Genomic DNA, 54,738 nt, shown 5'->3' with positions numbered 1-54,738 from the left:
AGCGGATGCTCCGGGATGCGGATATAGCTGTTGGCGACGATGACGACCGGCACGCCATGGCGCAGGGCGACCTTGTAGATCTCGTCCTTCACCGGGCACGCATCGGCATCCACGAGGATACGGGGTGTCATCGCCTGGTCTCCGGTTACTCCGCGCGGCGGGCGGCGACCCAGATCATGAGGAAATCGCGCCCGTGCGACAAGGTCTGGCCTTCGATCTTTCCGCCGGCAAAGCGGCCGGAATGGCTGTAGAGCGCCGCGCCGTCCGTGGTGACACTGCCGAAGGCGAGCGTGTCGCCCCGAAGGGAGTATTCGCCCTCGAGGAATTCCGATTCGTAGAACGAGCCCGTGACCTTGTTGTCCGCGCTGGTCTTCAGCGCCATGACGGTCGAACTCGGTGGCTCGGTGGGCGACCAGAACATCGTGACGTCCCAGATGCCGTCCAGGGCGGACGGGGCGAGCGCGGCCGCCTCGGCGGGCGGGGCTTCGGCGGCGGGCGCAGCCGGCGTGGCGCAAGCCGCAAGCATCAGCGCCGCAAGCAGGATCAGGGCTTTCATCAGTCAGTCTCCGGAATGTCCTCGCAGCGCCAGCTAGCGCCGGGGCGCGGGGCGGCAAGCGCTAGCGCGACTCCATCTTGCCGATCCATTCGCGGATCAGTGCGAGCCCTTCCGGATCATGTACGCTGCGGCCGAGTTCCGGCATGGCAACGCCCGGCTCCACCGACGCCATGCGGTAGGCGAGGATCGAGCGGTCCGGCGCGCCGGGCACGATGACCTGGAACAGCGTGCCCGCGCCGCGCCCGGCCGCGACCGGACGCTTGCCGATGCCAACCTTCACCGGATCGGTTTCGGTGGATGACAGCACGAGCCCCGAATTGGAGGCCGAGCCATCCGGCTTGTGGCAGTGGGCGCAGTTGATATCGAGCCAGGCCCGGGCCCGCGCCTCCAGCGGCAGCGACACATCGAACACTTGCGCCGCCGCCGGCGCGCCGGCGGGCAGCTGGTCGAGGAGCCCCCTCGCCAGCCAGTCTTCGAGTTGGCCATGATGGTTCAGGTTACGCGCCTTCGGGCCGATGGGCGCAATGACGGCGCCGGCCTGATGGCACGTCTTGCACTGGTTCTGATTGGGCACGGCGTAATTGATCGTGAGCGGACGACCTGCCGGGTCAATCGTCGAGACTTCGCGCCGCGCACCAATGGGGGCATATTCGGCTTCGGTGCCTTCGGCGTTCCAGACATAGGCATAGGCGGCCCAGCCGGCTTGCTTGTGGATCAGCAGGCGCGTCTCGACCTTGTAGGCGCCCTCTCCCGGCGCGCGCATGTCCGGCGCGAAGGCGAAGGTTTTCACCAGCACCGTGCCGACCGGAAAGGCGAACACGTCCTCGCCGTCATAGACCGCTTTTTCGCTGCCGGGCACGAAGACGAAGCGGTGCTTGGCGGCGTGATCGGAGAAGAGCGGATTGACGAGGTCATAGGCGGTGACGCCCAGCGCCGGCTGCGATGCAGAAGCGTCCGCAAACAGACGGTAGTCGGACAAGGTCTTCGCCGGTTGCTCGGCGAGGATGACCGACATGTCCGGGCCCCCGGCCTTTCCTAGGCCGCAGGCCGACAGGACACCGGCCAGCAAAAGGGCAGCGAAGCGCAAGGCTTACTCCTGGACGTGCGCAAGCACGATGGGCGCGGGCTCCGCTGGCGGCGTGCCCACAGGACGATCCGTGGACGGCGCAATGGCCGCCGGGTCCAGAGGATAGGAGGGCACGCCGAAATTCAGGAAGCCGACTTCCGGGGCTTCACTGATGGTAAGGTTCACGGCCTGCGGCTCGGCGCCCGGCCAGGAGGTGACCCCGTCCCAGACAACCGGCGGCAGCGTGCCGCCCATCGCATCTGCCAGCGGCTCGAGGATCCCCTGCGGATCATCTCCGCCGCCGGTATACTTGTTGGCGCGCACCACAATGTCGCGCGGCAGCGGATTATAGGCCGCATCGGTGAAGGGCAGCGAATAGGCAGTGATCAGCACGCCGGTGGAGCGGTTGTTCTCGAAGGTGTTGTCGAACACATGCACATTCCGGTTTGCCATGATGATGACGCCGGTGCCCGACGGCACGCCGGCAACGATATTGCCGGCGGCGGCGAAGTTGCGCGTATTGTTTGCAAGGATCTGGTTGGAGAAAATGCGCGTGGAATTGCCGCCGGAGACCGGCAGGTCCGGCAAGTCGAAGACGAGGATACCGCCGGTATTGTTGCGCGCGATATTTCCGTACACGTCCGCGCCGGACGAATTCTCGATCTCGATTCCGGCGACATTGTATTCGACAACCGAGTTGCGCACGATGATGTTGGAGGACTGGCCGACATAGATGCCGGCGTCAGAGGCGCCGCGCACGGTGACATTCTCGACGAGTACGTCCTTCGATTCGACCGGGTAGACGCCGTAAGCGCCGTTGGTCTCTTCCGGCTCGCCGGTCCATTCGACGGTGACGAAGCGGTAGATGATCCGGTCGGCGCCCTTGGACTTTATGCCGTCGCCCTTGGTGTCGCGGACGGTGAAGCCGGTGAGCGTGACGCCGTCGGAGGTGACGAGCAGGCCCTCCCCTGCGCCGGCCTGTTGGGCAAAGTCGAGCACGGTCTTGCCCTCGCCGGCGCCGCGCAGCGTGACGCCTTCGACATCCAGCGACAGCGAATCGATCAGCGAGAAGGTGCCTTCCGGCATCTGGATCGTGTCGCCGGGCCTGGCACTGATCAGCGCGGCCTGAAGGGTGGCGCCGAAGTCGCCTTCTGCGGAAAGCGGCGCCGGCGCACCAGGATCAGCGGCGGGGGGCGATGAGGCGTTGGGCGTGCAGGCAACGATGATCAGTGCCAGCGGAATCGCACAGGCCGCGCGCGAAAGTTTCATGGTGTCCTCCCCGGATCAGCGGACACGAGTGTCAGCTTCAATCCGGGGAAAAGCAAGAAGATCGCAGGCTCAGTGAACGCTGAGCGGGTTCAGGTCGTTGGCGAGTGCGGCGGCAAAGGCGGCTTCCCGGCCTTCGACGATGGCGAGGCGCTGTCCGTCCGCGGAGGCCACGATGAACAGATCATCCGGGTCTGCCACATCATCGAGGGCTTCCGGCGGCAACAGGCTGCGGATTTCGCCGTCAGCGAGATGACGGATGTAGACGAAGGTATTGCCTTCAGGGGCGTGCGATTTCAGTCCGGTCGTCATGGGTCCACTCCTTTCCGCGCCCCGGGCGGGGTCGCTGGCAGGCTGGTGCTCTGCCATGCACAGAAGGTGGGCCCCGAATGTGTCGGGTTCAAGCACCGGGATGCGGCAACATGGCGGCGCGGCGCTAACAGGCGTGTGAAGGTGGGCCAAATGCCCGGTTTTTGACAGGACTGCCTTCAAAAGGGTCCTGGTGGAGCCAGACGGAGTCGAACCGACGACCTCTTGCATGCCATGCAAGCGCTCTACCAACTGAGCTATGGCCCCTGACCGGGAAGGCGGGAGGATTAGTCTCAGCCTCCCGCCATTTCAAGTCCTATTTATCACCGTCCGTCTTCGTCATCGTCGATGGCCAGATCGTCGTCGCCATCTTCGTCATCGTCGATCTCGAATTCCTCGTCTTCGTCGTCGGCGATGATCACGTCATCGTCGTCAACTTCGGCGCCGTCCTCGGTGAATCCGGCCGGAACCTTGCCGGCGGCCGGAGCTTCTTCCTCGTCTTCGGCGTCTTCGATGATCACGTCATCGTCTTCGCCGACGAGTTCCTTGGTCTCTTCCTCGTCGTCTTCCTCGACTTCGTCCTCGACCTCGGCGGCCTCGTCGTCATCGTCGCGGATGACAGCATCGTCCTCTTCTTCGGCCTCGTCGTCATCCTCGGCCACGGCCTTCACGGCGGCGCGGGCGGCCTTCGCCTTCACCTTGGTGATGGTGGTGCGGATGACCTCGTCTTCGGGGTCGAATTCGGCGCCGCATTTGGGGCAGACGGCCGGGCGTTTGTTGAGGTCATAGAATCGCGATTCGCAGGACGGACAGACCTGCTTGGTTCCGAGCTTGTCCTTGGACACGGGCACGCGCTCCTCTTTGAAGGGAAATTACCGATTGGAAGCTGGCGCGCTTGCCATGAACGCCCCGCGCTGTCAAAGCCCGAATTGAAGTCACCAACCCCTCAACTCAGGGCCTTCCTCCATGGTCTGGACCAGCCGACCCGTCCGGCGCCTCGCCGGCTCCATCAATGCGCCGGGCGACAAGTCCTGCAGCCACCGGGCTCTGATCTTCGGCGGACTGGCCAGCGGCACGAGCCGGTTTACCGGCCTGCTGGAGGGCGATGACGTGATCCGGACCGGCCGGGCGATGGCCGCGCTGGGGGCTGGCGTGACCAATACCGGGCCCGGCGCCTGGGAGGTGACGGGCGTGGGCGCGCGGGGCCTGACCTCGCCCAGGGGCGTGCTGGATTTCGGCAATTCGGGCACCGGATCGCGCCTGATGATGGGCGTGATGGCCGGGTTTGACCTGACCGCGGAGCTGTGCGGCGACACCTCGCTCTCCTCCCGGCCGATGAACCGGGTGCTGAACCCGCTGCGCCAGATGGGAATGCGGGACACGGCGGGGAAAGAAGGACGCCTGCCTTTCGCACTGACCGGCTCAAGCGCCCTGAACGAAATCTACTACAAGCCGCCGCAAGCGAGCGCGCAGGTAAAGTCGGCCGTCCTGCTGGCCGGTCTCAACGCCGTGGGCACGACCACGGTGCTGGAGGCCAAGGCGACGCGCGACCATACCGAGCGTATGCTGCAGGGCTTCGGCGTGAAGCTCGGCTTTGCGACGCGCCCGGGCAGCGGCGAGACGGAAATCTCGATTGCGGGCAAGCAGCCCCTGTTCGCACTCGACGCCGCCATCCCGGGCGACCCCTCCTCGGCCGCGTTCCTTATCGCGGCGGGCATTCTCTCGCCGCAGGGCGACGTGATGGTGCAGGGCGTGATGTCGAACCCGACGCGCTCCGGCTTCTATGACGTGGCCAACCTGATGGGCGCGCATCTCGGCGCTGAGGAGCGCGGTGAGGCGGCCGGCGAGCGGCTGATCGACCTGCACGCGGGCTACGCAGGCCTGAAGGGCATCGCCGTGCCGGAGCGCCTCGTCGCCTCTATGATAGACGAATTCCCGATCCTTGCGGTGCTGGCCGCTTTTGCGCAGGGCGAGACACGCGTGACCGGCGCCGACGAACTGCGCGTGAAGGAGAGCGACCGGATCAAGGCGATCGTCGCCATGCTGCGGGTCAACGGCGTCAGCGTGGAAGAGACCGAGGACGGCTTCACTGTGCAAGGTTGCGCAGGCCCGGTGCCGGGCGGCGGACTGGTCGCGACGCATCACGATCACCGCATTGCGATGAGCGCCCTCGTGATGGGGACGGCGGCGCAGAAGCCGGTAAGCGTCGACGACGTCTCAATGATCGATACGAGCTATCCGGAGTTTCTGGACCACATGAAGACGCTGGGGGCGGAGATTTCGGAGGGGTGAGGAATGGTGGACATCATCTACCTGCGGAAAGACCTGGTCGCGGCGCACCGATCTGCCGTGGAAGCAGTCGCGGCTGAGCGGATTTATCTTGGACTGGTGACGCTGCCGCCCTTCGATCCGAAGCACGCCTTTCCGCTCCGGCTGATCGAGAATGACTGGCCGATGTATGCGGCGATGGACGGCAATGACCTCGTGGGCTGGGCCGACATCACGCCAGTCGGCGTGCCGGAGAGCGTGCATCGCGGAGTGCTCGGCATGGGCATCCTCGCCGGCCATCGCGGCGCCGGGACCGGGCGGCGCTTGCTGGATGCCTGTCTCGACCATGCTCCGCGCTCCGGCATTGCCAAGGTGGAGCTGACGGTGTTCACGAGCAATACGGCAGCGATCGCGCTTTACCGCCGGGCGGGCTTCACCGACATCGGGGTCAGCAGGGACTATCGCCGGCTGGACGGGGTGACCTACGACGCGCTGATGATGGAGAAGTTTCTGGACTGAACGCCCCGGACGGGGCGCGCGTCAGGCGAGCGCGGCAGAGAGGCCTGCCGCGGCAGCCGAGTCGAGATATTCCCGCACGTTGGTCACCCGTCCGTCCTTCACGTCTGCGACAACGCAAACGGCGAGATCGAGCGCCTTGCCATCAGGCAGCGTGCCCCGGACGGCGTGCTCCTCGACAAAACCTGTGCCGGTTGCCGAGCGCACGGCGTCTTCATAGCGGAAATCCTTGACGACCCGCCCGACGGCCGCATTGAACCTGAGCAGGGTGTCGAGGCTCATCGGTCGGCCATTGTTCTGGCGCACGCGCATGTCCGGCGCGCAGAGACGCCGCACGGCCGCATCATCCTGCCGGGCGAGCGCTGCGAACAGCTGTTTCGCGATCTCTCCATGGTCCATTCCTTGTCGCCCCCTGTTTTGCTGGAACGAGCCTAAACCCGCGGAGCGCGAAGGCAAGACGGACCCCTACCCCCACGGCAGAATTGACGCCGCCCGTGGCGGCGCCATTGTGGCGTCATGACATCCCTCACCTCTCCCCTTTCTCTCCCGCGCGGCCCCGCCATGAAGAACCGCTTCATGCTGGCGCCGCTGACCAATCTCCAGAGCCATGCCGACGGCGTGCTGAGCGATGACGAGTATCGCTGGCTGACCAAACGGGCCGAAGGCGGCTTCGGCGTGACCATGACCTGCGCGGCGCATGTGCAGGCCAAGGGCCAGGGCTTTCCGGGCCAGCTTGGCATTTTTGGCGACAAACACCTCGGCGGCCTGTCGCGGCTGGCGGCCGGCCTGAACAAGGCGGGCACGCATTCGGTGGTGCAGCTGCACCATGCCGGCATGCGCAGCCCCAGGGACCTGATCGGCGAAGCGCCGCACTGCCCATCCGCGAACGAGGAATTCGGCGCGCGGGCGATGAGCCTCGAAGAAGTGAAAGCTTCGCGCGACGCCTTCATCGCCGGGGCAAAGCGGGCGGAGAAGGCCGGCTTCCACGGCGTGGAACTGCACGGCGCCCACGGCTACCTGATCTGCCAGTTCCTGAGCGCCGAAGTGAATCAGCGCACCGACGAGTATGGCGGCAGCTTTGAAAACCGCGCGCGGTTCCTCTACGAATGCATCGAGGGCGTGCGGGCCGAATGCGGCAAGGACTTCTCCCTCGGCGTGCGCCTCTCGCCGGAGCGGTTCGGCATGGACCTTTCCGAAATTCTCGGCCTTGCGGGCGCCCTGCTGAAAGACGACCGGATCGACTATCTCGACATGTCGCTGTGGGACAGTTTCAAGGCGCCGATGGGTGCTGCGGCCGGTGGCAAGACGCTGGTGGAACTGTTCGGCGCACTGGCGCGCGGGCGCACGCGGCTCGGCGCGGCCGGCAAGATCCTGACGGGGGCAGATTGCCAGCGTGCGATGGACGCGGGCCTCGACTTTGTGGTGATCGGGCGCGGGGCGATCCTGCACCATGACTTCCCGATGAAGGTCGCGGCTGATCCCGGCTTCCAGCCGATCGCCCTGCCCGTACCGGAAGCGCACCTGAAGGCCGAAGGCCTCGGCCCCGCCTTCCTCACCTATATGAAAACCTGGAAAGGCTTTGTTGCAGAGCCCGCCTGAACCATCCGCAGACTGACAAAAGACATACAGGGAGACACATCATGCAGATCACCAAAGACACCGCCGCCGTTGTGACCGGCGGCGCTTCCGGCCTCGGCCAGGCCACCGCCCGCGCGCTGGCGAAGGCCGGCGCGAAAGTCGCCATCTTCGACATCAATGAAGAGGCCGGCGAGGCGACTGCCAAGGAAATCGGCGGCATCTTCTGCAACGTGAACATCATGAGCGAGGAAAGTTGCGTCGCCGGCTTCGAGAAAGCCCGCAAGGCGCACGGCCAGGAGCGCATCACGGTGCACTGCGCCATGGCGGCAAAGGGCGGCAAGACGCTGAGCTGGGACAAGGACAACGCGAAATACAAGCGCCTGCCGACGGCGGACTATGCCTTCGGCGCCGAGGGTGTGCTGGTGGCTTCCTACCGGATTGCCTCGCTGTCGGCCGAAGGCATGGCCTACCTGCCGGAACTGGAAGACGGCGAGCGCGGTTCGATCACGCTGACGGCGTCGGTGGCGGCGCAGGACGGCCAGATCGGACAGGTCGTGTACGGATCGTGCAAAGCGGGCGTGAACGGCCTCGTGCTGCCGATGGCCCGTGACCTGATGGACCTCGGCATCCGCGTCAACTCGATCATGCCGGGCATCTTCGCAACGCCTCTGATGCTGCGCGCCTCGGACAAGGTTCTGAACAGTCTCGCCGCCTCGGTGCCGTTCCCGAAACGCCTCGGCAAGCCGGAAGAGTATGCCTCGCTGGCCCTTCAACTGGCGACGAACAGCTATTTCAACGGCCAGTGCATCCGCCTCGACGGCGGCATCCGGATGGCGCCGCGCTGATCCCGCCTGGCTTCGTGCGGTAACGCCAGAGGGCTACCGGAACTTGACTCAGTATTTCCGGTAGCCCACTCCCCGGCCCCATGATCATTGCGATTGATGGCACCACAGCTTCGGGAAAGGGCACGATTGCCCGGCGGCTGTCCGGGTATTTCGGACTGCCGCACATGGATACCGGACGGCTGTACCGCGCCGTGGGTGTGGCGGCGCTGAAGCAGGGCGTGCCGCTGGACGCGGCAGGGCCGCTGGCCGACATCGCCCGGACGCTGGACCTCAACGATTTCATCGAACACGAGCTGCGCTCTGCCGAAGCCGGCAAGGCGGCGAGCGTGGTGGCGGCGATCCCCTCGGTGCGCCAGGCCCTGTTCGAGCTGCAGCGGGCCTTCGCGACCCGGGCCGGGGGCGCCCTGCTAGACGGGCGCGACATCGGCACGGTGATCGCCCCGGACGCCGACGTGAAGCTGTGGGTGGACGCCGATGTTAACCAGCGGGCGACCCGGCGCTGGAAAGAGCTGTCGCAAGGCGGCGATCCGATTACGCTGGAAACGGTTACCCAGCAGCTGAAAATCCGCGATGCGCGCGACCAGGGGCGGGCAGATGCCCCCGCCGCAATGGCCGCCGATGCCATCTTGATCGATACGACTGATCTCACTATAGACGCGGCTGTGGAAAAGGCGCTGGCAGCCGTAGAGGCCGCCCTCGCCCGTGGAAAGACTGCCTGAGGGCCCGAAAGGCTCAATCCAAACAGGCGGCGCCGCAACAGAACAAGACCACCCCAAGGGGCCGGATGTCCGCAGGCTGCAATGGTGCAGGCCTGCCTCTGAACCATTCATGCCCTTCCCCGGAGATCCAATGAACAAGTCAATGAACCCTACCCCCGCCGATTTCGCCTCGATGTTCGAGAGCTCGGCCGCCGCTGGCGCCATGCAGGAAGGCCAGGTTATCCCGGCCACCGTCCTACGCATCGACAATGACGCGATCGTCGTCGACATCGGCCTGAAGACCGAAGGCCGTATCCCGATCAAGGAATTCGCCCTCGAGGACAAACAGCCGGCTCCCGGCGACATCGTCGATGTGTATCTCGACCGCATCGAGAACGCCCTCGGCGAGGCCGTTCTCAGCCGCGACAAGGCCCGCCGCGAAGAGCGCTGGGTCAAGCTCGAGCGCAGCTTTGCCAAAGGCGAGCCCGTCAAGGGCGCGATCTCCGGCCGCGTCAAGGGCGGCTTCACGGTCGACCTCGGCGGCGTCAACGCCTTCCTCCCCGGCAGCCAGGTGGACATCCGTCCGGTGCGTGATGTCGGCCCGCTGATGGGCGAAGTCCAGCCGTTCGCGATCCTCAAGCTCGACCGCGTCCGCGGCAACATCGTTGTCTCGCGCCGCGCGATCCTCGAAGAGAGCCGCGCCGAACAGCGCGCCGAAATCGTCTCCGACATGAAGGAAGGCGATGTGCGCAAGGGCGTCGTCAAGAACATCACCGATTACGGTGCGTTCGTTGACCTCGGCGGTATCGATGGCCTGCTGCACGTCACCGACATGTCCTACAAGCGCATCAACCACCCCTCGCAGGTGGTCGAAGTCGGTCAGGAAGTCGAAGTCCAGATCATCAAGATCAACCCGGAAACCCAACGTATCTCGCTCGGCATGAAACAGCTGGGTTCCGATCCGTGGGACAACATCTCCGCCCGCTACCCGTCGGGCGCACGCCTGAAGGGCACCGTCACCAACATCACCGACTACGGCGCGTTCGTGGAACTGGAAGATGGCGTCGAAGGCCTGATCCACGTCTCCGAAATGAGCTGGACGAAGAAAAACGTGCACCCCGGCAAGATCCTGTCGACCTCGCAGGAAGTCGAAGTGGAAGTGCTGGACGTCGACAGCGACAAGCGCCGTATCTCGCTTGGCCTCAAGCAGACCATGGACAATCCGTGGAATGCCTTCCTCACCGAACACCCTGTCGGCTCGGAAATCGAAGGCGAAGTGCGCGGCATCACCGAGTTCGGCCTGTTCGTGGGCCTCGGCCCCGACCTCGACGGCATGGTGCACATCAACGACATCTCGTGGGACAAGCCCGGTGACCAGGCGATCGAAGCCTTCACCAAGGGTGACCGCGTCAAGGCGAAAGTCCTGGACGTCGATGTGGACAAGGAGCGCATCTCGCTCGGCATCAAGCAACTGTCGGGCGATCCGATCGAAGCGGCCGGCGAATCGGGCATCAAGCGCGGCTCGACCGTGACCTGCACCGTCACCGAGGTTTCCTCGGGCGGCCTGGAAGTCGAGTTCGGCACCCCGCCGGTGAAGACCTTCATCCGCCGTTCGGACCTCTCGCGTGACCGCGCTGACCAGCGCCCCGAGCGCTTTGCGGTCGGCGACAAGGTCGACGCGAAAGTCGTGACCGTGGACAAGGCCTCGCGCCGCGTCTCTCTCTCGATCAAGGCGCTCGAGATCGCCGAAGAAGCTGAAGCGGTCGCCCAGTATGGCTCGGCGGATGCCGGCGCCTCGCTCGGTGACATTCTCGGCGCGGCGCTCGCCTCTTCGGGGACCAAGGGCAAGGCCAAGGCCGCTCCGGCTGCGAAAGGCGATGCCAAGTCGCTCGACGCCCGTGGCCGCCTCACCGCTGCCCAGGGTACCGCCGACGATCTGAAGAAGATCAAAGGCGTTGGCCCGGCCTTCGAGAAGAAGCTCCACGAAGCGGGCATCTTCCACTTCTGGCAGATCGCTGCCCTGTCCGACGAGCAAGTGTCGAGCCTCGAAGAAGAGCTCGCCTTCCAGGGCCGGATGGAGCGAGACGACTGGAAGGGCCAGGCTGAAGAGCTGATGTCCGAAGGCTGACACCGGTAGGCTCCGGGTCGGAGCCAACCTAAAATTCAGGCAATGTTTGCGGCGGGGGCCTAGCGCTTCCGCCGCAAATGCGTTTAATATCAACAGGATGCTGAAGTCCCAACTGATCGATAAGCTCGCGGCCGAGTACCCGCACCTGCGTCATGAAGACGTGGAGAAGGTGGTCAACGTGATCCTTGACGAAATCGGCGGCGCCCTCGCGCGCGGTGACCGGGTGGAGCTGCGCGGCTTCGGCGCGTTTTCCGTGCGCAAGCGCGAAGCCCGGCGCGGGCGAAATCCCCGCACGGGTGAACCGGTCAAGGTGCCGGCCAAGGCCGTGCCCTTCTTCAAGGCCGGCAAGGAATTGCGCGCCCGCGTCAATGGCGGCGATGATCCTGAGGCGCGATAAGCGCCGCGCATTGCTCGCCTTTCATGCGCCCCATGCTTGACGATGGGACCGAACCCCGCAAATTGGACACGGAGCTTTCCGGCCGCCGGCCGTGTAAGAAAAGGGGCCTTAAATGCTTAAAGAATTCAAAGAGTTCGCCCTCAAGGGTAACCTCGTCGACCTCGCCGTCGGTTTCATCCTCGGTGGCGCCTTCGGAACGATCGTCACCTCGCTCGTCAACGACATCATGATGCCGGTCCTCGGCCGCGCCACGGGCGGCGTCGACTTTTCGAACCTGTTCCTGAACATCTCCCAGAGCCCGACCTCGACCACCTCGCTGGCCGCCGCACGCGAAGCCGGGGATGCGGTGATCGCCTATGGCTTGTTCATCAACAACATCATCTCCTTCACGATCATGGCTTTCGCCCTGTTCTTCGTGGTCAAGGCGATGAACAACCTGAAGAAGAAGGAAGCTGCCGCTCCGCCGCCGGCTCCGCCGCGCCAGGAAGTGCTGCTGGAAGAAATTCGCAACCTGCTCGCCAAGCAGAGCTAGGACCTGCGTCACGCCGTTCATGGAGCGTTAGGGATATTCCTGCATACTCCGGAACAGTAGAGTACCGTGTAGAGTAGTGAGGGGCGGCCAAAAGGCCGCCCTTCTTTTTTGGTGCCAGGCGGGTTTCGCGCGGCAAGCCGCGCCGGGACCAGGCTCAGGGCGTTCTTGGTTCAGGGCTTCGCGTAGCTGATGATCTCGTATTCGATGCCGTCCTCGTCGAAGAAATAGAAACGCCGGCCGGGTTCGTAGTCGGCATGGTTGAACGCCTTGAGGCCCCGCGCAGCGACCCGCTGCTCGATGGCGCCGAGATCTGCCACTTCAATGCCGAGATGGTTCAGCGGCGCGCCCTTGGCGAAGTCCGCCTTCGCGGCGGCGTCCGGGCGGAGTGAATAGACGGCGAGATAGTCCGTGTCCGAACCGACATGGATCGTGTAGCCGCCAGAGGCCGCCCTGCCCTTCCAGCGGATATGCCAGCCAAAGAGATCCATCAGCATGGCCGCTGTCCGTTCGGGGTCACTCACGCTGATGTTTACATGTTCAATCCTGACCTGCGTCATGTCCCGATTTCCTTTCGTGATGGCCTGAAGGGGTTGACGCAGGCAGATGTGCAACCTCAACCTAAATTGAGGTCAAGAACTGTTTTCGGAGAATGAGCGATGCGCGCGGACGACGTGATGCTGATCGGCGACATGGCGGCGCGCACGGGGCTGTCCGTCTCCGCCATCCGCTTTTATGAGGCAAAGGGACTGATCGCCCCGGTACGCAGCCCAGGCGGGCAGCGCCGGTTCCGGCGCGCGGATATCCGGCGCCTTTCCTTCATCCGGATCGCGCAGCAGCTGGGTCTGACCATCGATGAGATTTCCGCGGAGCTGGGCAAACTGCCGAGCGGGCGCACGCCGACGGCGGAGGACTGGGCACGCATCAGCCGCTCGATCCGCGCTTCGCTGGATGCGCAAATCCTATCGCTGACACAGATGCGCAGCCGTCTGGACGGATGCATCGGCTGCGGCTGCCTCTCGCTGAAGAAATGTGCGCTCTACAATGCGCACGACCAGGCGTCAGCCAAGGGCACCGGCCCTCGCTTCCTGATGGGCGACAATCCGCCTGACTAGGCGAAGGTGACGCCCAGCGCCTCGGCCAGCGCGCCGTGTGAGCCTTCGGTGAAATGGAACGCCTGCCATCCGCGCCCGCGGGCAGCGAGGATGTTCTCGTGCATGTCATCGACCAGCAGCAGCGTGCGCGGATCGGCCTGAAGTTCTTCCTCGATATGGGCAAAATAGCCTGTGTCGGGCTTGGCGATCTTCATCCGGCCGGCGGCGAAGATGCGCTCGACATGAGCATGGAAGCCCATCGTATGCTCGATATAGTCCGTACGCCGCACTTCGTTGTTGGTCGCCATCACGTTGCGCACGCCGCGCTGCTTCAGCGCGCCGACAATCGCCAGCGTGTCATGGTCCGGCAGATTGTCCCGGCTGAACCAGTAGTCGAGGATCTCATGCGTGCGGCCATGCGCGCCGTTCTTCTCGGTCCACTCAGTGACGATTTCGAGCAGGCAGGCTTCGCCCTGCATCGCCTTCTGGAATCGGCCGTCGAACAGGTGGCGGCTGAAGGAGTGCAGCGACAGGCCGAGATCGCGTTCGAACGTGCGCGACCAAGCGAACACGCCATTCTGGACGTTCCGGTTCAGAACGCCGTCAAAGTCCCAGGCGACCGTGCGGATGGCGGAGGGGTCAGCGATCGCCACGTCAGTACGTGTATTCCTCAATCGCGGTCAGCGTGATCGTGTAAGCGGCGTCGGCCAGATCGCTTTCCTGGGTCTGGGTGTGGATCGTTCCTTCGATCCAAACGGCTTGCGCGAGATCTTTCATCTTGATCGGCTTGTCGGCCATCACGAACACAGTCTGGTTCGGCGGCGGCGGCGGGGCGTGGATGCAGGCGCCGAAATACGGCACCAGCAGGAACTCCTTGATCTGCGCATCGGCGCCGTACTCGAACGGAACCGTGTAGCCCGGGATGCGGATCTTCTTGCCGTTGAGTTCCTTGACCGTGTTGAATGTGCCGATCTGGACGGCGGTATCACCGGCCGAGCCTTCTGCCACACCGGCGCCGGAATAGAGCATCGACATCTGAGCCTGATACATCTGGGCGAGGCGCTCCTCCTCTCCTTCCGGCATCAGGTCTTCCCAGCCGATGCGCCTGACGCCGCGAGCGGCGAGTTCGGCGTCGCGCTTCTTCGCATCGGCGGCGCGCTGGGCGGCCTTGGCCTCGCGGGCGGCGGCGCGGTCGGCGGCGGTCTCGCCGATCTTGTCGCCGACTTTCGGCTCCGGTTTCGCGGTACTCGTGGCCGCCGGTTTGGAGGCGGGGGCAGCCTCGGCGGGCTGGGTCGAGGCGTCGGTGCAGGCCACCAGCGAGGCGGCAAGGATCGAGGCATATAGGGCGTTGAAGCGTTGGGTCATGCCTACTCTCATAAAACGCCCCGGCGCTGCGTGCCAGCACCAGTTTTCACATCCCTCTTCACGAAACCGCTAGAGCCGCACGCTGAGCCCGTCGGCGAGCGAGCGGCGCATCGCCGCAAGGGCGGGCACCGCGCCGATCAACAGCGAGGCGGCCGTGACGGCGGCAAGAACGGCGAGATCCACGAGGCCCGGCGCGCCCATCGAGAAGGCGACGCCATACTGAGCCTGGAGAAGCGGAGCGATCAGGGCGATAATCCCGTGGACCAGCGCAATGCCGAGCACGGCGCCGAGGAAGCCGACAAGGCCGGCTTCCAGCACAAGCAATAGGAAGATGTGGTGTGGCCGCGCGCCGGTGGCCCGCAGGATGGACATCTCGCGGCGGCGCTCGTTGAGGCTGGTCAGGATGGACGTGAGGATCGACACGAGGCCGACTGCGATCACGAAGGCCGAAACCGCCAACAGCGCGCGCTCGGCGACCGAGGTGACATTCCAGAGCTCGGACAGCGCTTCGCCCGGAATGATCGCCATCAGAGGTTCGGTGCGGTTGGTGTTGATGGCGCGGCGGGTGGTGAGGATCGTGCCCTTGCGCTCGAGGCCGACGAAGACGGCGGTGACCGTCTTCGGCGTCAGGTCGAAGGAGCGGATCATTTCTTCCGGGATCGTGTCGGCGAGCGGGTTCTTCGCGCCGGTTTCCCAGCCGACATGGATCGCGGTGATCGCTTCCAGCGAGACATGCACCGTGCGGTCCACCGGCGTGCCCGTGGGTTTCAGGATGCCGACGACGCGGAAGGGCCGGTTCTCGTGGCCGGAGCCGAGATCGGCGGCGCCGAGACCGTGGTTGAGCACGATGGGCGTGCCGATCGAGTAGCCCAGCTCGCGGGCCACTTCCGAGCCGATGACGGTGTCGAAGAGATCGTCGAAGCGCTGGCCATCGGCAAGTCGAGCGTCTGGCCGCCGCCATACTTGTAGTGATCGAAATAGCCGAGCGTAGTGCCCATCACCCGGTAGCCGCGATGACTGTCGCCGAGGGCGACCGGGACGGTCCAGGCGATGTCCGGGCGGGCGGCGAGCTTCTCGTAGGTCGCCCAGGAGACTTCCGCCGTGGCACTGCCCATCCGGAAGACGGAGTAGAGCAGGAGGTTCACCGAACCGGTTGGTGCACCGACGATCAGGTCGGTTCCGGAAATTGTGTTGCCGAAGCCTTCGCGTGCGCCGCTGCGGGCCTTCTCGACCCCGAGGAAGAGCGCGACTGAGAGCGCGACCGCGACGATGGTGAGGATCACCGAGCCCTTGCGGTTGAGCAGGCTGCGCCAGGCAAGGGAGAGAAGTGCTGTCATGCCCTGGCTCCTGCCGGCGCCATGGCCCGGTTGATGGCGGCGAGATCGACCGCGCGGGTGAACAGCGGCGCGAGGCTTGCGTCATGGCTCACGAAGAGGAGGCTTGCCCCGGTGCGGGTCACTTCCTCGGAGAGGAGCGCGATGAACCGGTCGCGGGCATCGGCATCAAGCGCGGAGGTCGGCTCGTCGGCGATGATCAGACGGGGCGCGCCGATCAGCGCGCGGGCAGCGGCGACGCGCTGCTGCTGGCCGACCGAGAGGTCCGACACGCGGCGCGACAGCAGGGCCTCGTCGTCGAGGCCAAGGCGCGCAAGCAGGCGCCGCGCCTCCCCTTCCGCATCGTCTCCAGCGGCCTTGCGGCGGGCCGGCGAAAAGCGCAGCGGGAGGAGGACATTCCCGGTCACCGACAGATACGGCACCAGATTGAACATCTGGAAGATGACGCCGACATGATCCGCCCGCAGACGGTCCCGCTTCGAGGGCGAGAGCGCGCTCATGTCCTCGCCGAGCACGCGGATCGTGCCCGACTGGGGCGCCAGCACACCGGCGATAAGGCCGAGCAGCGTGGATTTGCCGGAACCGGACGGGCCGCGGAGGAATACGCGCTCGCCCGCCTCGACGCGGAAGGCAGGCACATCGAGAACCTGCGGCCCCTGCTTCCAGGCAAACGTGATGTTCTCGATCTCGATGACGGGCTGGCTCATACGCGCCTTATTTCAGGGAAAGCTCCGGCGCGGAAGGCGTCAGATTGCCCGCCTTCTGAGCGGTGTCGGTGATGTAGACGGCGCTGACGCTCTCGAAGCCGGAAAATGCTGTGAAGCCGGCAAAGCGCAGGGCCGTCACGCGGTCCGGACTGCCGCAGGTCCAGGTCGCGTGGACATGACCGTCGGTATGGCCGCTGGTCGTGTCGACTTCGGCGTGCGGCGCCGCCGGCGTGCAGTCGCCTCCGACAAGTTCGATCAGGCCGGAAAGCTCTGCGGTGACGGCATCGGTGAACTTACCGTCCGCTTCCGAGAGACCGAAATTGGCGAGCGGCGAGATAAGCTCGGCTTCGAACCGGTTGCCGTCCCGGGTCAGGGCAAGATCGGCGAGGCCGTGGACATGTGCCGTGCCGCCGGCGGCTTCCTCGTCTTCATGATCATGATCGTGTTCACCTGAATGATCCTCGTGCGCCTCTTCCGCAGGGGTTTCGGCGACCGGTGCCTCGACCGCCGCTTGCGGCGGGGCGACCGGCTCGGGTGCCGAACCGCCGCATGCCGACAGCAGGCTGGCAGTGGCCAGAAACAGGGAAAGACGGGTCACGGACAAGGTCATCTTCAGCTCCGGGAGGATCTTGTGGAAGCAAAGGGGTTCGGGCGGAAGATTCCGCTCGCCAAGGGCATATTGAAACAATATAACACTTCTCGCAAGCGGCTTCCGGACCTGCCGGGACAGGCGCCTGCATTGTCAGCAGGACCCTTCCGCCAATGCCTTTCTCCTTACAGGCCTCCGTCTCCTTTGGCCTGCTTGCCGCCGTTGTGACCTCCCTGGGCCTGGCGGCCGTGGCAATGCGGAGCGATTGGTCGGCGCGCCAGTCGGGCCTGTTTGCGCTATCGGCGGGCGGCATGCTGATCACCATGAGCCTGCTGCACATCGTGCCGGAAGCGCTGAGCACCGGTCATGCCGCGGCGAAGTTCCTGCTGGGCGGTTTCTTCGCCGGCCTGCTGCTGAGCTTTGCGATGCGCACTTTCTTTCCAGAGCGGGCCGGACAGACGCGGGCGGAAGCCTTCACGCCGCTGCTGGCCGTGGGGGTGCATTCCTTCTTCGACGGCGTGATCTATTCGGTGTCTTTCGCTGCGAGTTTCCAGTCGGGCGTCTATGCCTCGCTGGGCCTCATCCTGCACGAGTTTGCAGAAGGCATCATCGCGTTCGCGATCCTGTCGCGCCACGGTTTCAAGGTTAAGGAGGCGCTGGTCTGGGCCTTCATCGCCGCGGCCGCGACCACGCCGCTGGGCGCCCTGGTATCTGGCCTGTTCGTCAACGGCCTCGGCGCGGAGACGATTGCAGCCCTCTATGCGGTCTCGGCGGGGCTGCTGATCTATGTGGCGACCGGACCCATGATGGAGCCTCTGAAGGAGATTGCGCCGGGCCGGGCCTTTGGCGCCCTGGCCGCCGGGGTGCTCTTTGCGATCGCGATCCTCGCCCTTCCGATCCACAGCCACGGCGCGCTTGATAACCATGGTCATGACCATGATCACGCGGGAATCGACTTCAGCGCAGACGTTCCGGAATCCGCCGGCGGGCACTGAACCGGACAGCGCGGGCCCGCCTCAGCCCGCTATCGGCATGTCCCTTGCACGGCCCTCTCCCGAAACGGGCGGAGAGACCAGATGCGGTTGTCCAGAAATGTTCGCCAGATCATCGGCGCCGCGATCGGCGCCGGCGTTGCCTTCGCGCTCTCGATGGCCTTTGCCCTGCCAGCGGCTGAGCGGCATGACAAGATGTTCGACGCGCCGGCGACCGAGGCGACCCTTCCGTAGGCGGAGCAGCGTCAGAGCGGCAGCTCGGTCGTGTTCTTGATGCACTCCATCGCGAACGTAGCGCTGACATCGGCCAGGTCGATGCGCGAAATCAGCGTGCGGTAGACGCGGTCATAGTCCTGCACGCTGCCGACCTGCACCTTGAGCAGGTAGTCCACATCTCCCGCCATGCGGTAGAACTCCACCACTTCCGGTATGGCGCGCACCGCTTTCGCGAAGCGCTCCACCCAGCCGGCGGAATGCTCCCGCGTACGGATGGCGACAAACACCGTCTGGCCAAGACCAACGCGTTCCGGGTCGATCAACGCGACCCGTTTCTGCAGGATGCCGGTCTCCTCCAGCCGCTTCACGCGGCGCCAGCAGGTGTTCACCGAGATGCTGGCCCGGGCAGCGAGCGTTTCGAGTGATTCGCTGGAATCGGCCTGGAGGGCACGCAGCAGAAGTCGGTCAGTATCATCTATATTTTCCATAATCTGGTCGTTTACCCGAAAATTCCCGCCAACTTAAGCCCAAAAGACCGAAATTCTGGAATGATCCTTCGGCGCACCCGATGCATCCTGATACCGCGTCACCGGAGTGCCCCATGTCCGCCTTGCCTGCCCGAGACCTTGTCAGAACGCTCCCTCTGTCCACCTGCGAGCCGCCCCGCCTGCGCAGTCTCGCGGCGCTTATCGGGCGCACGCCGCTGATCTCCATCCGCCTGCGCTACCGGGGCCGCGAGCATGTCATCCATGCCAAAGCCGAGCACTACAATCTCACCGGCTCGATCAAGGACCGGATGGCGCTGTCGATCCTGAAGCGCGCCTACCGTTCCGGCGCGCTGCAACCAGGCGACACCATTGCCGAGGCGACCAGCGGCAATGCCGGTATTGCGCTGGCCGCGCTGGGCCGCGCACTCGGCCACCCGGTCGAAATCTTCATGCCGGACTGGATGAGCGAAGAGCGCAAATGCCTGCTGCGAAGCCTGGACGCGCGCCTCAACCTCGTCAGCCGCCAGGAGGGTGGGTTTCTCGGTGCGATTGCCGCGACCGAGCGCCTCGCCGCCGCGCGCAACGACGTGTTCCTGCCCTGCCAGTTCTCGAACGGCGACAATGCGCGCGCACATCTTGAAACAACTGGTCCGGAGCTTCTGGCGCAGCTTGCCTGCCGCAACCTGACGCCAGATGCCTTCGTCGCCGGGGTCGGCACGGGCGGCACCGTGATGGGCGTCGGCGCGGCGCTGCGCGCCGCCCATGCGCGCGTACGCATTCATCCGCTGGAGCCGAAGGAGTCGCCGACGCTCTCGACAGGTCACAAGATCGGCAGCCACCGCATCCAGGGCATCTCCGACGATTTCATCCCGGCGCTCGTGAACTTCCGTGAACTGAACGATGTGATCGCTGTCTCCGACGGTGACGCGATCCGGATGGCGCAGCGGCTTGCGCGCGAACTGGGGCTGGCGGTCGGGATTTCCTCCGGCGCCAACCTGATCGGCGCGGTGATGGCGGCCGACCGGCTGGGTGAAAACGCATGTGTGGCGACCATCTTCTGCGACGATAACAAGAAATACCTGTCGACGGCGCTGGCAGGTGAGGAGCCTGTGAAGGACGGAGATCTCAGCCCGGAGATCGAGCTGGTCGACTTCGACGCGGCCTGCTGCGGGGCTTAGCGCTTCGCGGCGGCAGCTTCTTCGAGGTTCTTGTCCGTGAACCGGCGCGTAAACTGCGTCACGCGCGGCGCAATCTCGGTTTCGAAGCGCGAGCCGTTGAACACGCCGTAATGGCCAACGCCGGGCTGGATATAGTCCGAGCGCATGTCTTTCGGAATGTTCGTGCAGATATCATGCGCGGCCTGCGTCTGGCCAATTCCCGAGATATCGTCCTTCTCGCCTTCGACTGTCATCAGCGCAACCGTGCGCACTTCCGACGGCTTTACGATGCGGTTGCCGCGGTAGTTGTAGATGCCGCGCGGCAGGTGGTGTTCCTGGAAAACGCGCTGGATGGTCTGCAGGTAGAACTCTTCTGTCAGGTCAAGCACCGAGAGGTACTCATCGTAGAACGCGCGGTGCTTGCCGGCATTGTCGCCATCGCCGTCGACGAGGTGGTTGAAGAATTTCCATTGCGCGTCGACGTGGCGGTTCCAGTTCATGTTCATGAACGAGGAGAGCTGAATGAAACCCGGATAGACGCGGCGCAGCATACCCGGATAGGGCGCCGGCACCGTGTGGATCATGTTCTCCTCGAACCAGCTGAACGGGCGCTCCTCGGAGAGCTTGTTCGGCACGGTCGGCGATTTGCGCGCGTCGATCGGCGAGCCCATGAAGGTCATCGTGGCCGGCAACGCAGGGTCTTCTTCCTCCGCCATCATCGAAATGGCGGCGAGCACCGGAGGGCCGGGCTGGCAGACAGCGAGCACGTGCGCGCCGCCGCCAAGATGGGTCAGCATCTGGCGGACGTGGTCGATATAGTCGTCGAGATCGAACCGGCCGAGGAAAACCGGCGACATGCGGGCATCCGTCCAGTCGGTGATGTAGACGTCGTGCGTCTCGAGGAAACCTTCGACTGTACCGCGCAGCAGCGTGGCGTAATGCCCGGACAGCGGCGCAACGATCAGCAGGCGCGGCAGAGGCGCAGCGCCCGGGCGGCGGCAGGAGGCAAGGGCGCCGGCGTCCTTGCGGAAGTGGACGAGGCCGCACCAGGGTGAGCGCCAGGCGACTGTCGGTGTGACTGGCACCGGCACGCTGTTGATACGCACCGAGTCGATGCGCCATTCGGGCTTGCCATAGTACCGGGTAGCGCTTTCGAAGACGTCTGCCATCGCGGCGAGGGATTTGCCGTAACTCGTCTGGCTGAGTGGGTTCAACGGGGAAGCCAGAGCGGCGCGGCCGGCACGGGCCGCCAGGCGCATCGGCGCCATCGCGACGCGGTTCATCTCGACCAGGGAATACAGCATCAGCTTCACCGACCCTTCATGTTGCAGTGCAGCGTAAGCCGGGGATTACGATCCCGCAATGGCCATTGCCACGCGCGCACAATTTTCAAAGGTTAATGCAAGATGTTGAAGAAACTCTAATTTTCGCCCGTGAGGGGAACATCCCGGTCAGGCCTTGCTGTTAATTCTGGGGCCTGCCCGCTTAAACCAGAAGGAATCTGCCATGTTCCTGCGCTGCCAACCGAACCCCCATGATGGCGGCCGGATGACCCGCGCGCTGGTCTTCGAGAAGACCCCGGGCACCCATTTCGCCATTGATGCCGAGGCGCTGCACCGCCAGCCCGAACTGCTGAAGCCCTTCGGCCGCTGGCTGGATGTGCGCATGCGGGTGCTGGATGCACTCGCTTACCTGGCCGTTCTGGTGGGCGTTCTGGCCGCCATACCAGTGGGCTGGTGGACAGCGGCTGTGGGTCTGCTGGTCTGCGTGCTGATGCTGGCGGCGAACCGCAAGACCGCCGGGCGCCTTGCCCGCGCGGCGACTGAACGCTCGACCGAAAGCTTCCGCCAGCTCCATGAAATGGGCTGTCTCTGGCTGGTTAAAGCCTAGACGCCAAACAGGCCGAGCACGGCCGCGATCAGCGCGGCGGCCGTGAACATCAGGATCAGGGCGACGGATGTGCCCCGCTGTTCCTTGCGTTTGGTGCGCACGCCGGGCGCGTTTTTACCTTCCTTGGGCGAGAGCATCATCCGGGTCGCATAGAAGCCGAAAGCGGCCACCAGGGAGACGATGCCGGCAATCAGGCTGCCGCCGAAAACAAAAAACGCGCCGGCGACCGCCGTCAGGAAGCCGAGCTGCGGGCTGGTGCGGTGGATCAGTTCGCGCACATGCCCGTCCGCCCGCGCGCCGGTCAGCTTGTCGAAGCTGCAATTGGGCGAGACGATCGCGGCGACCCAGGACGCGCCGATGGCCAGCGCGCTGGTCATCAGGCCGAGATTGTTGAGCAGAATCTGCAGGTTTTCGGGCATGGCCACGTTTATCGGCGGATTCGGCCCGGTACGGGAAGAGACTAAAACCGGCGGCTCAGAACCGCGTGGTCAGGCTTACGACGCCGTTGAAACGGCCCTCGCCGCCGAAATCCTTCAACGCGCCGGCGGGTTCGAGCCAGCTCAGCTCGCCATTGACTTCCCAGCGTGCACTCGGCGCCCAGCGGCCCTTCAGGATGGCGCCATAGATCACCGGTCCGTCGCCGGGGACACCTGCAGGCAGGTAAGGCGCCGCCGCCCCGGGCGCGCTCACGGCCGCCCCGCGGGACGCGCGCCAGGTGACTTCTCCGCCGAGCGAGAGGCGCAGGTCCGGCGCCACATCGAACGAGACTTCGGGATAGGCGCCGATAACATTGGTGGCGGTATAGTCGCCGGTGCGGCCGAGATAGCCCATCACCGGCGCGAGCGTCGCCCAGGTCTCGTTGTCGTCAGTGCCGGCCTCGTTGCCGGACGCCCCGTCAATGCGCATCGTCAGCGCGGGCTTGCGCGGGATGTCCAGCGTGCGGGTGACCTCAGTGGCAAATGCCCAGGCGGAAATGTCCGCTCCCGGAACGTTTCCGGTTTGCAGGCCGGCCTCGGCGGAGAGGGTCCACGGCGCCGCCTTGCGCGAGACCCGCGCGATCCAGCTGGTGCGCGCCTCTGGCCCAGGCCGGCGCGGGAAGGCGCCTGCATCGGTTTCCTGATGCAGGACGAAGGCGCCGAACTCATGCCCCGGCAGGCTGTCGAGGCTGCCTTCAACGAAAGCGCCGGTCAGCGTCTCGCCGCCCAGATCGCGCTTCTCGAACACGCCGGGTCCCGTCAGGAACCGTTCGCCGTGAAAGACCTGGACACGCAGATGGTCGCCGCGATAGCGCAGCGCGGCGGCGTCATGGACGAGCTGGTAGTTGAAGATGTCGACGGGAAAAAGTAGCCGCGACGACGACCGGAACAGGTCCTGCCGGCCGAGGCGCAGTGTAGCCTCCGGGGTCAGCTTCACATCCGCAAAGGCGCGCTGGACCGCAACCTCTGCCTCGTCAAAGATGCGCGGCACCGCGCGCCCCTCCTGCCCCCAGCTTCCGACCTGCACGAAAAGGCGCACATCCTCACCGAAGCGCGCATCGGCATGCGCGAGCCCGCGGAAGTTCGCGGCGTTGACCGCGCCGGCACCGGGAATGCCGAACTCGGCCGGATCGCGCGTCTCCGCGCGAATACGTCCCTCCCCGCCGAACGTCAGGCGCCATTGATCCTCAGGCCCGAAAGCTATGTTCTTGAAGGCGGGCGCCTGCGGATCATCGGGGCGAACCCAGGACCAGTCTTCCAGCCAGCGATCGGCCTTCAGCGCCGAGTCGAAATCCGGCGCGCCCGCAGGCGCCTGCGCCGCGGCTGTTTGCGCCAGAACCAGCGCGAGCCCGCCGGATGCTAATAAGTGCAATTGCATGTTTTCGGATCGGGCGGCGCGCGGCATGGGCTCTCTCGTTCAGTTCTGAAGGGTTGTGATGACATTTCCGAGCAGGGCGCGAAGCTCCGTGTTCGGACCTTTGCCGATGGCCTTCTCCAGCTCCGCCTGCGCAGCCTGCCATTTCGGAACGGCCCCGGCCTGAAGGGCCGCGCCATCGCCGGTGAGGCGCACGCGGCGGGCGCGCCGGTCTTCCTTGTCGACATGCGTTTCCACAAGGCCGCGCGCCACCAGGGGTCGCAGGAGTCGCGACACGGTTGACGGGTCCATGATGTTGCGCTCGGCGAGTTCCATCAGGGTCTGGTCTGGCGAAAGACGGATCTGCGTCAGCAGGCTGAACTGGCCAATGGTCAGGCCCAATGGTGCCAAAGCGGCGTCATAAAGCCGGTGCACCCGCCGCGTCGCTTGCGAGAGCGCCCTGCAGGTACAGACCATCATCCGGGCATCAGGATTGGCTGCCATGGCGGAAGCCTAGCCAATTTAGATGCAATTGCAAGCATCGAGCCGCGCGGTGACCTCCACAATCCTGTAGTCGCCGCCCGCGCGAGAGGGTTGGCGCGAAAAAGGCGGTTGTGCAATCTGGGCGCGAGGAGGTCCTGGCAGCGCAATGGCGTACAGATTCAAACCCAGCGATGCATCGATGACCGAGGCTGTCCGGCGGATCGCCGCGTCGGAATTCGATCTTGTCCGTCAACGCCTTACCGAAAAGTCGTTGCCCACGGAGCGCAAGGTGCACGAGGCCCGCAAGGCTACGAAACGCCTGCGATCCCTGCTGCGCCTCGTTGGCCCGGCCTGCCCGCAATCGCGCGAGGAGATTGCCGCCCTGCGCGAAGCGGCCGCGCGCCTCTCAGCCCTGCGTGACAAGGGCGCGCTGAGCGAAACCCTGTCACGGCTAGCACCTCCGGAGGCGACCGCGTCCGCGTTGGAGAATGCCTTTGCCGCGCGCCGCGCGCCCGGCGCCGCCGCACAGAAAAAGCTGCTTGCGGGATTCGCGGCTGAAATGGAAATGGCGTCCGGCCGTGCGGCAGGCTGGACCCTGTCGCGCGAAGGATGGGCCGGGCTCGAGCCGGGACTGGAACGCAGTTATCGCCGCTTCCGCAAAAGCATGGACGCCGCCCGGCAAGCGGTGGACGAAGACCCTGTGCACGCCTTTCGCAAACGGGCGAAGGATCACTGGTATCATACGCTCTTGCTGCGCGGGGCATTTCCGCCCGTGATGGACGGGTACGCCGCTGCAGCCGAAAGCCTGTGCGATGACCTCGGCGACTGGCGCGATCTCGGCCTGCTGGAAGCCGCCGTCGCGGACGTCCCGGTTCACCTTGTTGCAAGGCGCGATGCGGCCGATATCCTGTCCCTGATTGCCCGGTCCCGAAAACGCGCGCTGAAGCGCGCCTTCCGGACCGCCCGCCGCCTCACCGCTGAAACGCCCGATGCCTATACGGGCCGCCTCAAGGGCTGGTGGAAATCCGCACATTGACGCCAAAGGAAAAGGCCGCAGCCTGATCGCTGCGGCCTTCCTTAACCCGTCGTCTGGCGCCTTTATCAGAAAGCGTAGCGCGCCATCACCTGGAACACCGGGCCGGCGTCTTCGGTCTCAAGTTCGTACTCGTCGAAGGCGCGGTCCAGCTGGTCCTGGATGGTCGTGAACTTGTTGAAGGCTTCGTCCTTCGACGCATTCAGGAGGTTGGAGCCGACAGCGCGGATCGTGAATTTCTCGCCGAAACGCTTTTCGACGAAGACTTCCAAGTCTGCGCCATAGGTGGTGACGATTTCCTCGCCGACGATTCTGCCGAAGGCGTCACCTTGCTTGCGATAGGTTGCGCCGAAAGCCGCGCCCAACTCCGCGAAGTCGTGGATGAAACCGAAATTGTAGACATACTCGGACTGGTCGTTGAAGCGGCGCGAACCGAAGGCGTCATCGATGTCGCTGTCGAGCCAGGAATAGTTCGCGAATACGCCGGTGTCCGGGAGGCCGAGCATCGTTAGCGGCGTCGAGAGGTCGAACTCGATACCGTAAACCGTGCCGTCGCCCGTGTTCTGCGGCTGAAGCACGAAAGTGCCCGGACCTTCCGAACCCACAACACCGGTATTGGCGACTTCGATCAGGTCTGACACGTCGCGATAGAAGACGTTGACACCGAACACGCCGGCCTTGCCGAGACGGCGCTCATAGCCGACATCGAGGCCCCAGGCGCTTTCCGGCTCGATTTCTGGATTTCCAAGGAGGTCGTTGTCACCCAGTTCGGCTTCAAGCAGCGCGGGCGAGATGAAATCGAAGTTGGGGCGGCGCACGGTGCGCGCGACCGATGCTGAAAAACGGTCTGCCTCGGTCACGTCGAACTTGAAATGTGCCGACGGCAGGAAGAATGCGTAGTCGGTCGACTTGTTCTGATCGGCAACCGCAACGGTCAGGTCCGTGATCGAGACATCAGTTGTTTCATAGCGCAGACCGGTTTCCCACGAGAACCGGCCGGCTTCGCCGTCCAGAACCACGAAAGCGTCGAGGCGCTCTTCCTCCAGCGTGTTGAGCCCACCGGCTTCCGGCGTCAGGGCCGTCCACGGCGTGCGCGCTTCTTCCGGATTGTTCGAGAACTGATTCCACGCATTGCGCAGCGCGGTGGTCACGTTGAAACGGTTGCGCTGAGACAGGATGGCTGTGTCACGGGACTTGTCCTGATAGGCCACACCGAATTCAAGTTCACCTGTTCCCAGTTCGAACTCGTGATTGATCTCGGCCGACGTTTCCTCGTCGGTCAAGTCCACTGTGGTCAGGTCGCCCGTATAGCGCGGCGTGGTGCGATCGAAGTCGATCTCGTCTTCCGTTTCGTAGACATTCTCTTCGAAATTGGCGAAGCCGATCTTGAACGTTGTCTCGCCTGCCGACCATTCCTGCTCGAACACGGCGCGGAGCGAATAGTTTTCCTGGTCAATGTCAGCGACGTTCGCATTGTCCGTGAGCAGATTTCCCGGCGAGGGTGTCCGGACAGGTCCGTTGATCGCCGCCGGATCATTGTACTCGAAAGAACGCTCGTCCTCGGTGCGCTCGGTTTTCACGTAGAAGCCCGAGAAGGTCATTTCGAGACCGGCGGCCGTTTCGACGCCGTACTCCGCGTTGAACGAATAATCCGTGCCGTCGCGCGTATCGGTCTGGTCTTCCCGGTTGTCGAAGTCGTCCACGCGATAATTCGGATTGTTTTCCGGGCTGTCGCCGTAGCGCAAGGATTTCTTGATCTTGGGGTTGTAGCGGCCCTGCAGGTTGCCGCCGATGATCAGGCGGCCGGGACCAACTGCGCCGCCATACACGACGCCGAGGCTTTCCTTGAACTCGCCATCATCGAAATACAGACCGCCGGCGCGCACATAGCCGCCGTCAAGCTCATAACCATCGCGCAGGATGATGTTCAGCGTCCCGGCGAGGGCGTCGCCGGACCGGCGCGCCGAGGAGGAGCGCACGATCTCGACACGGTCGATCAGTTCTGCCGGGATGCGGTCGAGGAAGAAGGAACGGTCGGCGCTGGAGCCCGGCACTTTCTCGCCGTTGATCAGAATCTGGGTATAGCCGGGATCCAGCCCGCGCAGGCGGGCGCCGTCGCTCTCGATCACGTCTGAAAGGAAGGTCACCGAAGGGACGCGCTTCAGGGCGTCGCCGGCCGTCAGCGGCTCAAAGCGCTGGAAATAGTCCTGACCGTATTCGAGCGTCTGGACGGTTTCGTCGCTGCGGTTGCGGTAGGAGATCTCGGCCTGAACTACGACCGTCTCGGCACGCAGGATCGGGTCTTCCTCTTCGGTCACCGGTGCCGGCGCGGTCTGGGCGGAAGCGGAGAACGCGGCGCCAAGGCAGAGGCTGGCGAAGCTCGCGGTCGAGAAAAGGGAAACTCTGGTTTTCATGAAACACCCCGGTTGTGAATGACCGGGCGCTACCATCCGATCTTCGCAATCCGGTGAAGGATTCATACAAGTTTTGTGACGTCGCGATTCTGTCACACGGCCGCGTTATGGCCAAAACCTGCAACCCAAATCTCCCGCGAAACCGAGGAAACCGCCTATGCCGCGCCCTTCGCTTCTGGCTGCCGCTGACACTCTGTCTGTCGTCGCATTAGACGCCAAAGCGGCAGACGCCAGGCGGGCATTCGAGCATAGGCTGGCTCACTGACAAATCGCTGACAGGCCTGATCAGGGTGCCAACAGGCGACTTCGTCCAGGCACTGGCACTCAAAAAAGACATTCCGAGAAGGACATTCCACGATGCTGCGATACTTTTTTCTCACCACAACCTGCACCCTTGCCCTTGCTGGCTGTGTTTCTGCACCGCCCGTACTGGAGACACAGGCTCTTGTTATGGCCGCCATGGAAACCTCTCCCGCCGGCGCGCGCGGCGACGCCGCCGATGACCCGGCCGTCTGGCTGCACCCCGCTGATCCGGCAAAGTCGCTGATTCTCGGGACCAACAAGCAAGAAGGCCTGGTCGTCTACAACCTTGACGGCACCGAAGCCGCCCGCCTGCCGATTGGCCTGATCAACAATGTCGACATCCGTCAGTCCCCGGATCGCCCCTATGACGTCGCGTTCGCCAGCAATGACCAGGTAAACGCTATCTCCGTCTTCCTGATCGACCGGGCGACAGGCACTGTCTCTCATCGCGGCGAAGTCCCCACGGGCCGGATCGAGCCCTACGGCATCTGCTCGGCGCGCGAAGGCAACCGCGACTATGCAGGTGTAACGTACAAGGACGGAACCGTCGAAATCTGGGCCGTCTCGGCCAGCCCGCTCGAACTGGCCGGGCAGCTGGTGAAAACCGTGAAGCTTGCCAGCCAGCTTGAAGGCTGCGTATTCGACGAGCCGCAGGGCCTCCTTTTCATCGGCGAAGAGGCCCGCGGCCTCTGGAAACTGTCCTACCGCGACGACGCGCCGGCGCCGGAGCTGATTGACGAAGTTGGTGCTGGCGCCGGCCTCGTGGCAGATGTCGAAGGCGTCTCGATATGGCGCGGCAAGGACGGTGCTGGATGGATTGTTGTCTCGGCCCAGAGCGAGGACCGTTTTGTCGTTTATGACCGCAAGGCCCCGCACACGGCGATGGGCAGCTTCTCGATTGGCGAGAATAGCGGCCTCGGCATCGACAAGGTGACGCATACGGACGGTCTGGATGTCTTCTCGGCCGCCCTTCCCGGCTATCCGCGCGGTATCCTCACCATGCAGGATGACGGAAATCCGAAATCGGGTGTGGACCAGAATTTCAAGGTCGTCAGCTGGGCGGATATCGAAGTCGCGCTGGGCTTACCGGCGCTTGAGGCCGAATAGGCCTCAGCCGACACTCATTGCCAGCAGCCGGCTGATCTGCGCACGCGGCAGGCCGCTGTCGATGTGGTAGTCGTTGATTGCCGCCTGCAGGCCCGCGAGATCACGTTTCGAAGTCGCCTCCGGCTTGTCCAGCACGCCTTCGCGCACGAGGGCAGCGCAGACATGGCCGGAGGCAATCCAGGCGTCCCAGCCAGAAAAGCGCAGAAAATACTGTCCCGTCGCGCCGCCAAGACGTGAGCCGCGCTTGTTCAGCAGGCTGAGCAATCCGATCTGGTCCTCGCCCGGCCATTTGGCCAGAAACCTTCCGAACCCGCCCTCCTCGCGCTCCACCTGCGCCACAAAGCGCGCATTCTCCAGAGTTGCCTTGATCTTCTGCCCGTTGCGGATGATACGCGTGTCGCTGACAAGCTGATCCATCATGTCATCGCCGAAAAAAGCGAGCTTGCCGGGATCGAAGCCTTCAAAGGCTTCCTCGAACCCGTCCCACTTTGCCTCGACGACCTTCCAGTTGAAGCCGGCATTGAATACGCACTTCGTCATCACGGACAGCAGCCTGTCCGCCGGAGCCTTTGCAAGATTCTTCACCGCATGCGTGTTTGCGGACTTTTCCAGCGCTGCCTTCTCGCCGCCGTGATGGCCGGCGGCGAGCTTTAGGATGGGGGCAAACTTCCGCGCCATCGCGCCCCTGCGCCCTTACTTGAGGGCGGTCTCGTAGACCTTTGCGTAGTCATCTGCACTCATCGTGCGGGGATTTCCGAAATGCGCGAGGTCCTTCAGCGCGTAGTCCACAATGCCGGGTGCGTCCGACGCGGCGAGGCCCATGGCCGTCAGGTTCTTCGGAATGCCGATCGCATTGTTGAGATCCTGGATGGCGTCCGCCAGGTCCGCGCCCGGTTTGAGGCCCATGGACTGGCGCAGGCGGATATATTTTTCATCGGCCGCGCCGTTATGGAAACGCAGGATGTGCGGCAGGAAGACAGCGTTCAGTGTTCCGTGGTGCAGTTTCTTCTGCTCAAGACGCCCGGCCGCATGGCTCAGCGCATGAACGCCGCCGAGGCCCTTCACGAAGGCGAGCGCGCCCTCGTAACTTGCCATCATCATGTGCCAGCGGGCTTCGGCGTCGGAGCCGTCCTTCACGGCGCGCACCAGCATGCCCTTGCCGAAAGCGCGATGCGCGCCGTCATAGCCGATACCCTCCGCAGGCGGATTGATCGACGGGGTGAGCACCGCCTCAATGCAGTGCGTCAGCGCGTCCATGCCGGTGGCGGCCGTCAGGCCCGCCGGCAGACCAAGGGTAAGGTCCGGATCGCACAGCGCCACGACCGGGATCAGGTTGGGCGAGGCAAAGGTTTCCTTGCGGCCATTCTCCATGATGATGACCATACCGACAGACACTTCCGAGCCGGTGCCGGCCGTTGTGGGGATCGCGATTAGCGGAGGGATCTTGCCGATCTTCTTGGCGCCGCCGATGATCGCGGCATAAGTCTCCAGCGGCTCGGCATGGCTGGCGAGCAGGCCGATGGCCTTGGCATGGTCCATGGAGGAGCCGCCACCGACTGCGATGATGCCGTCCGCGCCGGACTCCTTGTAGAGTTTGGTTGCGAGCTTTGTCTGCGTCTCGGTCGGGTTCGACGTCGTCTCGGCGAACACGCCGGCCGGCGGCACGCCGAGCGCGTCCTCGACCTTGGCCAGGATGCCCGAGGCCTTGATGCCTGCATCGGTCACAATGAAGGGCCGCGTGATGCCCTTGCCCTTGGCGAGCACGGCGAGCTGCTTCAGCGCGCCCGCGTCAAAGACGCATTGGGTGAGAAAATTCATGACGGGCATCAGGCGCACTCCAGCGGGTAAACAGGAAAAGACGCCCATGTTCCCAACTGGAGGCGGGAAGTTCAAGTCTTTCCTCAGCGGCAGGCGCCGGCCCGCCAGGGCCAGGCCGGAGAACCGGCGCGGACTTCCTTGACCGCCCCTGCTTCAACCGGAGCAATGTGCTGCCTCCGGAAGATCGTCTCAATACGGACGATTACCTATTCGCGCGCCTATGCCGCGCGGCGCGCAGCCGCGCGGCAAGGTGGCCAATTTCGCGTTTGTTTCCAGAGGCTTACGGAGAACCATCACTCACCAAAATGATGGGACCAAAGCGATGAAAAAGCTTCTTATTGCCGCCCTGATGGCAGGCACTGCCCTGACCGGTTTTGCCGGTACGGCCTGCGCCGAAGACAAAGACAACCCGTGGATGCTGCGCGCCCGTGTCATCGGCGTGCTGCCGGACGAAAGCGCCGGCCTCTCGGTTGGCGCCGCCAACCTGGCGGGCGATGCCGATATCGGCGACCAGTATGTGCCGGAATTCGACATCACATATTTCTTCACCGACAATATCGCCGCTGAACTGATCCTCGCGGTGACCCCGCACGATGTCAGCGCGGTGAACGTCACCGTTCCGGGCGCCCTGACCAATGCCAATATCGACCTCGGCGATGTCTGGCTGCTGCCTCCCACCCTGACCGTGCAGTACCACTTCCAGAACGGCTCGAAGTTCAAGCCATATGTGGGCGCCGGCGTGAACGCGACCTTCTTCTTCAACGAGGACGAAGGCCCGGTCGCCGACGGCATCGATTATGACCCGAGCTTCGGCCCCGCCCTCCAGGCCGGTTTCGACTATGACCTTGATGGCAAGGAAGGCGGCTTCGCCATCAACGTCGACGTCAAGAAGATCTGGATCAACACCGATGTGACGGTCGACTTCACCACCGCTCTGGGCGCTTCGGTCGACGCCGATGTAGACATCAACCCGCTCGTCGTGGGTGTCGGCCTCGCCTACAAGTACTGAGGCCCTGTCCCATTCCCGGGAGACTTCAGTAGCCGGCGCCGCGTCTTTCTCCCAGAAGGCGCGGCGCCGGTCCTTTTCTGCGCCGCGCCTCTTGCGCGCCGGTTTCAAGACGCTACCCGTTGGGCATGACGATCCTGACCGTAAAAGACCTCGCCGTAGATTTCGAGACCGCTGATGGCACCGTAAACGCCGTCAGGGGAATTTCCTTCCAGGTCTCGGCAGGCGAATGCCTTGGAATCGTTGGCGAAAGCGGATCGGGCAAGAGCCAGTCCGCCCTCGCTGCAATGGGCCTGCTCGCCGAGAACGGCCAAGCCCGGGGCCAGATCCTGTTCAACGGCACCGACATGATCACCGCCCCGAAGCCGGCGCTGCGCAAGATCCGCGGCGCCGAGATGTCGATGATCTTCCAGGACCCGCTGACCAGCCTGACGCCGCACATGACCGTCGGTGCCCAGATGCGCGAGATCCTCGCGCTGCACCAGAACCTAAAAGGCGGGGAAGCCAACAAGCGCTGCGTCGACTGGCTCGAGCATGTCCGCATTCCGGAAGCCGCCCGCCGCCTCGACCAGTTCCCGCACGAGTTGTCCGGCGGGATGCGCCAACGCGTGATGATCGCCATCGCCATGCTTTGCGGCCCGAAACTGCTGATCGCCGACGAGCCGACCACGGCGCTTGACGTCACCGTCCAGGCGCAGGTGCTGGAGCTGATGGCGGAGCTGAAACGCGAGACTGGCACCGGCATCGTCCTGATCACCCATAACATGGGCGTCGTTGCTCGGATGTGTGACCGCGTGATCGTGATGCGCCATGGCGAGATCGTCGAACAGGGCGCCACCGACGACATCTTCTATGCCCCGCAACACCCCTACACGAAGATGCTGCTGGCCGCCGTCCCGCGCATCGATCAGCCAGATCCTCCGGGCCGTCCCGCGCTCGCCCCTGCTCCGCCGAAAGAAACCGCGCCGGTGCTGGAAGTGAGCGACATGAAGGTTCACTTCCCGATCCAGATCAAGGGGGGCCTGTTCGGCAGGACGAAGCCCTTGAAAGCCGTCAACGGCGTCAGCTTCGATCTGCGCGCCGGCGAAACGCTGGGTGTGGTCGGCGAGTCCGGTTGCGGCAAGTCCACGCTCGCGCGCGGCGTGCTGAAACTCATCCCGCCCACCGGTGGCTCGGTCGCCTGGCTCGGCAAGGACATTACCAGGGCCAAAGCCCGCGAGATGAACGCGCTGCGCGACGACTTGCAGATCGTTTTCCAGGACCCGCTCGCCAGCCTTGACCCCCGCATGACCATCGGCGCCTCGATCGCCGAGCCGCTGCAGGTGCACGAGCCCGGCCTCGACAAGGCCGGACGCGAAGCGAAAGTACGCGCGATCCTCCCGCGCGTCGGCCTCGACCCCAACCTGATCAACCGCTATCCGCACGAACTCTCCGGCGGCCAGAACCAGCGCGTCGGCATCGCCCGCGCAATGATCTTGCAACCCAAACTCGTGATCTGCGACGAGGCCGTCTCGGCCCTCGACGTATCGGTTCAGGCGCAGGTGGTGGACCTGCTGATAGAACTCCAGAAGGAGTTCGGCCTCGCGATGATCTTCATCAGCCACGACCTTGCCGTCGTCCGCCAGATCAGCCACCGCGTGATGGTGCTCTATCTCGGCCGCGTCGTCGAACTCGCGGGGCGCGGCGCGATCTATACCGACGCGCGCCACCCCTACACCAAGGCGCTGATCGCTGCCGTGCCCAATGCCGACCCGAGGACCGAGCGCACCCGCGAGCGGCTCCGCCTGACCGGTGACCTGCCGAGCCCGCTCGACAGCCGCGCCGCGCTGCGCTTCCTGAAGTCGAAGGTGATCGACGACCCGGAAGCCGAACAGTACCAGGCGAAACTGCTGGCCGTTGGCCCCGACCACTGGGTAGCCGAGCATGACGCGGTGGGCGGCGCCGAGGCCCTTCTGGCGGATTGATCCCGTACAGTTCGATATTCAGTGTTCGAGGTGCCATCCGGTTTGATAACGTGCCCCTGGCCGTTACCTCTGCGGTGGTCCGCGCCTTGTCTTCGCCCCCCTGCCCGCATAGGGTGCCCGCGCTTCAGCCGGACCCCATCCCATGCCCGATTCCCAGCTTCCCGAACTGCCCGTCACCCTCGCCGACATCCAGGCTGCCGCGAAGGTGCTGGAGGGCAATATCGAGCGGACGGAACTGGCCCATTCCCGCACCCTGTCAGCCATCACCGGCGCGGAAGTGTGGATCAAGCTGGAGAACCGCCAGTACACCGCCGCCTTCAAGGAGCGCGGCGCGCTGAACAAGCTGGCCAAGCTGTCAGACAACGAGAAAAAGTATGGCGTCATTGCCGCCTCGGCCGGCAACCATGCGCAGGGCGTGGCCTACCATGCCCGCCGCCTCGGCATCCCCGCGACCATCGTGATGCCGCTGACCACGCCCTTCAACAAGGTGGAGCATACCCGCGACCACGGCGCCCGCGTGCTGCTTGAAGGCATGACCTTCGACGAGGCCAAGGCGCACGCGTATGACGTCTGCAAACGCGAGGGCCTGACCTTCGTCCACCCCTTCGACGATGCCGACATCATCGCCGGCCAGGGCACCATCGCGCTCGAGATGCTCGCCGACAATCCGGCGCTCGATACGCTCGTCATACCGATCGGCGGCGGCGGCCTGATCGCCGGTATCGCCATCGCGGCCAAAGCGCTGAAACCTGAAATCCGCATCATCGGCGTGCAGGCCGCGATGTATCCCGCCATGCACGCCGCCCTGCGCGGCAAGACGACCAAGACCGGCGGCGCCACCATCGCCGAAGGCATCGCCGTGCGCGATGTTGGCGAAGTGACACGCCAGATCTGCGAGCGCCTCGTTGATGACATCGTCCTGGTCGAGGAAGAACACCTTGAGCGCGCAATCACGCTGTTCGTCGAAGTCGAGAAGACGATTGCCGAAGGCGCCGGCGCGGCCGGTCTGGCAGCGCTCCTCGCCCATCCCTCGCGCTTCTATGGGCGCAAGGTTGGCCTCGTCCTCTGCGGCGGCAATATCGACACGCGCCTCCTCGCCTCGGTGCTGACCCGCGCGCTCGTGCGCGAAAACCGCCTCGCCCGCATCCGCATCGTCGGCGACGACCGGCCGGGCCTGCTCGCGCTCGTCTCCAAGATCATCGGCGACAACGGCGCCAACATCATGGAAGTTTCGCACAATCGCATCGCGCTCGACGTGCCGGCCAAGGGCGCCGAGTTCGACATCCTGATGGAAACGCGCGACAGCCAGCACACGCAGGAAGTCATCGACGCGCTCGCCCAGGCGGGCTATCCGCCGCGCGCGATCTAGGCGCACCGCAAGCCATAGTTTTTCCGTACACAGACAGGTCCGCTCATGACGAACGACACATCCCCCGCCAGCCCCAAGGCCGAAGGCGGCTCTCCGCTGCCCCTCGTCATTGCGCTAATCCTGGGCCTGTTCCTGGCGGCCTATCTCGTGCGCTCCAATGCCCCCTCGCTGGGCCAGTCAGGCCTGACCTCCCCTTCAAGCTCAACGGATGACATCATGCCTGCCGCCTTCAAGAAATACCTGCCCTGGGACCCGAACGGGAAGGACGTGAAGTCCGGCGAATTGGGCCTGCAGTACATCGTGCTGAAAGAAGGCCCGAAAGAGGGCAAGAAGCCGGTGCCGACCGACCGCGTTACCGTGCACTATGAAGGCCGCCTGGCTACCGGCGAGAAGTTCGATTCCTCTCTGGACCGCGGCGAGCCCGCCACCTTCCCCCTGAACCGCGTCATCCCCGGCTGGACCATGGGCCTGCAGGAAATGTCTGAGGGCGACGAATACCTGTTCTACATCCCGAGCGAGCTTGCCTATGGCAACCAGGCCCGCGGCGACGTGATCAAGGCCGGTGACGACCTCGTCTTCCTCGTCCAGCTGCTCAGCATCGAGATTCCGAAAGTGGCCGACGCCGCGGCCTGGCAGAAATACTTCCCCTGGAAGCCCGACGCGCCGGAGGTGAAGAAAACCGAATCCGGACTGCAGTACGTTGTGCTCGCCAGCGGCGACCCGGCCGGCAAACCCCCCGTGAACGGACAATTCGTTCTCGTGCATTATGAAGGCCGCCTCGCCGAAACCGGCGCCCTGTTCGACAGCTCCTACGAACGCGGCGATCCGGAAGCGTTCCCCTCGAACGGGCTGATCGACGGCTGGGTCGAAGCGCTCGGCATGATGAAACCCGGGGATCGCTGGATGCTCTACATCCCCGCCGAACTTGGCTATGGCGCGCAAGGCACGCCTGGCGGCCCGATTCCTCCGAACGCTCCGCTCCAGTTCGAAGTCGAACTCATCAGCGTGATGCAGTAGTTCCCGGCGATGGCTGTCACCGCCAAAGCGCTCGCCAGCATCGCCCTTGCCGCCGGCAAGGAGATCATGCGGGTCTACCGCACCGACTTCGCGGTCGAAAAGAAGCTCGACCAGTCGGTCCTCACCGAGGCCGACGGGCTCGCTGAGGCCATTATCCTGAAAGGTCTCGCCGAGGCTGACCCGGACCTTCAGGTGATCGCCGAGGAGTCCGTCGCGGGCGGCATCATGCCTGAGCACGGCACCCGCTTTGCGCTGGTCGACCCGCTGGATGGTACGAAGGAATTCGTCGCGAAGAACGGCGAGTTCACCGTCAACATCGCGATCATTGAGCATGGCCGCCCGGTCATGGGCGTCGTCTACGCGCCCGCACTGCACCGCCTGTTCGTGGCCGAAAGCCCCTCCTTCGCCTGGCAGTCAAAGGCCGCGCCGGATGGCCCCGTGCCCGCCAAGCGCAACCCGCTGCGCATCCGGCCCGCGCCGGCAGGCGGCCTCACCGCCGTTGCCTCCAAATCGCACCGCTCGCCGGAAACCGACACCTGGCTGGCGAAGTATCCGGTGAAGGAAATCGCGGGCGCCGGCTCGGCATTGAAGTTCTGCCTCGTCGCGGCAGGTGAGGCTGACGTCTATCCGCGCCTCGGCCGCACAATGGAATGGGACACCGCCGCAGGGCAAGCCGTCGTCGAGGCCGCCGGCGGCCGCGTCCTGACGCTCGACCATGCGCCCCTGCTCTACGGCAAGCGCGAACGCGGCTACGACAATCCGGACTTTATCGTCTATGGTGATGTGACGCCGCTCTGACGGCAAAGAGGCAGACAATGGCCCGGCAGTATTTTGGCACGGATGGAATCCGCGGACGGATCAACAAGAACCCAATGACGGCCGAGACGGCGCTGCGTCTCGCCATCGCCGCGGCGCGCACCTTCGCCCCGGAAGGCGGACGCGATGTGGTTATCGGCCGCGATACACGCCGCTCCGGCGAGATGATCGAGGCCGCGCTGGTGGCGGGCCTTACCTCGATGGGCGTGCGCCCGGTCCATCTCGGCGTTGTGCCGACACCTGCCGTCGCCCTGATGGCGCGTGAGACCGGCGCCGCTCTCGGCTTCATGGTCTCGGCGAGCCACAACAAGTACGAGGACAACGGCCTCAAACTCTTCAGCCCCGAAGGCGTAAAGTTCACCGACGCGGTGGAAGAAGCCCTCGAGGCCGCCATGGCCGCCGCCTTCGAGGGCGAGTATGCTCCGCCAGCGAACATTTCCGAGCCCTCCGCGCTGGACGGCGCCGGCCAGCGTTATGTTGACCGTTGCCTCGAGACGATTGGCAAAGGGCAGGACTTCTCGAAACTCAAGATCGTGCTCGACTGCGCCCACGGCGCCGGTTTCGAGACGGCGCCGGAAGCCCTTCGCCGCCTCGGCGCGCAGCTGCGCGTCATCGGCGCCGAGCCGGACGGCATCAACATCAATGCCGGCGTCGGATCCACCGCGACCGGCGCGCTGAAAGCCGCCGTGCTGGAAACCCGCGCCGACATAGGGATCGCGCTCGACGGCGACGCGGACCGTTTGATCGTTGTCGACGAGACCGGCGCCGAAGCAGACGGCGACCAGGTGATGGCCCTGATCGCCAGCGACATGCACCGTAAGCGGCGCCTCAAAGGCGGCGGCATGGTCGCCACCGTCATGTCCAACATGGGCCTCGACGAGTATCTCAAGGCAAGCGGGCTCGTCCTTGCGCGCACAAAGGTGGGCGACCGCTATGTCGGCGAGCATATGCGCGCGCACGGTTACAATCTTGGCGGCGAACAGTCCGGACACATCATATTGTCGGATGTCTCCACCACCGGCGACGGCCTTCTCGCCGGCCTGCAGGTCCTGTCGGTTCTCGCCGCGCGGGGCGGCAAGGCATCGGACATGCTGCGCGTCTTTACGCCTGCGCCGCAGAAGCTGACCAACATACGCTATTCCGGCGCGAACCCTCTCGACTCTGAAAGGGTGAGGTCCGCCCTCGCCGAGGCGGACGCCCTGCTGGGAGACCGTGGACGGATGGTTGTGCGCAAGTCCGGCACCGAGCCGCTGATCCGCGTCATGGCTGAGGCGCTGGACGAGGCGCTGATGATCAAGGCGCTTGCCCTTGTTGTGGATGCGGTGAACGCCGAAGCCTGAATTCACGGGCTCTCCCCGCGTAAACGGTTGCAAGTGGCCTCAGACCGATTATTCCTCCGGGCAGATGAAAACCCGACATCGGAGGAGTACCACCATGCCCGAGGGCGAGACCCTGCCTGCATTCCGACCGCTGCCGCAGAAGACCCCCGACGTCACGATGACGCGCAAGGGCGAGGCGATCTACATCTGCGCCAATCAGCCTCCCGGCGCGCGCCCGAAGTCGATCCCGCACGCGCTGGACGAGCGGGCCACGATGCACCCCGAGCGCGCCTTCCTGCGCGAACGCGATCCGCAGACGGATGAATGGGTGACGCTCACCTACGGTGAGGCCAAGCGTATCACCGACAGCCTCGCGCAAGCCTTCCTCGATCTCGGCGCCGGTCCCGGTGCGCCGGTCATGCTCGTCTCCGGAAACTCGGTCCGCGCGGCGATGGTCATCCTCGCTGCCCAGAAGATCGGCGCCCCGGCCGCTCCGATCTCGGTGCCCTACTCCACGATGTCGACCGACTTCGACAAGCTCAAGCATTGCTTTCATGCGGTGAAGCCGGCCGTCGTCTTTGCCGAACAGCTGGCGCCCTTCCGCAAGGCGCTCGCCGCATTGCCCGCCGCCGCGTTCAGGATCGTCAGCGCCGAGCCCGAAGGCGACAATGCCGTCCTCGCCTATGACGCGCTGACCAGTACGGTGCCGACGCCTGCCGTCACCGCCGCGCGTGATGCGCTCACCGATGCCAGCATCGGCAAGTACCTCTTCACCTCCGGCTCGACCGGCATGCCGAAGCCGGTGCCGCAGACGCAGGGCGCCATGTGCTCGCTGATCTCCGGCCAGGAAGGCCTGCGCGAGAATTCGCGGGACCCGGAATACGATCCGGACCGGATAGACAATTTCCTCGACTGGCTGCCCTGGAACCACATCTCCGGCTCCAACGTGAACTTCAACGGTGCGCTCTGGAACGGCTCCACCTTCTGGATTGATGGCGGCAAGCCGACGCCCGCCCTTTTCCACGAGACCATCCGCAACATCCGCGAAGCCAGTCCGTCCGTGTTCGGCACAGCGCCGATTGCGCTCGCCATGCTGGCCGAAGCGATGGAACAGGATGAGACTCTGCTGAAAGCCTTCTTCAGGAACATGCGGTCTGTCGGCTATGGCGGCGCAACGCTGTCGGATGACCTTTATGACCGTTTACAGGCCCTCTCGATCAAGGCCACCGGCCGCCGCATTCCCATCGTCACGATGTACGGCGCCACCGAAACGCAGGGCATCACTGTGGTGCACTGGGAAGTCGAGCGTGTCGGCCTGATCGGCCTGCCTCTGCCCGGCACGACCCTCAAACTGGTACCGAACGGCGAGAAGCTGGAAGTGCGCGTCAAGGGCCCGACCGTCATGCCGGGCTACCACAACGACCCGAAAAAGAACGCGGAAGTCTTCGACGAGGAAGGTTTCTACTGCCTCGGCGACGCCGTGAAGTTCGTGGACGAGAACGATCCCAACAAGGGCCTCGTTTTCGATGGCCGCGTCGGCGAAGATTTCAAACTCTCCTCCGGCACCTGGGTTTCGGTCGGCACGCTGCGCCCGGATTTCGTCGCCGCCTGCTCACCGCTGATCTTCGATGCGGTGATCTGCGGCCAGGACAAGGACTTCGCCACCGCGCTTGTCTGGCCCTCCCCGGCGGCTGCCGAACAGTACGTGAAGGCAGCCGGCGACCCTGCCAGGGGCTTTGCCGCCCTGGTCAGCGACCTCACCCGCAAGGCAGCCGTGTTCAACGCCTCTGAACAAGGCTCGTCCCGCCGCATCAAGCGCCTGATGGTAATGACCGAAGCGCCCAGCATCGATGCCGGCGAGATAACCGACAAGGGTTATGTCAACCAGCGCCTCGTCATCAGCCGCCGCGCAAACCTTGTGCAGGCCCTCTATGCCGAGCCGCCCGCCCCGGGCGTTATCCTGCTCTGACGCTGCCCGCACTGGCGTATCCCTTGCATCGCCTGCAACCCGCCATCACATGGCCGGAATTGCAGATCAGATGCAGACGCATGACGTTCGATGATGCCTTCCGCAGTTTCCGGGACCGGTTCAGCTTTCCGGAGCTGAAGCCGCTTGACCTTAAGCTGCCGGTCGACCGGCTGCGCCGCGAGTTCCTGCGCATCGACTATTCCGCCGAGCCGGATGCGCCCGAACTGGCAGATGTCCGCCTAATGATCATTCGGGGCGCTGCCGGCCCGATCAAGGCGCGCCTTTATGTTCCGCTCGGCGCGGGCGTCCCGCCCGGCCCCGGAATCCTCTTCTTTCATGGCGGAGGCTTCGTCCTGGGCGATCTCGACAGCCATGACATGCTTTGCCGGCGCCTGGCGGAAGGCTCGCGCTGCCGCGTGCTCGCCGTCGACTACCGTCTTGCGCCCGAGCACTGTTTCCCCTGCGCCCATGACGACGCCCTTGCCGCCTGGGCCTGGCTGCAGGAACACGGCTCGGCCAAGGCCGGCATTGACCCCGCCCGCTGCGCCGTCGCCGGTGACAGCGCGGGCGGCAATCTTGCCGCCTACCTCTGCCAGCAGATGGTGCGTGCCCGGGGTCCAAAACCGGCCTTCCAGCTGCTTCTCTATCCCCTGCTCCAGTTCGCCGATATCCGCTCGAAGAAGATGTCGCCGCAGGAAAGCGGCTTCTTTATCTCCGCGAACCTCTTCGAGTTCTTCCGCCGCCATTACCTGCCGGACCTGACCTGCGCGATGGATCCGCGCATGTCGCCGCTGTTCGCCCCGCTGGAAGAGCTGAAGGCCCTGCCGCCCGCCCACATCATCGTCTGCGGCTGGGACCCGCTGCACGATGAGGGCCTCGCTTACGGCGCCAAGCTGCGCGGCCTCGGCGTACAGGCCAGCGAACGCGAATACACCTCCATGGTGCACGGCTTCCTGAACCTGACGCCGTTCTCCTCCACGGCCCGCCAGGCCGCGCGGGAGGCCGGCGAGATCACCGGCAAGGCCCTGGGCGCGCTCTGACCAGCCGCCGCAGCCGGGCCGTACAGTCGGCACCAAGCTGACCATCCGCGGCCAGGTATCGCCAGTCCAGGCAGACGGGGCAGGCCGGCGGCCTGCCCCTTTTTGTGTCCGCCGCGCAAAAGAAAGCGGCCCCCGTTTCCGGGGGCCGCCAGATTGTCCGTATCCGGAGCGTATCAGCTTCCGGCGCCGAAGCGCTTCGTGACACCGATCTTAAACGTGCGGCCGACGGCATCGCCCGTGAACGGGTCATAGTTCAGCTCGAGGCGGGCGAACGGCGGCTTCGTGTCGAGAATGTTCTCGACCGAGAAGGACACCGTCGTTTCCGCCGGCAGCGACCAGACGATGGTCGAGTCGTAGCTGACGAAGGACTTGATCGTCTGGCCCTGCGGCAGGACGATACCCGGAACCGGCCAATTGGGGTTCGGCGCTGTGAACAGCGTCGTGCGCTGGTCCTCATACTCGCCGATATAGCGCGCGGTCAGGCGGGCATTGAGGTTGTCGGTCGATGCGTTGGCATAGGCCTCGAACTTCAGTTCCGGCAGCGGGGTAGCGATGGTCTGGAAGTTCAGGAAGCCGACGGCCGAGAAGGGCTGGCCAACCGTGAGGCCGGCCACGTCCACAGCGCCGACATCATACTCCAGCACATAGCTGCCGCTGCCACCGATCTCGAGGTCCGCGCCAAAGGCGAGGTCTTCGAAGGTATAATCGGCCAGCACGTCGATGCCCGAGGTCTTGATGTTCGGGCCGTTGATGTAGGAGGTATTGAGGCGCGACACGTTGCCCACGGCGCAGGCACCGGTGAACGTGAAGCGGGCCTGCAGCTGGGCAAAGGCGGGGTTGCCGCAATTGACCGCCGAGCCGCCCGGGAACATCGCGGCCACCATGTTGGCCACCGGTTCGACCACGACGGAATCGTCGAAGTCGAAGTTCCAGTAGTCGACCGACATGTTGAAATTGCCGGCCTGGAAGATGCCGCCGACGTTGTAGGTCAACGCACTTTCCGGGGTCAGGTTCGGATTGCCCGCGATGTCGACTGCCCGGAACGTGCCGCCGACGCTTTGCAGCGAGGTCACCGAACCGGTGGCGACCTGGGTCAGTGCCGGGCCGCGGAAGGTCGTGCCGACCGAGCCGCGCACGGCGAACTGCGGAACGACCTGCCACTTGGCCGATGCCTTCGGATCGAAGGTCGAGCCAATGCCGCCGCCGTAGTCCTCATAGCGCGCCGCCAGCGACACGTTGAAGTTGTCCGTGAACGGCAGGCTGAGTTCGCCGAACAGGGCGACGACATCCTGCTTGGCGCTGAGGGGCCGCGAGCCGGCAAGGAAGCCGAGCGCGCCGACCGGCTGGGCGCAGTTGGTTGCGCCTGTTGTCACAGTGGCGATGCACGGCGTGACGTTCAGGTTCGCAATGTCGTTGTACGTTCGGTCGAAACTCTCTTCGCGGTACTGCCCGCCGAAGGCCCATCCGATATCGCCGCCGCCGAGAGAGACCGGCAGCTGGCCATTCAGGACGCCCTCGAGGACCGTCAACTCGATTTCCTGCTCGGTGAACGAGTCTTCGAGGATGAAGTCGAGGACATCAAGCGAGTTTGCCGCCGCCGGGTTGAAGTTCGGGTTGGTCGCGCCGGTTATGGCGTTGGTTTGGATCGCGTTCGAGAATGGGTTGAACCAGAGACAGCCGTTGAGGCCGGGCGTGTTCGCCGCGACGTTACAGTTGGCGCCGCCGAGACCGCGCAGCGCAAGAGCGTAGCGGTTGACGACGGTGTCTTCGTTGGTGCGCCGGCCGGTTTGTTTGCCGGTCGTGACCGAGGCCGTGTAGTTGATGGCGTCCGTCAGTTCGCCCTTCAGTTCGGCGGACAGGCGGTAGTGCTCGAATTCGCGGTAGCTGCGCTCTGAACCACGACCACCTGCAAGTGCGTTGCCCCCCCACCCGAGAGGACGGGTCGCAATCATGAATGCGCCTGCAGCTGCCGGAGATACGAGGCCCGGATTCTGGGCGACCAGAGTAGCGAAGCCCGGGTTTGCGGCTGGCACAAAGAACTGCCCTGGAACGATCGAGGCATCTGCCGTCGGGCCGCTTGCGCCGCCAACCGGCGGGAAGGACGGCGAGAAGGCAATCTGCGGGACTTCAGTCGCCGCGTAGAACGCCTGGACCGAGAGATTGTGTTTCTCGGACAGGTCGAAATCGGCTTTTCCGAGCACCTGATACCGGTCCTCTTTTTCGACAATGTTGTCGAACGGCGTGAACTGGAAGCTGCACAGCGCGTTGGCACCGCTTATCACAGGAGTACCGGCGAAGTTGCCACAGGCCGGGTCGCGGGTCACGCCCTGCACAGGCGCGAACGCGCCGCTAACCGGCAGGAACGAGCCCGGGTTACCCACCAGCGACCAGCCGCCCTGCGGGTTGCCGAGGAAGTCGCGCAGCGCCCAGTCGCGCTCTGTGGTGGCGAGCTCCGAGCGGTGCTGATAGCCGGCCGCCAGCATGAAATTGCCGAAGTCGGTATCGACGCCCGCGACAGCGTTCAGCGTATAGTCGCCGTCCGATCCGTCCACGAACTTGTAGTCACCGCCGACTTCGAAGCCTTCGAAGTTATCCCGCGTGATGAAGTTCACGACGCCGGCCACAGCGTCAGAGCCGTAGGTGGCCGCGGCGCCGTCCTTCAGGATCTCGATACGGCCAATAGCGGCCAGCGGAAGGATGTTGGTGTCGACCGAACCGTTGCCCGCGAAGGCGAACGGGTTCGGCGCGAGGCGCTTGCCGTCGAGCAGCACCAGAGTGCGCGAGGCACCGAGGCCGCGCAGGTTGACCGTGCCCGAACCTTCCGAGCCCTGCGCGCGGCCGTCAAACTGGTTGGTGTCGCCCAGAACGCCGCTTGATACGGGGAGCGATTTGATCATGTCGAGGGCCGACGGGTTACCCTGCAGGCGCAGGTCTTCAGCGGTCAGCACATCGACCGGCAGCGCGGCGTCTTCCGGCGTCCCCTGGATCAGCGAGCCGGTGACCGTAACGGTCCCGAGCTTGCGCTCGCTGTCATCTTCCTGAGCGTTCGCGGCCATTGAGCTGCCGAGCGCAATAGCGGACGCATAAAATAGCATTCCTTTAAAAGTTTTCATTCGCTTCCTCCCGAAACTGTTACGGTCTGGCGCAAGCTTTTTCTGCTTGTCATGATCTGGACCAATTTCCATCATTAAGGGTCTACGACGGTCTGCAAGAGGCCATCTGTGCTGCGCTGCCACATGCCTTTTTGGAACTCAAAGACCTGAACCTGCCAAGAAGGAAGACCCAAAGCCTTGGAAAGCGTTGGAAATACTAAGAAGTACAAAATTGGAACTGACATGCCTCCTTTCCTAGCGTTAGCCCGTGAGTTCGCAGACCCTGTCGCTGCGTCACGCTTTCCCGAAGCAGTGTTGCGTTGGCGCAACCAACGCTGGGCAGAAACCGTTGGCCTGGGCGAACTGACACCGCAGGACTGGATTCGCCATTTTGGCCGGTTCGACCCCCTGCCGGGAAACCTCCCCGAGCCGCTCGCGATGCGCTATCACGGCCACCAGTTCGGCACCTACAATCCTGACCTCGGCGACGGACGCGGCTTCCTCTTCGCGCAGCTGCGAGACCCCGCGGGCCGCCTCCTGGACCTCGGCACCAAAGGCTCCGGACAGACGCCGTGGTCGCGCCGCGGCGACGGCCGGCTGACGCTCAAGGGCGGGGTGCGCGAAATACTCGCCGCAACCTATCTGGAAGCCCTCGGCGTCTACACGTCCAAGGCCTTCAGCCTGATCGAGACCGGCGAGGCGCTGGAGCGCGGCGACGAGCCGTCGCCCACCCGCTCTTCCGTGCTCGTGCGCCTCTCCCACAGTCACATCCGATTCGGAACCTTCCAGCGCTGCGCCTATTTCGACGACCGCGAAGCGATGGCGAAGCTGGTCGATTACTGCGTCGCCGAATTCCACCCCCAGGCCGACGATCCTGACATGTCCCGCAAGGCCTGCGCCCTTCTGGAATGTATCGCGGTCGCGACCGGCCGGATGATCGGCCAGTGGATGGCTGCCGGCTTCGTGCACGGCGTGATGAACACCGACAATTTCAACATCACCGGCGAGACCTTTGATTTCGGCCCCTGGCGCTTCATGGCGCAGTCGGACCCGAATTTCACCGCCGCCTATTTCGACCAGAACGGCCTCTACCGGTTCGGCCGCCAGCCCGTACAGGGCGGCTGGGCCCTGCAGCAGCTCGCCTCGGCGCTGCTGCTCCTGGCGGAGGCCGAAGACCTCGCCGCGGCGCTTGCGCCCTATGAAGCGGCCTACCGGGACAGTTTCGCCGCCCATACCCATGCCCTGCTCGGCCTCGCCCCGACCGGCGACCTTCAACAGGACATCGGCCTCCTGCAGGCTTTCTATGGCTGGATGACGGAAAGCGGCGCCGGCTGGCCGCAGACCTTTTTTGACTGGTTCGGCGGCCCGGCAAGCGAGCTGCGTGCCAGCGCCTCGCCGCAGGCGGCCCTCTATGCCCATCCGTCCTTCGAGCCCGTCCGCGCCGCCCTGATGGCGCGCGCGCCGGTGCGCCCCGAACGCCTCACGGATGTCTATTTCCAGAAGCCGGCGCCGGTCAGCCTCGTCATCGAGCAAGTCGAGGCCCTGTGGACGCCGATCGCCGAGCGCGACGATTGGTCTGCCTTCACCGCGAAAACGGACCATATCGAGGAAGCGCGCCGCGCGCTCGCCTTGTGACCCGAGGAAACGCTTGATCTACCTGCAGCCGGCAAGGCACTAACCGGCGAACTTCCGAGGAGACCCGAACCATGACCGACGCGCCTCGCACCGGCCCGCTTTCAGGTGTCCGCATCATCGACATGAGCACCGTCGTGCTCGGGCCCTTCGCGACGATGATCCTCGCCGATCTCGGCGCCGAAGTGATCAAGATCGAGCCGCCCGGCAAGGGCGACACGATGCGCTATGCCGGCGCCTCGCCGACCGGCGACCTGGGCCCGATCTACATGGCGCTCAACCGCAACAAGCGTTCGATGACGCTCGACGCGAAGACGCCCGGGGGCAAGGCGGCTCTGACTGAACTGCTGAAGACGGCCGACGTGTTCTTCCACAATGTTCGCCTGGCCGGCATGGAGCGGCTCGGCTTCGGATATGAGCAAGTCAAGGCGCTGAGGGACGACATCGTCTACATACACTGCGCGGGCTTCGGCAAAGGTGGTCCGTATACGCACCGTCAGGCCTATGATGACCTGATCCAGGGCGCCTCTGGCTTTGCCGACCTCAACGCCATCCGCTCCGGCGGGCGGCCCGAGTACGCACCCTCCCTCGTCGCCGATAAGACGGCAGGCCTGTTCGCGACCTACGCGACGCTGGCCGCCCTCTTCCACAAGGCGACAACCGGCAAGGGCCAGTTCGTGCAGGTGCCGATGCTGGAATGCTTCACCTTCTTCAACATGGTGGAAAACCTCTATGGCGAGACCTACCTGCCCGGCAACGGCAAGCTCGCCTATACCCGCTCGGTCAATCCGAACCGGCGCCCCTACCCGACCACTGATGGCTATATCGGCCTTGTTCCCTACTCGGACCAGCAATGGGAGAAGTTCTTTGAGATCGGCGGCCTGCCGGAAGTCTTCAAGGACCCGCGCTTCTCTACCTACGCCGCGCGCACCGAGAATACCGGCGCGCTCTATGCCCTGATCGAGGACGTGACCGCCACGCGGTCCACAGACGAATGGCTGGAGCTACTCGACAAAGCAAACATACCCGCAATGCGCTACAACACGCTCGCCGAAGTCCTTACCGATGCCCACCTCGTTGCGACCGGCTTCTTCCAGGAAGCCGAACACCCCGACGCGGGACGCTACCGCACCATGAGACACCCGGTCCATTTCACCTCCACGCCCGCGAGCCTCCACCTGCCCCCACCTCGTCCGGGCGCAGACAATGAGATGATTCTCGAGAGCCTTGGCCTCGGGGCTTGAGATATGACCGCGATCAGCCTCCCAGAGGCGGGCACGGCTCGGGCAGGGCATCATGAAGGTCGTATGGCGGGGCCTTTGCCCAGCCGCTTGTGCCATCGGCGCGTTCAAGCTCAAGCCAGTAGCCAACCCTAGGGTCGAGGGTCTCGGGCTCAGGGTCCCAGCGGACAGGCGGAATTCCCTCGTAGGCGTAAGTGTAGTCACCCCGCCACCAGGCGCGGTAGTTTCCTTCGCCATCATAGGCGAGATAGTAGATTACATCGCCCGCGACAAACCCGTCATCCGTCTCCAGCACCACGCCGCGATGCGGCGTCGAGAGCAGCTTGTAGTTTTTGTTGCCAACACACTCTCCGGCCGGGATATTGCCGATGACTGGCGAGGTCGCGTCGGGATGCAGATGGAGAGGTGTCTCGGAGATAGTGCGCATCGGGACGGGCTGGCAGTCCTCGAAACATGAATCGCTCGTCATCTCGAAGGCGCCTTCGTAGATGTCCTCCGGCGGCAGAATGCTGGCGGCAAGGGCGGCATTGGTGAGCCGCTCGCTCCAGGGCAACGCCGGCGCATCCGGTCCCATCGCCCACTTGAAGCAGGTTGCGGTGTCATCTCCTAAGTCGCTGTCCCGGGTGCAGGCGCTGAACCGGAAGCAGGCGGTCTCGTTCCAGTACTTGTAAGCCGAGCCATACCCATCTTCGGGACCCGACTGCCAGTAACACGCCGGCCCGGACGTTTCTGTCTCGTTCTCCGGCTCGGGTTCGGATTCGGGCTGAGACATGACAGGCAAACCGAACTCGGCCCACGGCTTTGCTGGTGCGTGCGGCCCGTCCGCCCACTTGTAACACCCGCCGCCGGACAGCCCTGCGCCGCCAGCGCAGCTATCCAGTTCGTGGCAGTAGTCAGGGCCGGGCAGATCCGCGCGGGCAAGCCAGCCCTCGCCCGTATCCGACAGCCAGTAGCACTGTCCCGGCCACGTGTTGGCGGGATAAGTTTCCGCAGGCGCGCCCGCGAAGGCGATGTCTTCAGGGCTCGCAGAAGCTGACAGCGGCGCCTTCGTCACACAGGCTGAAAGGCCGGCAGAGAACAGGACGCCTGCGGCTAGCGAAGCCTGAAGTGCACGTAGCCTGATCATTCCCCACCCTCATCCGCGACAGTAGAACGCAGGCATTGACGCGACAAATTCGCGATCTGTCAACGCCGGGAGAAAAGCGGGAAGCCTGCGCGAATGCGCCCGGCAACGCCCTGGCGTGTTCCGTCCGGTAAACGCCTGATGCCCGGTGCGGCCCGCTTCACGCCGCTGGCTTCTTGTAATGCGCCGGCTTGATCACTTCCATCAGCCGCTCAGGCGCCTTGATTGGGCCGAAGCCGAGCTCGGCATAGACGCCGTGCGCGTCTGCCGTGCCAAGCATCCAGCGGCGGACGGTCTGCAGGTCCGGATGCCCCATCAGTGCACGGACAAGGCCGCGGCCGAGGCCCTTGCCGCGATGGGCGGGCTCGATGATCACGTCGCAGACCCAGGCGAAGACGGCCCGGTCCGTCACCGCGCGGGCAAAACCGATCAGGGCGCCCGTCTCGTCCCGCGCAATGGCGCACAGCGAATTGGCGCAGGCGCGCGCGACTGTGTCACGCGGGATGCCGGGCGACCAGTAGGCCTTCCGCAGCATGGGGTGGAGCAGGTCAATATCGGCGTCTGTGGGGCGCTCGACGCGGATCATGGTGCGCCTCTTTCTCAGAGCTTTCAGTCAGGGGACTTGCCCAGCTTCTCGACGCGCCTCGCGTGGCGGTCGCCGCCGAAGGGGGTCGTCAGGAACGCAGTGAGGCAGGCTTTCGCCATCTCGATGCCGATGACGCGGGCGCCCAGGGCAATGATGTTGGCATCATTGTGCTCGCGCGAGAGCGCGGCGGAGAGTGGCTCGGAGACGAGGGCGCAGCGCACGGCCGGATTGCGGTTCACCGCAATGGAGATGCCGATGCCGGTGCCGCAGAGGGCGATGCCGCGCTCCGCCTTTCCAGCGGCGACATGAGCGGCGAGCTTGTAGCCAAAGTCCGGATAGTCGACGCTGGCCTCACCGTCCGTCCCCAGATCATCGACCTCGTGCCCCTGCCCGCGCAGCCAGTCGGCGAGCGCCGCTTTCATGGCAACAGCGGCATGGTCTGAGGCGACGGCGATGCGCATGGCGGCGGTCCTGCGGGTTGGAGGTCAGCCCGCCAGGCGGGCCATTTCCTCGTCGGAGAGTTCCGAATTGTCATAGACGTTCTGCACATCGTCCAGCTCGTCGAGCACATCGAGCAGCTTCATCAGCGCATCGGCATTGTCGCCGGCAACGGTCACATTGACCTTCGGCTTCCACATGATCTTGGCCGAGCGCGGCTCCACCTTGGCGCCGAAGGTTTCGGCGAGCGCGGTCGTCACCGCCGCGAAATCTTCCCGCGCGGTGTAGATCCGGTGGCCGTCCTCATCCGACTCCACGTCCTGCGCGCCGGCCATGATGGCGGCGTCCATGACTTCGTCCGGGGTGCCGACACTGGCCGGGTATTCGATCTCGCCCAGCTGGTCGAAATTGAACGAGACCGAGCCAGTGGTGCCGAGCGCGCCGCCGCTCTTGGTGAAGGCGGAACGCACGTCGGTGGCGGTACGGTTCTTGTTGTCGGTCGCAGCCTCGATGATGATACCGACCCCGCCGGGGCCGACCCCTTCATAGCGAATGTCGGCATAGTCGGCGCCGCCGCCGCTCTGGCCCTTGTCGATGGCGCGCTGGATGTTGTCCTTCGGCACCGAGACGCCCTTGGCGTTGGTGATGGCGAGGCGCAGGCGCGGGTTCATGGACGGGTCAGGTCCGCCCATCTTGGAGGCGACCGTAATCTCTTTGGCGAGGCGCGCGAACAGCACGGCGCGCTTCTTGTCCTGCTTGCCTTTGCGGTGCTGGATGTTTGCCCACTTGCTATGGCCGGCCATGGCGTGACCCTCTTGGTTCTGTTCAGGTTTCCGGTTTGGCGGGCTCTCTAACGCGCGGGCGGCGAAATGGGAAGTGACGGCCGAAGCGGCCGCGCAGCTCAGCCGGCAGGAACCTGCGTACTCAGCCTGCCGCCCATTCGGATGGGTTCGATGCGTAAGGCCAGGCCGGTGCGGTCGTCGGTCTCGACATAGGTGCCGCAGAGTGTGCCTTCGCCGAGGGCGGGCTGGTAGCGCTCACCGGGGAGCTGCGACTGGAAGCGGTAGAGCGAGCCTTCCTTCTGCATGCCGATCACGGAGTCATAGTCCCCGCACATGCCGGCATCGGTGTGGTAGGCGGTGCCGCCGGAGAGGATCATCGTGTCGGCGGTGGGCACGTGGGTGTGGCTGCCGACAACCAGGCTGGCACGGCCGTCGCAATGATGGCCCATGGCCATCTTCTCGCTGGTCGCCTCGCAGTGCATGTCGACGATGATCGCGTCCGCCACGGCGCCGAGCGGCATCTGGTCGAGCGCCGCATCCGCCGCTGCGAACGGACAGGCGAGCGACTGGCGCATGAAGACGTTGCCCTGCAGCTGGATGACGCCGACGCGGCGGCCATCGGGCAGTGTGAACAGCTCCGCGCCCTTCCCCGGCGCGCGGGCGGCAGGCGGATAGTTCAGCGGACGCAGGAGCCTCGGCTCGCGCTCGATATAGGTCAGGGCTTCGCGCTGGTCCCACGCATGGTCGCCAAGTGTCAGGCAGTCGGCGCCGGCCGCGAAGAATTCCTCGGCGATCTGGCTGGTGAGGCCGAAGCCGCCGGCGGCGTTCTCGCCGTTGACCACCACGAAATCGAGCCGCAGACGCGCTTTCAGGCCGGGCAAGTGCGACTGCACCGCGCTGCGGCCCGGCTTTCCGACGACGTCTCCGAAGAAGGCGAGTTTCATGGGCCAAAGCCTATGCCTGCACCTGCACCCAAAGAAAAGGGCGCGGAAGCCGAAGCCGCCGCGCCCTTTGGTCTGGTGTGAGCCCCTGGGACTTACTTGTTGCCGGCCGAGAAGCCGAGCGCTTCCTTGGTCAGCGCTTTCGCCGGGTCCGACGCGGCATCGGCGAAGGCCTGCGCGGCGATCGGCGTTTTCGGGGCCATCGAGATGGTCAGCGTCTTCGGCTCCGTGACGAAGCTCGACAGGGCTGTGGCGAGTTCGGTGACAACCTTCGGGTCGATGCCGGTGCCGGCCGCAAACATCGGGGCCATGGCGAACATGCCGGAGAGCTGGCTGCGCACGGCGGCCGGATCTTCACCCGACTGGGCCGCATAGGCGTTGAGGGCGCGGTCGAGCATGCCGTTATCGTCCAGCGCGATCTCGAACTGGTGGATGACGACGTTCTGCAGGACCGAGTTCAGCATCGCTTCCGGATCGGCACTCTCGTCCAGCGAGGCGACCTGCGCGGCGGCAATCGCCTTGGTGCCGGCATACTTGGCCGAGAAGTCGAGCTTGAAGCCGTCCTGGAGCTCCCAGTAGTTCTTGCCCTTGGCGAGGGTCACGATGTCCGCATCCGGATCATACAGCGACTCGCCTGCGCCGCTGAAGGCAAGCGTTTCGAAGCCCATCGTGGCAAGCGCGCCGGCGAACTGTTCGCCGTCGGCATTGTCGCGGGCCTTGACCGTGACCGTGAAGGGATCGGTGACGACTTTCGTCGCGCGGCCCTGCTTGTCGCGGCTGACCGCGGAGGTCAGCGCCGGCATGTCGACGGCGGCGCCGACGATGTCGGCCTTCAGGGCCTTGATGCTGAGCGCGTCATAGCCGGGGTTGGCCGGGTCGGCCTGGAGGGCCGAGGTCAGCGCGGTCGGGTCGGTGCCGCCACTGGCCGCACCGGCGCTGACCGCCTCGCTGAAGAGGCCGTAATTGATGCCTTTCACGCCGAAACCTTCGAGCGCGATCTTGACGTCGGAGCCGGCGGCTTCGGCGAAGTCGAATTTCAGGTTCGACAGGCCCATGAGGCCGGCTTTCTCTTCCTTGAGGTCAGAGATGTGCAGCGAGTCGACCGTGAAGAGGCCTGTGCCGCTGGCATCAGCGACATTGAAGTTCACGCCATTGACCAGCCAGCGGTCAAACGAGAGGGCGGTGCCTTCCGGGAAAGGCGCCGGCTCGCCCTTGCCGAGCAGGCTGGCAACCCAGGCGGCCGTTTCCGGTGAGGGGTTCACAAGTTCGATCGAGTTGATCTTGCCGGTGCTCTGGTCTTCCGAGCCTTCGGCGGGGGTGATGGTGATGTCCGTCAGTTTCATCAGGCCGAAGTTTGCCTGGCCTTCGAACACGCCGAGGCCTTCGAATTCGAGCTTGGCGGCCTTCACGACCGGCGGGGCAGACGGCGCAGAGGCCGGGACCTGCATTTCGGCGCGCAGGGAGTCGAGCGTGGTGCCCGAGCCGTCATCGGCAACGCCGTCGCCGTCAGAGTCCATGTAGCTGAAGATTTCAGCCAGTTCGGCGTCCGAAGGGCTGGCCTCGGTGCCTTCGTCGGCGAGTTCCGGGGCCGACAGGGTGATGTTGTTGAAGACGGCCTTGTCGCCACTGACATCGCTGCCGGCAAAGCTGATACGGCCAGCACCAGACTCAGCGAGGTTGAGCGCCTGGAGGGCGGCCCCGGCGGTTGCTGAGTCCCCTTTTCGGATCGAGACGTCCGGCAGATCGCTGGCGCTGAATACAACCGATGCGGGAGTCGCGCTTCCGCCTGCCTTGTCTTTCTGCCCACAGCCCGTAAGCAATGTAAGCGCGATCATGCCCGTGAGCAGATATTTCATATTTGGTCCCTCAAATGGTCTTGGCCGCGTACGACCTTACAGGTGTTCTACACATGCGTTTCAATGATGGCCAGACCATGACCTTGCGCGCCCCCGGTGGTCACCGGGTGAAGGTGCGCCTCGAGGTTAACGCGAAAGCGCGGCGTCTGATTATCCGCCTGGACGAGCGCCGCCGCGAGGCCGTGGCCGTGGCCCCCTCTTCCCGCCAGATCGAGGCGGCCGCCGCCTTTGCGGCCGAACGGGTGGACTGGATTTCGTCGCGCCTGCAGCACCTGCCGGAAGTAACCCTTTTCGAGGATGGCGAGACCATCCAGTACAAGGGCGAGGACTGCCTGATCACCCTGGAGGGTGAGGGCCGGATCGCCCGTCTTTACCCCGGAAACCCCCGTACGCTCTCGGTTCCCGGGGATCCTGAGACGACCCACTCGCGCGTCGTGCGCTTCCTGAAGAAGCAGGCAAAAGCCGAGTTGACGCGCACGGTAACTAAGCATTGCGAGACCCTGCGGGTGGCCAATACGGGCATTTCCGTCAAGGACACGCGCTCGCGCTGGGGCTCGTGCACGGTGGACGGCCAATTGTCGTTCTCGTGGCGGTTAATAATGGCTCCGCCAGAGGTACTGGACTACGTGGCGGCGCATGAATGCGCCCATCTGCGGGAAATGAACCACTCGGCAAAATTCTGGGCACTTGTGGCCCGATGCTGCCCGGATTGGCAGCGTCAGCGGGCCTGGCTGCGCCTGCACGGGACCGAGCTTCAGGCCGCCGGCGAATAATCCGTGTCAAGACGACTTTTGTTCGTGTACCGCAAAAATATTTTTATCGCGCGGCAGGCGAATCCCTGAATTGCACCCAGCAGGCTGAGTTTTGCGTTCAAAATACTTACTCAGGACTCTGCCGGTGCCGCAAGCAGGCTGGGTACACTGGGAAAATCGAACCCGATGGCCCGCGTGCCATAGGCGCCGTCCCGGTAGCTTTCGATATTCTCCTCGAACCAGCCGAGAATATACTCGAAGATATGGGCATAGAACGGCTCGGAGCCCTGCTCCTCGATGGGCAGGCTGAACGTGTACTCCGCGCCGTCCTCGATGCCGACCACGAACTCCTCGCCGGTCTTGCGGCACTCGAACTTCAGGCGCAGCCAATCGGCCTGTTTGGAGACCCGGAAGGCCAGTCCGAAGGAGACCGGACCGAGCGGGCGGAACCCGCGCGGCGGGATGGAGAAGGCAGCGTCGCCGTAAGCGCGCGGCTCGAACGGGCCGGTGGGCGGCACGAGATGCACGCACACGCCGTCCGGCGCGCCGATATAGTCGCACAGGCCTGCGCGCACATCCTCGGCAAGGCGGCGGATGCGCGAATAGTTTTCCTCGACCAGCTTCTGGTAGGTCTCGACGGTCTGGATCATTTGTTCGAAGCGGGACATGCGCGGGCCTTGCAATCACTCTGGCCGGCAAGGCTAGACTGGATCGCCGGAGGCATCAAACCTTGATGGTCATGCGGCGCGGTGCAGGCGCACCGGCGGCGCTGCGGCCGGCTCCGGCTGCAGGCGCGGCGGCACGGCGGTGCGGGCGAGC

53 protein-coding genes, 1 tRNA gene and 2 pseudogenes (1 of these 56 only partly in view) are annotated in these 54,738 nt (G+C 64.7%); 26 read left to right on the top strand and 30 right to left on the bottom strand.

Going from position 1 to position 54,738, the window contains the following annotated elements; all coding sequences use genetic code 11:
- The 7 genes from Q0C17_RS09640 to Q0C17_RS09610 form a co-directional block, all read right to left on the bottom strand.
- A protein-coding gene (locus tag Q0C17_RS09640) for a YaiI/YqxD family protein (RefSeq protein WP_291205050.1) crosses the window boundary here: on the bottom strand, positions 1–131 show its 5' end (the start). 334 nt of this gene lie to the left of the window's left edge; only the first 131 of its 465 coding nucleotides appear in the window; the start codon lies at positions 129–131; the stop codon falls past the left edge of the window.
- 14 nt (positions 132–145) lie between these two features.
- Entirely contained in the window at positions 146–556 is a 411-nt protein-coding gene (locus tag Q0C17_RS09635; RefSeq protein ID WP_291205047.1) for a hypothetical protein, read from the bottom strand.
- A gap of 61 nt (positions 557–617) precedes the next feature.
- On the bottom strand, positions 618–1,643 hold the full coding sequence (locus Q0C17_RS09630; RefSeq protein ID WP_291205043.1) for an SO2930 family diheme c-type cytochrome: 1,026 nt from the start codon (positions 1,641–1,643) through the stop codon (positions 618–620).
- Between the two features lie 3 nt (positions 1,644–1,646).
- Positions 1,647–2,891 carry a parallel beta-helix domain-containing protein gene (locus tag Q0C17_RS09625; protein WP_291205040.1) on the bottom strand — a complete coding sequence of 415 codons (1,245 nt, stop codon included), beginning with the start codon at positions 2,889–2,891 and terminating at the stop codon, positions 1,647–1,649.
- A gap of 69 nt (positions 2,892–2,960) precedes the next feature.
- Positions 2,961–3,200, bottom strand: a complete 240-nt coding sequence (locus Q0C17_RS09620) for a DUF1150 family protein (RefSeq protein WP_291205036.1) — start codon at positions 3,198–3,200, stop codon at positions 2,961–2,963.
- Between the two features lie 188 nt (positions 3,201–3,388).
- Positions 3,389–3,464, bottom strand: a tRNA-Ala gene (locus Q0C17_RS09615).
- Positions 3,465–3,520: 56 nt separating this feature from the next.
- Positions 3,521–4,042, bottom strand: coding sequence for a TIGR02300 family protein (locus Q0C17_RS09610; RefSeq protein WP_291205033.1), 522 nt, complete (start codon positions 4,040–4,042; stop codon positions 3,521–3,523).
- 121 nt (positions 4,043–4,163) lie between these two features.
- On the opposite strand from Q0C17_RS09610, the gene aroA reads away from it, so the two are divergent.
- A complete protein-coding gene (aroA, locus tag Q0C17_RS09605) occupies positions 4,164–5,489 on the top strand; it encodes a 3-phosphoshikimate 1-carboxyvinyltransferase (protein WP_291205030.1) in 1,326 nt (441 codons plus the stop codon).
- 3 nt (positions 5,490–5,492) lie between these two features.
- Complete coding sequence (locus Q0C17_RS09600) at positions 5,493–5,984, top strand: GNAT family N-acetyltransferase (protein WP_291205027.1); 492 nt, start codon at positions 5,493–5,495, stop codon at positions 5,982–5,984.
- A gap of 21 nt (positions 5,985–6,005) precedes the next feature.
- On the opposite strand, the gene Q0C17_RS09595 is transcribed toward Q0C17_RS09600, so the two are convergent.
- Positions 6,006–6,380 (bottom strand): nuclear transport factor 2 family protein, encoded by a 375-nt coding sequence (locus Q0C17_RS09595; protein WP_291205025.1) that lies wholly within the window; start codon positions 6,378–6,380, stop codon positions 6,006–6,008.
- Between the two features lie 117 nt (positions 6,381–6,497).
- On the opposite strand from Q0C17_RS09595, the gene Q0C17_RS09590 reads away from it, so the two are divergent.
- From Q0C17_RS09590 to mscL, 6 genes and pseudogenes are all read left to right on the top strand, one after another.
- Complete coding sequence (locus Q0C17_RS09590) at positions 6,498–7,580, top strand: NADH:flavin oxidoreductase (protein ID WP_366914797.1); 1,083 nt, start codon at positions 6,498–6,500, stop codon at positions 7,578–7,580.
- Positions 7,581–7,621: 41 nt separating this feature from the next.
- On the top strand, positions 7,622–8,404 hold the full coding sequence (locus tag Q0C17_RS09585) for an SDR family oxidoreductase (RefSeq protein ID WP_291205020.1): 783 nt from the start codon (positions 7,622–7,624) through the stop codon (positions 8,402–8,404).
- 80 nt (positions 8,405–8,484) lie between these two features.
- The gene (gene cmk, locus Q0C17_RS09580) at positions 8,485–9,123 is read left to right on the top strand and encodes a (d)CMP kinase (protein WP_291205018.1); all 639 of its coding nucleotides are present in this window, start codon (positions 8,485–8,487) and stop codon (positions 9,121–9,123) included.
- A gap of 130 nt (positions 9,124–9,253) precedes the next feature.
- Positions 9,254–10,933: pseudogene (gene rpsA / locus Q0C17_RS09575) on the top strand (30S ribosomal protein S1); the annotation flags it as partial.
- A gap of 394 nt (positions 10,934–11,327) precedes the next feature.
- Positions 11,328–11,627, top strand: a complete 300-nt coding sequence (locus Q0C17_RS09570; protein WP_291205014.1) for an integration host factor subunit beta — start codon at positions 11,328–11,330, stop codon at positions 11,625–11,627.
- A gap of 112 nt (positions 11,628–11,739) precedes the next feature.
- A complete protein-coding gene (mscL, locus tag Q0C17_RS09565) occupies positions 11,740–12,159 on the top strand; it encodes a large conductance mechanosensitive channel protein MscL (protein WP_291205011.1) in 420 nt (139 codons plus the stop codon).
- Positions 12,160–12,329: 170 nt separating this feature from the next.
- Here mscL and Q0C17_RS09560 read toward each other — a convergent pair whose 3' ends face one another.
- A complete protein-coding gene (locus Q0C17_RS09560; RefSeq protein ID WP_291205008.1) occupies positions 12,330–12,716 on the bottom strand; it encodes a VOC family protein in 387 nt (128 codons plus the stop codon).
- Between the two features lie 99 nt (positions 12,717–12,815).
- On the opposite strand from Q0C17_RS09560, the gene soxR reads away from it, so the two are divergent.
- On the top strand, positions 12,816–13,271 hold the full coding sequence (gene soxR, locus Q0C17_RS09555) for a redox-sensitive transcriptional activator SoxR (RefSeq protein WP_291205005.1): 456 nt from the start codon (positions 12,816–12,818) through the stop codon (positions 13,269–13,271).
- Here soxR and Q0C17_RS09550 read toward each other — a convergent pair.
- The 5 genes and pseudogenes from Q0C17_RS09550 to Q0C17_RS09525 form a co-directional block, all read right to left on the bottom strand.
- Complete coding sequence (locus tag Q0C17_RS09550; protein ID WP_291205003.1) at positions 13,268–13,903, bottom strand: HAD-IA family hydrolase; 636 nt, start codon at positions 13,901–13,903, stop codon at positions 13,268–13,270. The genes soxR and Q0C17_RS09550 overlap by 4 nt on opposite strands.
- A 1-nt stretch (position 13,904) precedes the next feature.
- Entirely contained in the window at positions 13,905–14,615 is a 711-nt protein-coding gene (locus Q0C17_RS09545) for a DUF3299 domain-containing protein (protein WP_291205000.1), read from the bottom strand.
- A 69-nt stretch (positions 14,616–14,684) separates the two neighbouring features.
- Positions 14,685–15,952: pseudogene (locus Q0C17_RS18170) on the bottom strand (ABC transporter permease).
- A complete protein-coding gene (locus tag Q0C17_RS09530) occupies positions 15,949–16,656 on the bottom strand; it encodes an ABC transporter ATP-binding protein (RefSeq protein WP_291204993.1) in 708 nt (235 codons plus the stop codon). The pseudogene Q0C17_RS18170 and the gene Q0C17_RS09530 overlap by 4 nt, the downstream one beginning before the upstream one ends.
- A gap of 7 nt (positions 16,657–16,663) precedes the next feature.
- Positions 16,664–17,266 (bottom strand): DUF2796 domain-containing protein, encoded by a 603-nt coding sequence (locus Q0C17_RS09525; protein ID WP_291204991.1) that lies wholly within the window; start codon positions 17,264–17,266, stop codon positions 16,664–16,666.
- 152 nt (positions 17,267–17,418) lie between these two features.
- Between Q0C17_RS09525 and Q0C17_RS09520 the strand changes: the two genes are divergently transcribed.
- Entirely contained in the window at positions 17,419–18,240 is an 822-nt protein-coding gene (locus Q0C17_RS09520; protein ID WP_291204988.1) for a ZIP family metal transporter, read from the top strand.
- Between the two features lie 81 nt (positions 18,241–18,321).
- Positions 18,322–18,471 (top strand): hypothetical protein, encoded by a 150-nt coding sequence (locus Q0C17_RS09515; protein WP_291204985.1) that lies wholly within the window; start codon positions 18,322–18,324, stop codon positions 18,469–18,471.
- 11 nt (positions 18,472–18,482) lie between these two features.
- Here Q0C17_RS09515 and Q0C17_RS09510 read toward each other — a convergent pair whose 3' ends face one another.
- Positions 18,483–18,941, bottom strand: coding sequence for an Lrp/AsnC family transcriptional regulator (locus Q0C17_RS09510; RefSeq protein ID WP_291204982.1), 459 nt, complete (start codon positions 18,939–18,941; stop codon positions 18,483–18,485).
- Between the two features lie 113 nt (positions 18,942–19,054).
- On the opposite strand from Q0C17_RS09510, the gene Q0C17_RS09505 reads away from it, so the two are divergent.
- Positions 19,055–20,119, top strand: coding sequence for a cysteine synthase family protein (locus Q0C17_RS09505; RefSeq protein ID WP_291204980.1), 1,065 nt, complete (start codon positions 19,055–19,057; stop codon positions 20,117–20,119).
- Here the strand turns inward: Q0C17_RS09505 and phaZ are convergent.
- Entirely contained in the window at positions 20,116–21,402 is a 1,287-nt protein-coding gene (phaZ, locus tag Q0C17_RS09500; protein WP_291204978.1) for a polyhydroxyalkanoate depolymerase, read from the bottom strand. The two genes, Q0C17_RS09505 and phaZ, sit on opposite strands and share 4 nt — an antisense overlap.
- Positions 21,403–21,604: 202 nt before the next feature.
- Between phaZ and Q0C17_RS09495 the strand changes: the two genes are divergently transcribed.
- Entirely contained in the window at positions 21,605–21,988 is a 384-nt protein-coding gene (locus tag Q0C17_RS09495) for a hypothetical protein (RefSeq protein ID WP_291204975.1), read from the top strand.
- Here the strand turns inward: Q0C17_RS09495 and Q0C17_RS09490 are convergent.
- The 3 genes from Q0C17_RS09490 to Q0C17_RS09480 are packed head-to-tail and all read right to left on the bottom strand — an operon-like array spanning position 21,985 to position 24,322.
- Positions 21,985–22,407, bottom strand: a complete 423-nt coding sequence (locus tag Q0C17_RS09490; protein WP_291204972.1) for a hypothetical protein — start codon at positions 22,405–22,407, stop codon at positions 21,985–21,987. The two genes, Q0C17_RS09495 and Q0C17_RS09490, sit on opposite strands and share 4 nt — an antisense overlap.
- A 55-nt stretch (positions 22,408–22,462) precedes the next feature.
- Positions 22,463–23,869, bottom strand: a complete 1,407-nt coding sequence (locus Q0C17_RS09485) for an alginate export family protein (protein WP_291204969.1) — start codon at positions 23,867–23,869, stop codon at positions 22,463–22,465.
- A 12-nt stretch (positions 23,870–23,881) separates the two neighbouring features.
- Positions 23,882–24,322, bottom strand: a complete 441-nt coding sequence (locus Q0C17_RS09480; protein WP_291204966.1) for a MarR family winged helix-turn-helix transcriptional regulator — start codon at positions 24,320–24,322, stop codon at positions 23,882–23,884.
- A 145-nt stretch (positions 24,323–24,467) separates the two neighbouring features.
- On the opposite strand from Q0C17_RS09480, the gene Q0C17_RS09475 reads away from it, so the two are divergent.
- Positions 24,468–25,337, top strand: coding sequence for a CHAD domain-containing protein (locus Q0C17_RS09475; protein WP_291204963.1), 870 nt, complete (start codon positions 24,468–24,470; stop codon positions 25,335–25,337).
- A gap of 65 nt (positions 25,338–25,402) precedes the next feature.
- Here the strand turns inward: Q0C17_RS09475 and Q0C17_RS09470 are convergent, their stop codons facing one another.
- Positions 25,403–27,748: a TonB-dependent receptor gene (locus Q0C17_RS09470; RefSeq protein ID WP_291204960.1), complete on the bottom strand. Its 2,346-nt coding sequence runs from the start codon at positions 27,746–27,748 to the stop codon at positions 25,403–25,405.
- A 357-nt stretch (positions 27,749–28,105) separates the two neighbouring features.
- Between Q0C17_RS09470 and Q0C17_RS09465 the strand changes: the two genes are divergently transcribed.
- Positions 28,106–29,158 carry a phytase gene (locus Q0C17_RS09465; RefSeq protein ID WP_291204958.1) on the top strand — a complete coding sequence of 351 codons (1,053 nt, stop codon included), beginning with the start codon at positions 28,106–28,108 and terminating at the stop codon, positions 29,156–29,158.
- 3 nt (positions 29,159–29,161) lie between these two features.
- Here the strand turns inward: Q0C17_RS09465 and Q0C17_RS09460 are convergent, their stop codons facing one another.
- Both Q0C17_RS09460 and Q0C17_RS09455 read right to left on the bottom strand, forming a co-directional pair.
- Positions 29,162–29,836 carry a DNA-3-methyladenine glycosylase I gene (locus Q0C17_RS09460; protein ID WP_291204956.1) on the bottom strand — a complete coding sequence of 225 codons (675 nt, stop codon included), beginning with the start codon at positions 29,834–29,836 and terminating at the stop codon, positions 29,162–29,164.
- Positions 29,837–29,851: 15 nt separating this feature from the next.
- Positions 29,852–30,985 (bottom strand): iron-containing alcohol dehydrogenase, encoded by a 1,134-nt coding sequence (locus tag Q0C17_RS09455; protein ID WP_291204953.1) that lies wholly within the window; start codon positions 30,983–30,985, stop codon positions 29,852–29,854.
- A 313-nt stretch (positions 30,986–31,298) separates the two neighbouring features.
- On the opposite strand from Q0C17_RS09455, the gene Q0C17_RS09450 reads away from it, so the two are divergent.
- The 8 genes from Q0C17_RS09450 to Q0C17_RS09415 all read left to right on the top strand — a co-directional run bounded on the left by Q0C17_RS09450 (position 31,299) and on the right by Q0C17_RS09415 (position 41,476).
- Entirely contained in the window at positions 31,299–31,985 is a 687-nt protein-coding gene (locus tag Q0C17_RS09450) for an OmpW family outer membrane protein (RefSeq protein ID WP_291204951.1), read from the top strand.
- A 125-nt stretch (positions 31,986–32,110) separates the two neighbouring features.
- Positions 32,111–33,946, top strand: a complete 1,836-nt coding sequence (locus tag Q0C17_RS09445; RefSeq protein ID WP_291204948.1) for a dipeptide ABC transporter ATP-binding protein — start codon at positions 32,111–32,113, stop codon at positions 33,944–33,946.
- Positions 33,947–34,088: 142 nt separating this feature from the next.
- Positions 34,089–35,315, top strand: a complete 1,227-nt coding sequence (locus Q0C17_RS09440; RefSeq protein WP_291204946.1) for a threonine ammonia-lyase — start codon at positions 34,089–34,091, stop codon at positions 35,313–35,315.
- 45 nt (positions 35,316–35,360) lie between these two features.
- Positions 35,361–36,332 carry an FKBP-type peptidyl-prolyl cis-trans isomerase gene (locus Q0C17_RS09435; protein WP_291204943.1) on the top strand — a complete coding sequence of 324 codons (972 nt, stop codon included), beginning with the start codon at positions 35,361–35,363 and terminating at the stop codon, positions 36,330–36,332.
- 9 nt (positions 36,333–36,341) lie between these two features.
- Positions 36,342–37,130, top strand: coding sequence for a 3'(2'),5'-bisphosphate nucleotidase CysQ (gene cysQ, locus Q0C17_RS09430; RefSeq protein ID WP_291204940.1), 789 nt, complete (start codon positions 36,342–36,344; stop codon positions 37,128–37,130).
- Positions 37,131–37,147: 17 nt separating this feature from the next.
- On the top strand, positions 37,148–38,488 hold the full coding sequence (glmM, locus tag Q0C17_RS09425) for a phosphoglucosamine mutase (RefSeq protein ID WP_291204937.1): 1,341 nt from the start codon (positions 37,148–37,150) through the stop codon (positions 38,486–38,488).
- Positions 38,489–38,582: 94 nt separating this feature from the next.
- The gene (locus tag Q0C17_RS09420; protein ID WP_291204934.1) at positions 38,583–40,436 is read left to right on the top strand and encodes an AMP-binding protein; all 1,854 of its coding nucleotides are present in this window, start codon (positions 38,583–38,585) and stop codon (positions 40,434–40,436) included.
- 80 nt (positions 40,437–40,516) lie between these two features.
- Positions 40,517–41,476, top strand: a complete 960-nt coding sequence (locus tag Q0C17_RS09415) for an alpha/beta hydrolase (protein WP_291204932.1) — start codon at positions 40,517–40,519, stop codon at positions 41,474–41,476.
- 173 nt (positions 41,477–41,649) lie between these two features.
- Here Q0C17_RS09415 and Q0C17_RS09410 read toward each other — a convergent pair whose 3' ends face one another.
- The gene (locus Q0C17_RS09410; RefSeq protein WP_291204929.1) at positions 41,650–44,589 is read right to left on the bottom strand and encodes a TonB-dependent receptor; all 2,940 of its coding nucleotides are present in this window, start codon (positions 44,587–44,589) and stop codon (positions 41,650–41,652) included.
- Positions 44,590–44,811: 222 nt separating this feature from the next.
- Between Q0C17_RS09410 and Q0C17_RS09405 the strand changes: the two genes are divergently transcribed.
- The gene (locus Q0C17_RS09405) at positions 44,812–46,203 is read left to right on the top strand and encodes a protein adenylyltransferase SelO family protein (protein ID WP_291204926.1); all 1,392 of its coding nucleotides are present in this window, start codon (positions 44,812–44,814) and stop codon (positions 46,201–46,203) included.
- Positions 46,204–46,274: 71 nt separating this feature from the next.
- The gene (locus Q0C17_RS09400; protein ID WP_291204923.1) at positions 46,275–47,444 is read left to right on the top strand and encodes a CoA transferase; all 1,170 of its coding nucleotides are present in this window, start codon (positions 46,275–46,277) and stop codon (positions 47,442–47,444) included.
- Positions 47,445–47,457: 13 nt separating this feature from the next.
- Here Q0C17_RS09400 and Q0C17_RS09395 read toward each other — a convergent pair whose 3' ends face one another.
- The 6 genes from Q0C17_RS09395 to Q0C17_RS09370 form a co-directional block, all read right to left on the bottom strand.
- Positions 47,458–48,567, bottom strand: a complete 1,110-nt coding sequence (locus Q0C17_RS09395; RefSeq protein WP_291204921.1) for a hypothetical protein — start codon at positions 48,565–48,567, stop codon at positions 47,458–47,460.
- Positions 48,568–48,724: 157 nt separating this feature from the next.
- Positions 48,725–49,150, bottom strand: coding sequence for a GNAT family N-acetyltransferase (locus Q0C17_RS09390; RefSeq protein WP_291204918.1), 426 nt, complete (start codon positions 49,148–49,150; stop codon positions 48,725–48,727).
- Positions 49,151–49,173: 23 nt separating this feature from the next.
- Entirely contained in the window at positions 49,174–49,611 is a 438-nt protein-coding gene (gene rpiB, locus Q0C17_RS09385; RefSeq protein ID WP_291204915.1) for a ribose 5-phosphate isomerase B, read from the bottom strand.
- A 24-nt stretch (positions 49,612–49,635) separates the two neighbouring features.
- On the bottom strand, positions 49,636–50,391 hold the full coding sequence (locus Q0C17_RS09380; protein ID WP_291204912.1) for a YebC/PmpR family DNA-binding transcriptional regulator: 756 nt from the start codon (positions 50,389–50,391) through the stop codon (positions 49,636–49,638).
- A gap of 98 nt (positions 50,392–50,489) precedes the next feature.
- Positions 50,490–51,314, bottom strand: coding sequence for a TIGR00282 family metallophosphoesterase (locus Q0C17_RS09375; RefSeq protein ID WP_291204909.1), 825 nt, complete (start codon positions 51,312–51,314; stop codon positions 50,490–50,492).
- A 92-nt stretch (positions 51,315–51,406) separates the two neighbouring features.
- Positions 51,407–53,167, bottom strand: coding sequence for a hypothetical protein (locus Q0C17_RS09370; RefSeq protein ID WP_291204906.1), 1,761 nt, complete (start codon positions 53,165–53,167; stop codon positions 51,407–51,409).
- 53 nt (positions 53,168–53,220) lie between these two features.
- On the opposite strand from Q0C17_RS09370, the gene Q0C17_RS09365 reads away from it, so the two are divergent.
- Complete coding sequence (locus Q0C17_RS09365; RefSeq protein ID WP_291204903.1) at positions 53,221–53,940, top strand: SprT family zinc-dependent metalloprotease; 720 nt, start codon at positions 53,221–53,223, stop codon at positions 53,938–53,940.
- Between the two features lie 110 nt (positions 53,941–54,050).
- On the opposite strand, the gene Q0C17_RS09360 is transcribed toward Q0C17_RS09365, so the two are convergent.
- Positions 54,051–54,587: a hypothetical protein gene (locus Q0C17_RS09360; RefSeq protein WP_291204900.1), complete on the bottom strand. Its 537-nt coding sequence runs from the start codon at positions 54,585–54,587 to the stop codon at positions 54,051–54,053.
- Positions 54,588–54,738 lie beyond the last annotated feature (151 nt).

The sequence above is a fragment of the Hyphomonas sp. genome (genome assembly GCF_022844445.1).
Lineage (GTDB): Bacteria > Pseudomonadota > Alphaproteobacteria > Caulobacterales > Hyphomonadaceae > Hyphomonas.
Note: the sequence above shows the minus strand (reverse complement) of the source record. Positions and strands in the feature narration are given on the sequence as shown.

Bases quoted from the DNA above. Each gene is read 5' to 3' on its own strand.
- Q0C17_RS09360 (WP_291204900.1), bottom strand. From the start codon at position 54,587: ATGTCCCGCTTCGAACAAATGATCCAGACCGTCGAGACCTACCAGAAG.
- glmM (WP_291204937.1), top strand. From the start codon at position 37,148: ATGGCCCGGCAGTATTTTGGCACGGATGGAATCCGCGGACGGATCAAC.
- cmk (WP_291205018.1), top strand. From the start codon at position 8,485: ATGATCATTGCGATTGATGGCACCACAGCTTCGGGAAAGGGCACGATT.
- aroA (WP_291205030.1), top strand. From the start codon at position 4,164: ATGGTCTGGACCAGCCGACCCGTCCGGCGCCTCGCCGGCTCCATCAAT.
- Q0C17_RS09380 (WP_291204912.1), bottom strand. From the start codon at position 50,391: ATGGCCGGCCATAGCAAGTGGGCAAACATCCAGCACCGCAAAGGCAAG.
- Q0C17_RS09440 (WP_291204946.1), top strand. From the start codon at position 34,089: ATGCCCGATTCCCAGCTTCCCGAACTGCCCGTCACCCTCGCCGACATC.
- Q0C17_RS09505 (WP_291204980.1), top strand. From the start codon at position 19,055: ATGTCCGCCTTGCCTGCCCGAGACCTTGTCAGAACGCTCCCTCTGTCC.
- Q0C17_RS09460 (WP_291204956.1), bottom strand. From the start codon at position 29,836: ATGGCGCGGAAGTTTGCCCCCATCCTAAAGCTCGCCGCCGGCCATCAC.
- Q0C17_RS09625 (WP_291205040.1), bottom strand. From the start codon at position 2,891: ATGAAACTTTCGCGCGCGGCCTGTGCGATTCCGCTGGCACTGATCATC.
- Q0C17_RS09410 (WP_291204929.1), bottom strand. From the start codon at position 44,589: ATGAAAACTTTTAAAGGAATGCTATTTTATGCGTCCGCTATTGCGCTC.
- Q0C17_RS09585 (WP_291205020.1), top strand. From the start codon at position 7,622: ATGCAGATCACCAAAGACACCGCCGCCGTTGTGACCGGCGGCGCTTCC.
- Q0C17_RS09560 (WP_291205008.1), bottom strand. From the start codon at position 12,716: ATGACGCAGGTCAGGATTGAACATGTAAACATCAGCGTGAGTGACCCC.
- rpiB (WP_291204915.1), bottom strand. From the start codon at position 49,611: ATGCGCATCGCCGTCGCCTCAGACCATGCCGCTGTTGCCATGAAAGCG.
- Q0C17_RS09520 (WP_291204988.1), top strand. From the start codon at position 17,419: ATGCCTTTCTCCTTACAGGCCTCCGTCTCCTTTGGCCTGCTTGCCGCC.
- Q0C17_RS09395 (WP_291204921.1), bottom strand. From the start codon at position 48,567: ATGATCAGGCTACGTGCACTTCAGGCTTCGCTAGCCGCAGGCGTCCTG.
- Q0C17_RS09400 (WP_291204923.1), top strand. From the start codon at position 46,275: ATGACCGACGCGCCTCGCACCGGCCCGCTTTCAGGTGTCCGCATCATC.
- Q0C17_RS09635 (WP_291205047.1), bottom strand. From the start codon at position 556: ATGAAAGCCCTGATCCTGCTTGCGGCGCTGATGCTTGCGGCTTGCGCC.
- Q0C17_RS09455 (WP_291204953.1), bottom strand. From the start codon at position 30,985: ATGCCCGTCATGAATTTTCTCACCCAATGCGTCTTTGACGCGGGCGCG.
- Q0C17_RS09375 (WP_291204909.1), bottom strand. From the start codon at position 51,314: ATGAAACTCGCCTTCTTCGGAGACGTCGTCGGAAAGCCGGGCCGCAGC.
- Q0C17_RS09525 (WP_291204991.1), bottom strand. From the start codon at position 17,266: ATGACCTTGTCCGTGACCCGTCTTTCCCTGTTTCTGGCCACTGCCAGC.
- Q0C17_RS09435 (WP_291204943.1), top strand. From the start codon at position 35,361: ATGACGAACGACACATCCCCCGCCAGCCCCAAGGCCGAAGGCGGCTCT.
- Q0C17_RS09485 (WP_291204969.1), bottom strand. From the start codon at position 23,869: ATGCCGCGCGCCGCCCGATCCGAAAACATGCAATTGCACTTATTAGCA.
- cysQ (WP_291204940.1), top strand. From the start codon at position 36,342: ATGGCTGTCACCGCCAAAGCGCTCGCCAGCATCGCCCTTGCCGCCGGC.
- Q0C17_RS09530 (WP_291204993.1), bottom strand. From the start codon at position 16,656: ATGAGCCAGCCCGTCATCGAGATCGAGAACATCACGTTTGCCTGGAAG.
- Q0C17_RS09470 (WP_291204960.1), bottom strand. From the start codon at position 27,748: ATGAAAACCAGAGTTTCCCTTTTCTCGACCGCGAGCTTCGCCAGCCTC.
- Q0C17_RS09390 (WP_291204918.1), bottom strand. From the start codon at position 49,150: ATGATCCGCGTCGAGCGCCCCACAGACGCCGATATTGACCTGCTCCAC.
- Q0C17_RS09450 (WP_291204951.1), top strand. From the start codon at position 31,299: ATGAAAAAGCTTCTTATTGCCGCCCTGATGGCAGGCACTGCCCTGACC.
- Q0C17_RS09420 (WP_291204934.1), top strand. From the start codon at position 38,583: ATGCCCGAGGGCGAGACCCTGCCTGCATTCCGACCGCTGCCGCAGAAG.
- Q0C17_RS09620 (WP_291205036.1), bottom strand. From the start codon at position 3,200: ATGACGACCGGACTGAAATCGCACGCCCCTGAAGGCAATACCTTCGTC.
- phaZ (WP_291204978.1), bottom strand. From the start codon at position 21,402: ATGCTGTATTCCCTGGTCGAGATGAACCGCGTCGCGATGGCGCCGATG.
- soxR (WP_291205005.1), top strand. From the start codon at position 12,816: ATGCGCGCGGACGACGTGATGCTGATCGGCGACATGGCGGCGCGCACG.
- Q0C17_RS09475 (WP_291204963.1), top strand. From the start codon at position 24,468: ATGGCGTACAGATTCAAACCCAGCGATGCATCGATGACCGAGGCTGTC.
- Q0C17_RS09600 (WP_291205027.1), top strand. From the start codon at position 5,493: ATGGTGGACATCATCTACCTGCGGAAAGACCTGGTCGCGGCGCACCGA.
- Q0C17_RS09495 (WP_291204975.1), top strand. From the start codon at position 21,605: ATGTTCCTGCGCTGCCAACCGAACCCCCATGATGGCGGCCGGATGACC.
- mscL (WP_291205011.1), top strand. From the start codon at position 11,740: ATGCTTAAAGAATTCAAAGAGTTCGCCCTCAAGGGTAACCTCGTCGAC.
- Q0C17_RS09365 (WP_291204903.1), top strand. From the start codon at position 53,221: ATGCGTTTCAATGATGGCCAGACCATGACCTTGCGCGCCCCCGGTGGT.
- Q0C17_RS09595 (WP_291205025.1), bottom strand. From the start codon at position 6,380: ATGGACCATGGAGAGATCGCGAAACAGCTGTTCGCAGCGCTCGCCCGG.
- Q0C17_RS09570 (WP_291205014.1), top strand. From the start codon at position 11,328: ATGCTGAAGTCCCAACTGATCGATAAGCTCGCGGCCGAGTACCCGCAC.
- Q0C17_RS09445 (WP_291204948.1), top strand. From the start codon at position 32,111: ATGACGATCCTGACCGTAAAAGACCTCGCCGTAGATTTCGAGACCGCT.
- Q0C17_RS09415 (WP_291204932.1), top strand. From the start codon at position 40,517: ATGACGTTCGATGATGCCTTCCGCAGTTTCCGGGACCGGTTCAGCTTT.
- Q0C17_RS09465 (WP_291204958.1), top strand. From the start codon at position 28,106: ATGCTGCGATACTTTTTTCTCACCACAACCTGCACCCTTGCCCTTGCT.
- Q0C17_RS09490 (WP_291204972.1), bottom strand. From the start codon at position 22,407: ATGCCCGAAAACCTGCAGATTCTGCTCAACAATCTCGGCCTGATGACC.
- Q0C17_RS09590 (WP_366914797.1), top strand. From the start codon at position 6,498: ATGACATCCCTCACCTCTCCCCTTTCTCTCCCGCGCGGCCCCGCCATG.
- Q0C17_RS09545 (WP_291205000.1), bottom strand. From the start codon at position 14,615: ATGACCCAACGCTTCAACGCCCTATATGCCTCGATCCTTGCCGCCTCG.
- Q0C17_RS09480 (WP_291204966.1), bottom strand. From the start codon at position 24,322: ATGGCAGCCAATCCTGATGCCCGGATGATGGTCTGTACCTGCAGGGCG.
- Q0C17_RS09370 (WP_291204906.1), bottom strand. From the start codon at position 53,167: ATGAAATATCTGCTCACGGGCATGATCGCGCTTACATTGCTTACGGGC.
- Q0C17_RS09515 (WP_291204985.1), top strand. From the start codon at position 18,322: ATGCGGTTGTCCAGAAATGTTCGCCAGATCATCGGCGCCGCGATCGGC.
- Q0C17_RS09510 (WP_291204982.1), bottom strand. From the start codon at position 18,941: ATGGAAAATATAGATGATACTGACCGACTTCTGCTGCGTGCCCTCCAG.
- Q0C17_RS09405 (WP_291204926.1), top strand. From the start codon at position 44,812: ATGCCTCCTTTCCTAGCGTTAGCCCGTGAGTTCGCAGACCCTGTCGCT.